Genomic DNA, 57,671 nt, shown 5'->3' with positions numbered 1-57,671 from the left:
CGACTGGCCGGTTCGTCGGATTTGCAGCGTACGACGGCTGCACTGGACGATGCCGCGAGCCGCCTGAGCAGGCTGTTTCTGACCCAGCTCATCCTAAATGGCGGATTCGGCGTGGTGATCGGCGCCGGCCTGTACTTCATCGGAATACCAAGCGCCATTCTCTGGGGTATCCTCGCGGCTGCGCTTCGCTTCGTCCCCTATGTCGGGGCCGTTATCGCGGCCGCGTTCCCGTTGGCGCTGGCGGTTGCCATCGATCCCGGTTGGTCGATGCTGCTTTGGACTCTCGCCCTGTTTTTTGTTGTGGAACCGTTGGTAGGCCATGTCGTCGAGCCGATGGTTTACGGTCACAGCACGGGGCTGTCGCCCATTGCCGTGGTTGCCTCGGCGACGTTCTGGACGGCGCTTTGGGGCCCGATCGGGCTCGTTCTCGCGACTCCCTTGACCGTTTGCCTCGTGGTTCTCGGGCGGCACGTGGAGCGCTTGGAATTTCTCGACGTCATGTTCGGCGACCGGCCAGCGCTTTCTCCTCCGGAGATCTTCTATCAGCGGATGCTGGCCGGCGATCCGACCGAAGCGGCCGAAAAGGCCGAAGAGTTTCTGAAAGAGCGTTCGCTAGCGTCGTACTATGACGAGGTCGCCCTGAAGGGTTTGCAACTGGCGCAAGCCGACGCCGAACGCGATGCGCTTGACCAGGAGCGTCTTGCGAAAATCCGGGACGCCGTTAGCGAATTTACCAGCGATCTTTCCGATCAGGACGACCGGCCGCCGGCGAAGAGCAGCTCAACCAGCGATGTCGAAGCATGGTCAGCGGTGGAGGGTGTTGCAGAAAATGCCGTCAATGAACGCTTGCCTTACGTTCGCAAGGAAACTCTCCCGCTGGATTGGCAGGGCGAGCACCCTGTCTTGTGCGTGGCCGGACGCAGCCTCATTGACGAGGCGGCCGCAATCATGCTGGCTCAGCTGTCGACGGAGCATGGTCTCGCGGCACGAGTCGAAGGGCCGGAATCGCTTTCCACGACGAATGTCTTCCGCCTTGATACCACGGGAGTCGCAATCGTCTGCCTGGTCTATCTCGATGCCCGCGGTGCGGCACACATGCGGTATTCAGTCCGGCGCCTGAGGCGAAAATTGCCGAAGGCGACCATCATTCTGGGCTGCTGGGTCAAAGACATTGATGCGGCTGCGCTGGAATCGCTGCGGGAGGGCGCCAAAGCCGACCTTGTTGCGACGAGCATCGGCGAGGCCGTCAGGCTGTGCATCGAGGCAACGGGCTGGACTGAGCCGGCGGGCGAGGCCCTCGGGCAGAAGAGCCCACCGACGGCTGCGGCGTAAGAGTTCGACCGTGCCGGTGTTTTGTCCGACGAGTCAGAGCGGAACAGTAGGACGGGCGGATGACTGGTCATCGACCCAGGCAGACGTCATCGACGGCTTGTGACCCAACTGAGACGTGCGTGCCGCAGAATTGTTGCGATGCAGAGCGCCTGGATATAGAAATGGACGACGGCGAAATCGTCCGCACCACTAACTACGCTACGTCCAGCGCCCCAGCTTCCGGGACCTCATCTCATGACCAAAGCGCGCGCCGTGCCCATGCCCAGCAACAGCGTGCTCACGCCGCTTTATGAGGGCGCGGACCTTCTGGACGCCTTTGCAATTCAACTGCCGGCGGGCGCTAGCGACGATGTCGAGGTGCTGGCACGCGCCGCGCTCGAGCGACAGGCGTGGTGGATTCGTGCACTCACGCGCCTCCGCGATGTGGTGATGTCGATGGTCGGCGTCAAATCGTCGCGCGCCGTCGGTCTCGCCGGCGCGGCGCGTGGGCCGGTGATCGGCTTCTTCCCGGTGCTGTCAAAGAGCGCGACGGAATTGATCCTCGGCGCGGACGACCGGCATCTCGACTTCCGCCTCACGATCCAGCTTCGCGCCGACGCAGCCAATCGGCGCGAACTGGTCGCGGGCACAGTGGTGCATTGCCATAACCGGCTCGGGCGCATCTATCTGGCGACGATAGCACCGTTTCATCGCGTGATCGTGCCGTCCAGTCTGGAGCAGGCGGCAAAAGCAGTGAAGATTTAGGCCGGCCACGCTGTAGGGCCAATCGCATCTGGGCAAGACGTGACGAGGCGCGCGTGCTCACGATGACAAGGCAACGCATAGGTGGCTGAGACGATGGGGTTTTCGTCGCCTTGGATTACAGTGCAATGCGCTGAAATCAAATCAAAACAGCCAGCCGAGACCCCCTGAACGACGGGGATCCGGAAAATACATTGTTCTCACCAATTTTTGGTTGCAATCTACCTTCGGATCAAGCCTCGCAGGCTCGCGCCCTGCCAGTCTGATCATTGATTGCGATGGTGCTTGTCCCTCCGCTCTGATGTGGGGCCGGGCCAATTTCGAGCGCTAGCATTGGTGCAGTTCAGCCCGCCAGTTTAGTTTTGGCCATGTGTCATGCCTCCGCTATACCCGCCGAGTTAAGTGCGCTCTTGGTGTCCCCCAGGGCCTACGCCACCCAGAATGCATTGATGGCTGGCTTTCGCTGGTTGCGATCGAATAAGCCGCTTGGCTGGCTCGAGATGGACGGCTTCGACCCGTTTTGGGCGGTCACTCGATATGCCGATATCGTCGAGGTCAGCCGCCGCCACGATCTCTTCCGCAATGGCGATCGGGCCAGCACACTCGTGCCCAAGGCCGCCGACCGGCTGGCGCGTAGCCTGACCGGCGGCAGTCCGCATCTCATGCGGACACTTTTGCAAATGGACGCCCCGGACCATTCACAATATCGCCAAGTCACGCAACGATGGTTCGCGCGCCAAAGCGTTGCGATGCTTGAAGACCGCGTTCGAGCGATCGCGCGTGACCTCGTCGACGACACGATCAAGCGGGGCGAGACCTGCGAATTCGTGCACGACGTGGCCCAGCTCTACCCGTTGCGCGTCACGATGACGATGCTCGGGCTACCGGCGGAGGACGAGGCGCATCTGCTCGCTCTCATCCAGGGACTGTTCCGTAGTCAGGACGACCCACCGGCGCGCGCGCGCTGGGCCAGCCGTGATCCGGCACGGCACGCCAGGCGTTTGAGAGACGCCGTTGCCGACTTTGACAGCTATTTTGCGCCGCTGATCGAACAGGCTCGTCGATCCCCGCGCGATGGCCTCATCAGCGTGATCGCAAATGCCACGGTGGACGGCGAGCCGATCGATCGGTTCGAAGCCGTCAGCTATCTGATGGTGCTCCTGACGGCCGGTCATCACCCCGTTGGCTCCGCCATATCGGGCGCAATCTGGGCAATGTGCGAAAATCCCGGCGAATTCCGCAAAGTCAAATCCGACCTCCGTCTCGTGCCTGATCTGGTCGAGGAAGCGGTGCGCTGGACCGCGCCAGTGCAGCACGTGATGCGGACCGCGAGGGAGAATGTCGTGTTGGACGGGCGCCAGATCGCCGCCGGCGACTGGTTGATGTTGTGCTATCTCTCGGGAAACCGGGACGAGCAGGCCTTCGACTCGCCAGACCATTTCCGTATCGGCCATGACCGCGGCCGCAACGTTGCCTTTGGTCATGGTGCGCATATTTGCCTTGGTCAACATCTGGCAAGGCTGGAAATGCAGGTCTTTTTCGAGGAATTGCTGCGCCGGCTGACGTTCATCGAGCTTTCGGGTACGCCGCGCCGGCTGGCGTCGATTTTTATCGGCGGCCCTCGGACTCTGCCTCTCAGGTTTTCCGTTCTGTGATCTTGGAAGAGTGTTCTTTTACGTGGGCGGCATTTGAGGACAAACCAATGAATACTCCGGATTTCGCACGCATCGTCGAGGACGCAATCGAGGCTGCCGACCCGCCGGTCGCAAATACAGGCGTTGGCGTCGCGATCCTGCAGAATGGCCGGATGGTCTATGCCGGTGGCTTCGGCTTCCGCAACCGCGCGACCGGGACGCTGGTCAATGAGCACACACTCTTTCCAATAGGCTCGGCCACCAAGGCGTTCACCAGCACGTTGCTCTCGATCTTCGCGGAGGACAAGGTGTTATCGCTTGACCGGCCGATCTGCCAGTTTGTTCCATCCTTCAAGATGTCGGACCCGCTCGCCTCGGGCGAGGCAACGTTGATCGACCTCCTCTGTCATCGCACCGGGCTCGCCCCGCATGATTGCCTCTGGTACCTCGGTCCTTTCGCGCGGGCGGAGTTGTTCTACCGCCTGCGCGATCTGCCGTTTGCGGTGCCGTTCCGGGCGAAGTTCATCTACAACAACTTGTTGTACATGGTTGCCGGCCATCTCCTCGAGATACTGACCGGCGAGAGCTACGAGGATATCATACGGAGCCGCATCCTCGGTCCTCTCGGAATGACTGAGACGACGCTGTCGTTTGCGGACTATCTGCAAAGTTCGAATCGCGTGCTCGGCTATATCGGCGAGGCACCCCTGGCCCTGAAGGACTTCACCAACATTGGTCCCGCGGGCGAGATCAACTCATCGGCACTCGACATGGCGAAGTGGGTCGAGCTGTTGCTCAGAAGGGGGATGACAGGGAACGGCAAGGTCGTGATCGGCGAGGGAGCGCTGGGACTCACCTATCACCCGTTCAGCGATCCCGGCGACGGGACCATGTATGGACTGGGGTGGAACGTCGGGAAGCTGACCATCAAGACACCCAACGGTCCTCGGCAGAAGAGATTGGTTTTCCATACCGGCGATCCCCAGGGCGGTTCGGCATACGTGTCGTTCATGCCGGACGACGGGATGGGGGTGGTCGTCCTCACCAACCAGCACTGCACCAACCAGATGCTGCGCAACAAATGGCCCGACAAGATCGCGACCGCCGTTTACGATCATTTGCTAACCAACTCGCTTTCCAATACCGTCGAGCTTCCCAGCTGTGCTCCGATGGGAGCCCTGAGCTTGTCCGCCGAGCCGCCGTCGCCGGTGGCCAAGGGCGTGGCCATGGCCCTGGCGCCGCCCGCAATCGCGAAATTCACGGGAATGTTCAGCAATCCCGGATATGGCGATCTCCTAGTGAGCCTGAATGGCACCATTCTGTCGATCAGCTATTACGGGTCGAGCTGGCAGCTGGATCAGTTTGGCGACACGACCTTCCTGTTTACGGTGGGGGCGTTCGGGACCTTTTTCCCCGTGCTGGTCGAATATTATAGGGATAACGACGGTGCCATTGCGGGACTTTCCGCCCAGCTTGTCCAGCGACCGCTCCTGATGATGATCCCGTTCGCAAAGCGTTAGGACCTCGGCAGGTTGGGGGTCGAATGCGCGGCGGGACCATGACTATGGCAACAACGCATTTCCCGCGTTATCCTGATCCGTGGCGATCGGATGCAAGGTCCTGCGTATGCTTTGCCGATACTGCAATAGCGACAACAGCGCGACGAATGCATTCTGCGAGACCTGCGGAAAGCCGATGCGCACGGTCTGCATCGCGTGCGGCCACATCAACGGCCCGATCAGCCGCTTCTGCGGCAAATGCAGCGCGCCGCTCACCATTTCCTCGAGCCGGTCGGCGGAAGAATGGTTGCGCGCGCTGAGCGCGACCGGCGGCGAACGCAAGCAGCTCAGCATCCTCTTCGCCGATATCAGCAACTCGACGTGGCTGATCCAAAACGCCGACCCCGAGGACGCAATGCGCCGGATCCAGCCGGCGATCAACGCCATGCGGCGGGGCGTTGAGCGCTACGACGGCATCGTCAACAAGGTGCAGGGCGACGGCGTGATGGCGTTGTTCGGCGCACCGGTGCCCCGTGAGGACCACGCGGTGCGCGCTTGCGGCGCGGCCCTTGCGCTTCAGGCCGCCCTGGCGGAACTCGGTGATCGCGATCTGAGGATCCGGGTCGGCGTCCACAGCGGCGAGGTGATTTTGCAGGCGGTCGTCAACAGCCTCTATCACACATACGATGTGTCCGGGTCCACCGCGCATGTGGCGGCGCGCATGGAGCAGATGGCCGAGCCGGGCGAAATCCTGATCACCGGCGCCACGGCCGCCGCGGCCCGCAACTACGTCGAAGCGACGCCGCTTGGACTGCGTGTGGTTCGCGGAGTGACCGAACCAATGGAGGTTTTCAGGCTGGAGCGCCTGCATCATGCGCCGGCTAGCGTCATATTTCGCAGTCAGACTGCGCTAACCCCGCTGATCGGTCGCTCCGCTCAGATCGACCTGCTTGAGGCAGAACTCGCCAGCGCAGCCGCCGGCGAGCCGCGGGCTGTCGGCGTCGTCGGAGAAGCCGGCTCGGGGAAGAGCCGGCTTTGCTTCGAATTCGCCGAGCGCTGTCGCGATCGAGGCTATCGGGTTTTCGAAGCTCGTGTGACAGCGCACGGCCACGCGACGCCCTATCAGCCCGTCGTCGAACTGGCTCGCGACTTTCTTGGCATCAAGCCCGGCATGCTGGCCTCCGAGGCGCAGGAGCGGGTGGAAAGCGTCATGTCGGCATACGGGGTGGACGACGAGACGCTGGCACTGTTGCTCGGCTTTCTTGGCCTCGTCGACCCGGATCAGCCGACGGCCCAGACCGATCCCGCGATGCGCAAGAAGCGGCTCGTCGAACTGGTGCGTCTGTTCGTGCGATCGGGACCGCAGCTGCAGCCCGCGCTCATTCTCCTCGAGGACTTGCACTGGATCGACGCCGCGAGCGAGGAATTCATCGACGTGATCGCCGATGCCATCACCGGCACCAAGACCATGCTGCTGCTGAACTTCCGGCATGGCTACAGCGCGCCTTGGATGCAGCGAAGCCATTACCGGCAAATCAACCTCTCCTCGCTGGCCGATACCGAGTCCGAAGGACTATTGCGCCTGCTTCTCGGCTCCGATTCCTCGCTGGCGCTGGTTTCGCGCAATATCGCCCATCGCGCGCAGGGCAACCCGTTCTTTCTCGAGGAGCTGGTGCGTTGCCTTGTCGACCGCGGCGATTTAGAGGGGGAACGCGGCAATTACCGGCTTGCGGGAGGCATCGAGGCGATCCCCTTGCCGCCCACGATCCGAGCCCTGCTCGCTGCCCGGATCGATCACCTCGACGAACCAGCGCGCCGCGTGTTGCAGTATGCCGCGGTGATCGGCCGCGAAGCGCCGCGCGATATTCTCGAAGCGCTGACGGGGCTGTCGTCTCCGGAGCTCGACGATGCGCTCGACCGGCTGCGCCGCTCGGAGCTGCTGCGCGAACTGGCGCTTGATCCCGGCGTCCATGCCTTCTCGCATCCACTCGTTCAGGAGACCTGCTATGGCGTTCTCCTGCGCGAGCGCCGTCGCGGCATCCATGGCGACGTCGCGCGCATCATGAAGCAGCACTTCACGGACCGGAAGGAGGAGCGGGCCAGCCTACTGGCCTATCATCTCGAAGAAGCCGGCCAGCCGATGGAAGCGGCGCAGGCCCATATCCGGGCCGCACTATGGATCGGTACGCACGATTCAAGCCAGGCCTTGCGAAGCTGGCGGAAGGTCCATCAATTGCTGGAAGGCCAGCCGTTATCCGAGTCTATCGGTTATCTGCGGCTGACCTGCTGCATTCAGGTCCTGACCTTCGGGTGGCGCGAAGGTATTTCGGCCGAGGAGGCGCGGCGTTGGTTCGAGGAAGCACGGCAACTGGCGCTCGTCTCGGGCAATGCGCGGGCCCATGCCTGGATCCATGCCGCATACGGCCGGAACCTCGCGGTGAGCGGATCAGCGGACGACTACGTCGCGCGGACGCGCGAGGCGCTCGCGCTGACGAGTGGGCAGGACCGTAGCGGCGAGGCGATGCTGACCGCCGTGCTGTCACAAGCAACGCGGTTGTCGGGACGGCTCGACGAGGCGCTGCAGGCCATCATCGACGCGACCGACCGCGCTGACGCCATCAGCGAATTCGACCGTCAGCTCTTCAACTTCGACGTCGCGCGCTGGCTGACAGCAATGCGCGGGCAGGTCCTGGTCCAGCTCGGCCGCTTCGACGAGGCAAGGCCCTGGCTCGACCGTATGCTGCAGACCGAAGCCGACTCCAACGACATCACGCTCCATCTCGTCAACGTTGCCTTTGTCGACATGGCGTGGGCGCTTGAGGATAAGGCGCTCGCCGATCTTCACGCCGCGCGTGCCATGGCGATGGCCACCGAAACCGGCAGCCCCTATATCCTCGTCAATGCGCTCGCCTGTCTCGGCCTGGCGCATCTGGTTGGCGGCCGGTTTGCCCAAGCGGTGGAAAGCCTCGACAAGGCGCTGTCGGTTGCGCGAGTGCGCAAGGCCGGGCTTGAATCGGAGGCGCGGATTCTGGCCGATCTTGCCAATGCACACCGGCTGAACAATGAGCTGGAGGCGGCTCTACTCGTGGCAGCAGAGGCGATCGAGGTGGCGACGGCACGGACGGCGCGCGTTGCCGAATGTCTCGCCCGTCTCGTGCGGACGGATGTACAGCGACAGGCGGGCCGGGTCGAGCTTGCGCTCTCGGATTTGGCGCGCGCCCGAAGCCTGATGCAGGAAACCGGCGCGAAGCTATACGCGCCTTTGATGGATGAGGTCGCGGCAAGGTTCGATGAAGGTCCGACGTCTGCACGCGATGCGGTAAACGGTCAGGGCAGATAATCGCCGTTGCGCCGGCTATGGAGCAGTGTCAATCTTAAGCTGCATTGAGTTTTCTTCAGCCATTTGATCGGAGATTGCGGATGCCTCATCTTCAAACAGCGCTCGGTAAGCTCAACATCGCGTTCTCGAAGGAAAGGATTGCCAAGTTGGTGCCGCACAGGGACGCCTTCAAGGAAGGCCAGCCTCTTGGGCAGAGCGGCGTCGTCATCGACGACAAGATGGCGATCAAGGGCGAATGGAGGAAGTTCCTGGGGCAGATACCGATCGCGCAGCAGGAAGCGATCCGCGCCGTCATTTTCGCCGCACTCGGGACTGACCCGGCGACGCCCATCACATTTGCCTGGGCACCTGGGTACGATTTCGAGGTCTTGATTTGGCAGGCACCGGACACCCGGACTTCGCGCGGCGGTATCACCATCCTGATCAAGAGTCGCTATCCCTCCGACAGCCATCCGTTGGCGAACGAGCCGCCGTACGGCAGCTGAATCTGCGGGGCTCAAGCCGGGTTCGGGTTCGTCACGACGGTGTGCCGCCGACGGACCCGCTGCCGTGCGTCCCCAGCCAGCGGAGATAATTCCCGCAACGATCGATCACCTCGCTTGGGGAAAGGCCGAACTGGTCGAGCGCATAAGTGTGCCGCGCTTTTGCGGCCTGCTCGCTCTCGAGATGGCGCGCCATCGTCCCTTCAAAACTCGCGCCGCCGTAGGGATAGCCGAAGCGCCGGTAAATGCTGCGTACCGTCGCCACGGGATCCGCGACGAGATCTTCAAATCGGATGTCGGTGATCTGGCCCGCCTTGTCCGCCGGCGCCGCCATGGACCGGTCCATGTTATCCACGAACATGTCCAGAAGAGTGGAGCCGATTTCGGCATAGTCCACTCTTTGCGCGAACAGCCGCCGGTAACCGGCCACGAGGCTGCACAGGGATGGCACCGCGTCGGAGGGATGGCGGTGCAGCCGCACCACGTTGGCGTCGGGAAAGACGTCGAACAACACTGGCAAGAAATGCAGGTGGGTCGTGGGGGATTTGCTCACCCAGACATCGCCGCGGACATATAACTGCAAATGCTGTACCTGCAGCCGATAATGCGAGTAGAGCTGGTGGAGGTCTCCCTTGCCGAGTTGCTTCAACCATTCCCAATATTCAGGCGCCTGATAGAACATTGGCGTCAGCGTGTTATGCCGCATCATCCAGTGACACTCGTCCGGCGCAAGGGCTGCCATCGGATGTATCTTCAGGATCGACGGATCGGCGGCAGTAAACGCCTTCAGCCGTCGCCGCGCGAACGCGATGCGCGGATCGGACGCGGCCGTCTCGGGACGCGGAGGCGGCGACGGGCTCCATAATTCCCACAGCCGAGGCGCGCGCATGTGAGGATCGAGCGCGATCAGATTATGGAGGAGAGTGCTTCCGGTGCGGCCGTATCCGGTGATCAAGAGCGGGCGCCTGACCGGAATGTCTGCGATCTCGGGATGATCAGCGATATCCCGGGATACGCTGAGGTCGGCCAGGATGCGGACGAATAATTCGCGCTGGAGGAGACGCAACTCCCCTTCGGTGTACCGACCGGGTCTCGCCAGCGCCGAGGCGAGGCAGCGCAATCCATCGAGATGAACATCGTCTGGTGGTTTGCTCCAACCGCCGAGCTTTCGCGCGGCGGCGCGCCAGAGGTCGTCGATATCGATGGTGCGAGCCGGCGACATTGGCTGCAAGGCTATGCGCGCCGACAAAGGCTTTCAAGATCCGAACAGGCCGACATCAGGTCAGCGGCCGCTTGAGTGGTCCGCGGTTTAAACCCAACGATTTCAATGCCCCTGCTACTGTGTATGGGGTTGTTTTTCAGATTTTGCTCTTGAGGGCCGCCGAACCAGCCGCCCTCAGCGCCGGCCGCGCGGCGCTTCGGCCTTGGCGGGCGGCTCGGTCTGTGGCGCGCAGGTTGCGGCTTGCAGCGTGGCCTGCGCCTGCTGCATCAGGCCGGGCTCGGGGGCGAGCGCCTTCATCACGATCAGGCCGGTGGTGCTGGGGGAATCGATGATGAGGCGGTCGGCCGCGGTGACCTCTTCGTCCTCGGGCAGATCGTTGTGCTGCGCTTCCGTCATCAAATCGAGCTCGATCACCTTGCGGCCCGCCGAGCGGTCGTTGATGGCGTAATAGGCGATCTCGTTGCGGGTGTAGAACGACACCGAGGTGTAGGCCTGGCTGACGGGCACGGTGAGCTTGATCGGTCCGCCCGAAAGGTCGTAGCGGCAGATCGCCAGCGCAAAGGCCGGGTCCATGAACGGCATCGGCGACGTCGAGGGATCGGCGAGGGGAAGCTGGCTGACGGCGTTCAGCTTCGTCATCGGCGTCAGCCTGGAATAGGCGTCCTGCGTCGCGATCCGCGGCAGCGCCAGCACGCTGACGAGATGGACGACGAGGCCCAGCACGATGCCGGCAACGATGGTGAACAGCAGGCGGATCATGAGCAGCCCACCGTCGAGATGGAGGGCATCGGCGCATCGCGCTGGGTACGCGTCGCAACGCCGACCGGGGTGTCGTAGAGGCGCAGCATCAGGGCGTAGCGCTCGATGCCGCCGGTCGGCAGCCAGTTGCCGGCGCGCGAGCGCGAGGCGATGCGGATCTCGAACGAGCCGTCGGACTGCCGCACGATCTCCTGGCTGGTGAAGCCGTAACGCTGGAGCGAATTCGCGACGAGATGGCCCTTGCGGTCGTAGAGCGTCAGCGTCCAGAACCGCGCGGGCGGCGTCACGCCGGAGACGATCACGTCGCAGCGGCCGTCGAGCGCCTTCTTCTTGTCGTCGGTGGTGGCGGTGAAGGCGACGCCGTCGCCGGTGCCGATCGGCAGCTCGCCGTTGCGCACGATGGTGGCGCGCGAATAGGGATCGACGTCGGCGGTGCCGGTGCGCGGGCGCGCGGTCCAGGCGCCGATGGTCAGCGCACCGATCTCGGTGCCGCGCGTCGTCGTCATCCAGGTCGCGCCGACGCCGACCACCGTCGCGAGCAGAAGGGCCGTCAATGTGATCAGGATCAGCCGCACGGGTTTCGATCAGTTCTTGCGCGGGGCGGTGGCGTTGGCATTCTCTTCCGCATAGTTCTGCGGGAAGGCGAGCGCGCTCGTCGCCGAGGCCGGCTTGGCCGCCTTGGCGTCGGCATCCGCCGATTTTCTGGCCGTCTTGGCCGCGTCATCCAGCAGCTTCTCGACGCGCACCAGGATGTCGGCGCCGCGCTTGGTCAGCACCGGCGGCGGACCGGGCTTGGTCTCCAGGATCTTCGGCGCCGCGTTGGCCTGCGCGTTGCTCACGTGCTGCGGCGGCAGCTTCTGGCCCATGCCGATGCCGGGGATCTCCCGCACCTCGACGCCCTGATGCGCCGCGAGCATGATGTCGTGCCAGGTCTGCGCCGGCAGCGAGCCGCCGGTCATGCGGTTGGTCGGCGAATAGTCGTCGTTGCCGTACCACACCGCGCAGGTGAAATTGCCGGTGTAGCCGACGAACCAGGCGTCGCGATACGCGTTGGTGGTGCCGGTCTTGCCCGCGGTCGGAATGCCGTCGAGCGCGGCGCGGCGCGCGGTGCCTTCGCTGACGACGTGGCTCATCATGCCGGCCATGTCGGCGGCAACGGAGGCCGGGATCGCCTGCCGCGGCTTCGGGCCGTCGCGGTCCCAGCGCCAGACGAGGTCGCCGGCGCCGGTGCGCACTTCGAGCACCGAATGCGGCGTCACCGCCTTGCCGCGGTTAGGGAAGGTCGCGTAGGCGACGGCGTGCTCGAGCACGGTGACTTCGTCCGAGCCGATCGGCAGCGACGGCGTGTCGGGCAGCGGCGCCTTGAGGCCGAAGCGGCGCGCGACCTCGACGATCTTGGCGCGGCCGACCTTGGCGGGGTTCTGCGCCTTGGGCTCGTTCCTCCGGCCGATCTCGATCGACAACTTCACCGGCACCACGTTGATCGAGCGCGTGATCGCCTGTGTCAGCGTCACCGAGCCGGAATAGGAATGACCATAATTCTGCGGGCACCAATTGCCGATGCAGACCGGGCCGTCGACCACGACCGAGTTCGGCGTGTAACCGTTCAGCAGGGCGGTGGTGTAGACATAGGGCTTGAACGAGGAGCCGGGCTGGCGATAGGCGTCGGTGGCGCGGTTGAACTGGCTGGCGCCGTAGTCGCGGCCGCCGACCATGGCGCGGATGCCGCCGTCGAGATCGGACACCACGGTCGCGGCCTGCGTCGCGTGATAGTCGCGGCCGAACTGGCGCAGCTGGTTCTCGACCGCGTCCTCCGCGGCCTTCTGCACATTGGTGTCGATGGCGAGCCGGACCACGAAGACGCGCTCGGTGTACGACTTCGGGAAGGTGTCGACCAGCTTGCGCATCTCGTCGAAGGCGTAGTCGAGATAGTAGTTTGGCGAGGCCTCGTCGCGGCGGTCGACCGCGAAGGCCGGGTTGCGGCGGGCGCCGAACACCTGGCCCTCGGTCATGAAGCCGGCATCGACGAGGTTGTCGAGCACGACGTTGGCGCGGGCGCGGGCCGCGGGCAGGTTGATGTGCGGGGCGTATTTGGTCGGCGCCTTGAAGAGGCCGGCGAGCATCGCGGCTTCCGCCAAGGTCACGTCGCGCGCGGATTTGTTGAAGTAGAAATGCGCCGCGCCGTCGACCCCGAAGGTGCCGCCGCCCATATAGGCGCGGTCCAGATACAGCTTGAGGATCTCGTTCTTGGTCAGGCGCCATTCCAGCCAGACCGCGAGGAAGGCCTCGTTGACCTTGCGCTCGATGGTGCGCTCGTTGCTCAGGAACAGGTTTTTCGCGAGCTGCTGGGTGATCGAGGAGCCGCCCTGGCGGACGCCACCCGCTTGCGCGTTGGTGACGAGCGCGCGCGCTGTGCCGGCGATGTCGATGCCGAAATGCTCGTAGAAGCGGCGGTCTTCGGTCGCCAGCGTCGCCTTGATCAGCACGTCAGGAAAATCTTCCAGCGGGATCGAGTCGTTGTGCTTGATGCCGCGGCTGCCGATCGGGTTGCCGTAGCGGTCGAGGAAGGTCACCGCGAGATCGGACTTCTTCAGCCAGTCCTCGTCCGCGGTCTCGCGGAAGGCGGGAATGGCGAGGGTAAGCATCACGACCAGGCCGCCGAGGCCCAGCGTTGCGGCTTCCGACAGTGGCTCGATGAACACCCAGCGCTTCCAGCGCCCGACATAGAAGCGGTCCATGAAGGTCGAATAGCGCTCGTAGAGCTCGCGGATGCCCTTGGCCGAGGAGAACAGCGAGGAGTCGATGCGCGCATCGAGATCCAGGAAGAAATTCCGGATCTTCTGCTTCCAATGCGGTGGTATGATCTGGCGCACCTAGAACCCTTGAGGCTCGCTTCGAAAGCGTTCAAGCACCCGGCCGGGGCGGCGTCGAGACGTCTTGGGGGAATGTTGCGGCAAACCCAAGGCGCCCGGCCAGCATCCGAGGGACTTGCTGTTCCTTCTAGCCGAGCGGGGGCCATAAACCAATGGTCAGGCTCGCGATTTTGAACAACAGGCCTAATTGACCCCGGGTCATTACGGGCCTCAAAGGCGCGTTGCTTGCACCATGGCGGCCGCACGCCCTAGATGGCATGGCTCGTTGCTCTTTCGAACCTTTGTTGAGGCGCATGACCGCAGCTCCCAAACGACCTTCAGGCCAGGAAGGATTCTTCTGGAAAACCAAGACGTTGGAAGAGATGTCGGCGGGCGAGTGGGAAAGCCTGTGCGACGGCTGCGGCCGCTGCTGCCTGAACAAGCTCGAGGACGAAGACACCGGCGAGATCTATTTCACCCATATCGGCTGCAAGCTGCTCGATGGTGCGAGCTGCGCCTGCAAGGACTATCCGAATCGGTCCGACAAGGTTCCGGATTGCGTCCGCCTGACGCCGGCCAATGTCCGCACCCTGAACTGGCTGCCGCCGAGCTGCGGCTACAAGCTCGTCGCCGAGGGCCGTGACCTCTATTGGTGGCATCCGCTGGTCTCCGGTGATCCCAACACCGTGCACGAAGCCGGCGTCTCCGTGCGCGGCCGGGTCGAGGGCAGCGAGGAGGAGATCCCGGACGAGGAGCTCGAGGACCACATCGTGCAATGGCCCGCGCTGCTGCCGAAGCGGGCGCGCCTGAAGCGACGTCCGAAGGACTGAGCCGCCGCACGGCTCCGATCACTTGTTCGGGATGACCCGGGGGTGGGATGCTCCCATGCGCCGGGGTGCCTGCCCGGGACAAACTTTGCTGTCTAGATTGGGCTGCATAGAACGAATCCTTTGCGGCGTTGCGCCGCCCCACGACGTCCGAGCGAGATGAACAAGTTCGACCGGCAGAGCAGTTCTGCCGACATCCAGACTTTGCCCGACGACATCGCCGAGGAGCTGTCCCGGCTTCCGAGCGAGGTCATCAGTGTCGATGACGCGCCGTCCATCACGCCGCCGGCGCCGCTGTCGCAGGACGAGGTCCGCACCATCGTCATCAGCCTGATGCTGACGATGTTCCTGGCGGCGCTCGACCAGACCATCGTGGCGACCGCGCTGCCGACCATCGGGCGCCAGTTCCAGGACGTCTCCAATCTCTCCTGGGTCATCACCGCCTATCTGCTCGCCTCGACCGCGGTCGCGCCGGTGTTCGGCACGCTCAGCGACATCTACGGCCGCCGCGTCATGATCATCATCTCGCTCAGCCTGTTCGTGGCGGGCTCGGTGCTGTGCGCGGTGGCACCGAACATGCCGATGCTGATCCTGGCGCGTGGCCTTCAGGGGCTTGGTGGCGGCGGCATCATGCCTGTCGTGCAGACCGTGATCTCCGACGTCGTCTCGCCGCGCGAGCGCGGCCAGTACCAGGCCTATTTCTCCAGCGTCTGGATGGTCGGCGGCATTTTGGGTCCGGTCATCGGCGGCGTGTTCGCCGAGCATCTGCATTGGTCGATGATCTTCTGGATCAATCTGCCGCTCACCGCCGCGGCGCTTGGGCTGCTGCTGCCGAACATGAAGAAGATCCCGGTGTTCCACCGCAAGCGCAAGGTCGACTGGCTCGGCGGCGTGCTGCTGATGGCGTCTGCGGTCGTCTTCATGCTGGTGCTGACCTGGGGCGGCTCGCGCTATCCCTGGCTGTCGCCGACCGTATTGGCGATGGTGGGCGGCGCCGTCGCGCTCGCGGTGACCTTCGTCTGGCACGCCCGGCGGGCCGACGAGCCGTTCCTGCCGCTGAAGCTGCTGACCGGGTCCGTGGCGCCGTTCGCGCTGACGGCCGGCGGCTGCGGGCTCGGCGCGATCACCGGCCTCACGGTGCAGCTGCCGCTTTATTACGAGTCGGTCTACCATCTCACCGCCAGCGAGGCGGGTCTCGCGCTGATTCCGCTGGCGGCGGTCTCGACCTGCGGCGCGGCGATCGCAGGCCGCACCATGGCCCGTGCAAAACACTACAAGCGCGTCGCCATCATCGGCACCTCCTGGGCCGCGCTGTGCGGCCTCGGCCTCACGCTCACCACCTTGCCGCTGTGGGGCCTGCTCACGCTGATGGCGGCGTTCGCGCTCGGCCTCGGCACCACGTTCCCGGTCTGCGTGGTCTCGCTGCAGAACTCGGTCGCGCGCCCGCAGGTCGGCACCATCACCGGCGCGATGAACTTCTTCCGCTCGCTGATGTCCTCGTTCACGGTCGCCGCCTTCGCGGCGATCCTGCTGATCGCGCTCGGCATCGACGTTCCGCTCGCCGGCGAACATCACGCCGCGGGCAGCGTCGCCATTCCCACCGAGGACATGCGGCACGCCTTCCGCTACGTGTTCGGCGCCGCCACCGCACTGATGACCATTGCCGCGCTGTGCCTGATCGCGATGGAGGAGCGGCCGCTGGCCGGCCCTTCGGCGAAGCAACCCGTCGAGATGGCGGAGTAGGGCTCAGTCCGCGCGATCCGGGAAGCTGCTCTTGCGCGGCAGCAGGATCGTGAATTCGGTGAACTTGCCCGGCTCCGTCGCGACCTCGATCGTGCCGCCATGCTGCTTCACCACGATGTCGTGGCTCATCGACAGTCCGAGGCCAGTGCCTTCGCCGGCCGGCTTGGTGGTGAAGAACGGGTTGAACATCTTCTCCTTCACCTCATCCGGGATGCCCGTGCCGTTGTCGCGGATGCGGATCTCGATGCTGTCGCCGCGGTCGCGGGTCGCGGCGGTCACGACCGGCTCGTAAGCGCCCGCTGCGGTCTCCGCCTTGCGCTTGGCGACCGCATGGAATCCGTTTCCGATCAGGTTCAGCAGCACCCGCGTGATCTCCTGCGGGAATACGTCGGCCGAGCCGGCGGCCGGATCGAGGTCGCGCTCCAGCGTCACGTCGAACTGCGGCTTCTCGGCCCGCGCGCCGTGATAGGCGAGGTTGAGGCTCTCCTCGACCACCGCGTTGATCTCGCTCAGCCGGTGCTCGCCGCCGCCTTCGCGCGAATGCAGCAGCATGTTCTTGACGATGGAATCGGCGCGCCGTCCGTGCTGCACGACCTTGCCGAGATTGTCCTTCAACAGCCCCGTGAGCTCGTCGACCTCGGCGCGAACGTCGTCGGAGAGGTCGACAGGTGCGAGCACCTCGTTCAACTCGTCGGTCAATTCGGCGGAGAGCGAGGCGAAATTGTTGACGAAGTTGAGCGGGTTCTTGATCTCGTGCGCGATGCCGGCGGTGAGCTGGCCGAGCGAAGCGAGCTTCTTGGTCTGGACCAGCCGGTCCTGCGCCGCGCGCAAATCGTCGAGCGACCTGGCAAGCTCCCGCGTGCGGCTCGCGACTTCATTGAACAGGCTGACATTCTTGATCGCGATCACCGCCTGGTCGGCGAAGGTCTGCAGCAGGTGCACGTGATGCTCGGCGAACGGGCCCGTCGCACGGCGCGTCGCGATGATGATGCCGATCGCTTCGCCCTCGCTCATCAAGGGCGCGAACAGCATGCTGCGATAACCGCGGGCGCGCGCGATGTCGCGCGCCGCCGGCTCGAGCTCGGTGTCGGGCAATTGCGCGGCGGTCCCCTTGGCCACGAGCTGATAGGGCGGGAATCGCGCGAACGGCACCGGGAACGAGGCCTGCAGCACGCGATCGCCGGCCGGATCGGTCGGCGTGAACGCCGCAAGGTGCGCGGCGCCGTCGACATAGCGCAGCACCGCCGTCGAGAAGCCGCCGATCAGCCGGTTGGCGTTGGCGGCGATGGCCTCGAACACCGGCTGCACGTCGGACGGCGAGGCCGCCATCACCTTCAAAATGTCGGCGGTCGCGGTCTGGCGCTCCAGCGCCTCCTGTGTCGCGTTGAACAGGCGTGCATTCTCGATCGCGATCACGGCCTGGTCGGCGAAGGTCTGCAAGAGCTGCACGAGGTCGGGCGCGAACGCGCCCGGCTCGGCGCGCGTGACGCTGATCATGCCGACCGGCGTGCCGCGGTTCATCAGCGGCATGAACAGCACGCTGCGGAAGCCGCGCAGCCGCGCCAGCTCACGGTTCAGCTCGGGGACGTCAGCGGCCTCGCTGTCGGGAAACTGGATCGTCTCGCCGCCGCGCACCAGCGCAAAGGTCGGGAACTCCGCGATCTTGCGCGGGAACGAGGCCTTCAGCCCTTCGTCGGCCTCCGGGCTGGTCGGCGTGTAGGCGACGAGATGCAGCTCGTCGCCGATGAACTGGAGCACGGTGGCTGAGAAACCGTCGAGCAGGCGCTTGGAGCTCGACGCAATCGCGGCGAACACCGGGCGGGCATCGGAGGGCGAGGCCGCGATGTTGCGCAGGATCTCGGCGCTGGCGTTCTGGCGGTCGCGCGCAATGGCAAGCTCGCTCCGCAACCGCGCATTCTCGGCCGCAAGCTCCACGGCGACATCATGGGAAGAATTGGTCATTCGCAATCCGGCTTGGCGCCACGGCAGGCGCGGCACCGGGCCGGATTATCACATCCCCTGCGGCCGGAGCCAGCGCCCGGCTTGCCTCACGTGCCCGGCCGCGACACCTCGGTCTCCTTGCTGGTGATGAATTCCAGCAGCACCGGGATGCCCTCCTGCGTCTTCTGGATGCCGCGCTTGATCGCGGGGATGATGTCCTCCGGCCGCGTCACCCGCTCCCCATAGCCGCCGAAAGCGCGCGCCATGGCGGCGTAGTCGCCGGAAATGTCGGTCGAGCGATATTTCTCGGTCGACACCGGCATCACCTTCAACTCGATCGCCATCGAGAAATTGTTCAAGAGGATCGACATGATCGGGATGCGCTCGCGCACTGCGGTCTCGAAATCCATGCCGGTGAAGCCGATCGCCGCATCGCCCCAGACATTGACGCAGAGCTTGTCGGGCCTTGCGAGCTTGGCGCCCATCGCGAGCCCGAGGCCGTAGCCGAGCTGCGTCGTCTTGCCCCAGCCGAGATAGGTGAGGGGTTTTGTCGATTTCCAGAACGGCGAGAGCTGGTCGCGCGGGCTGCCGGCATCGTGCGTGATGATGGTGTTGTCGATGTCGACGGTGCGCTGCAAGTCCCACAGCACGCGATAGGGGCTGAGCGGCGCATCGTTGCTGGTGAGCTTCGGCATCCATTTCGCCAGCCAGTCCTGGTGCGAGGCCGCGATCTCGGCCGCCACCGCCGAGGCGTCACGATCCGCGGTGACGGTCTTGCCGATCTCCTCCAGCAGCGCATCGAGCACCAGGCCGGCGTCGCCGACGAGGCCGATTTTTGCCTCCACATCCTTGTTGAGATGATTGGGATCGAGCGTGGAATGGATGATGGTCTTGCCCTTCGGCATCGCGATGCCGAAATTGGTTTCCGTGAACGAGCAGCCGATGCCGAAAATGACGTCGGCTTCGCCGAGGAATTTCGGCACCGCGCGCGGCACCGCAAGGCCGCCGGAGCCGAGCGAGAGCGGATGCGTTTCGGGGAATGACGATTTGCCCCCTAAGCTGGTGGTGACGGGGATCGCCAGCCGCTCCGCGAGCCGCTTCAACTGCGGCCAGGCCTGCGCGTAATGCACGCCCTGGCCGGCATAGATCACCGCGCGTTTGGCGTTGACGAGCAGTTGCGCGGCTTCCTTCACATGAACGGGATCGGCGCCGTAGCGCGTGCGCAGCACCGGCGTGTAGTCGAGCGGCTCCGGCACCTCCTCGTTCCACATGTCGGAGGGGATCTCGACGATCACAGGGCCGCCGCGGCCGTTCTTCAGTTTCGTGAAGGCGCGGCGGAAGATGTTGGCGACCTCCGCCGCGAGGATGATCGGCTCCGAGGATTTCGCGAACGGCTTCATCGCTTCGCTGGAATTGAAGTTCGGCTCGATATGCGCAAGCCGGCGCTGATAGCCCATCGGCAGCACCAGCACGGGCACGGATTCGCCGAAGCATTGCGCGACGCCGCCCATCGCATTCTCCGCGCCGGGCCCATGCTGCATGCAGAACGCGCCGATGCTGCGTCCCGAGGTCACCCGCGAGATCGCATCCGCCATGTGGATGCCGACGCGCTCCTGCCGCACCATCACCGGGCGGATTTCTGCTTTCGCGGCGTGCTCGATCAGATGGTTGACGGGATAGCCGCAGAGGATCTCGATCCCCTCGCGCCGCATGATTTCCGCAATGGCGGTGCCGAGCTTCATGGCGTCTCTCTCCCCTTGAGGCTTTGGCCGGTTGATCCGGCCGGTTGGGCAGAGAGGATCAGGAATCGACTGCAGGGTAAAGCGAAGCGCGGCGCGGATGCGGTAGGTCAGCCATGCAGGGGGGGTGTCACCAGGCCAAAGTGGAGCCGAGTGACGACGTTGCAAGCCGGAGATGACGATTGCATGATGAGGCAACCTCGCCGCGGAATCCCGGAAGATGTTGCAGCTCGATCATATCACGGTCATCGCTCCGAGCCTGGCCGAAGGTGTCCTCCATGTTCGAAACTGCCTCGATCTCGATGTCCCGTTCGGGCAGCGCCATGCCTATATGGGCACCCACAATCACCTGCTTCAGCTCGGTGACTCCGTCTACCTGGAAATCGTGGCGCTCGATCCCGAGGCCGTTGCGACGGGCCGCTCGCGCTGGTTCGGCCTGGACGACCAGGATCAGGTCAGGTCCGATTGGGACGAGGGCCGCCGCCTGCGCGGCTGGGTCGCGCGAACCGATGTGATCGACGCGGTCCTCGCGGGCCGAGAAGATATCTTCGGCGCCAAGGTTCCGCTTCCCGCAAATGATCCGTCGTTCGACTTCGCCATTCCGAACGACGGCTCACTCCCGCTCGACGGCGCCGCTCCCTCGATCATCGACAGGCGTGGCAAGCCCCGCTCGATGGCTGCGATCGCGAATCTCGGCGCGCGGCTCAACTCCTTCACGCTCGAACATCCGGAACCCGCCGCGCTGGAGACGCTGTATCGTGCGCTGACGATCGATCGTCCGCCCGAAATCGTGAAGGGACCGAAGCTGCGCTACCGCGCCCGGATCGAAACGCCTGCCGGAGCAAGAGAGCTGACCTGAGCGAGCCGACCTGACCGTCGCAGCACCCGCCGGCACTCCTGCATTCTCGTCTCCGCACTTGCCTCCCGGCGCCGATCAAAATGTCGCGCGACGAGACGGCGCACCCAGGCGCTGCGCTGCTGTCGCATTAGGCAGTTCGCCGCATCAGAGGCGGTTCCGAATTCACATTGCAATCGTTGCCGTGCGAATTTGAAACTGTGCGCTGTTGTGATGGGAATTCGGTTTGACAGTCGCGCGGGCGCGAAGGCACGCTGACATCTACTTTGCAAGGGAAGCATCGACATGATCGAGCTCACCGTCAATGGCACCAGTCACCGCGTCGACGTGGTCCCCGAGATGCCTCTGCTTTGGGTGCTGCGCGACGAGCTCGGCATCACTAGTCCCAAATACGGCTGTGGCGTAGCGCAATGTGGCGCCTGCACTGTCCATATCGACGGAATGGCGGTCCGATCCTGTCAGGCGCATATCGGCGAGGTCGCAGGCAAGTCGGTCGTCACGCTCGAAGGCCTCGACAAGAAGGAGCAACATCCGGTCTTGCAGGCCTGGCTCGAGCATCAGGTGCCGCAATGCGGCTACTGCCAGACCGGACAGATCATGCAGGCCATCTCGCTGCTCGATCTGATTTCCAATCCGACCGACGACGAAATCAACCAGGTGATGTCCGGCAATCTCTGCCGCTGTGGCACCTATCCGCGCATCCGGGCGGCGATCCACGCGGCGGCCGCGAAGAAGATGGCGGAGAAGTGAGATGGGTCACATGCAGAGCCTTTCGCGCCGGGCCTTCGTCATAGGCTCCGCTGCCATCACCGGCGGCATTGCCTTCGGTGCCTATGATCACGCCGAAGCGGCCGCACCCAGCGCCGAAGGCAATCCTCTCGCCGCCGGCCTTCCGCCGAACTCTGTGACCTTCAATCCCTGGGTCGAGATCAGCCCGGACAGGATCACGCTGATCGCACAGCACGCCGATATCGGGCAAGGCGTCGGCTCGGTGCAGCCGATCATGATCGCAGAAGAGATGGACCTCGATCCCGGCCAGTTCGAGATCCGCTTCGCCGGTCCAAGCCCCGCCTATTTCAACACCGGCTTCGCCGACGAGTTCGCGCCGTTTGTGGCGGCGGACCAGAGCCCGGCCGCGGAGGAAGCACGAGCCAAGACGCTCGAATGGCTGAGACAGGCGGGCCTGCAGATGACCGGCGGATCGAGCACGCTGCCGGACACCTATGAGAAGCTGCGTGTCGCCGGCGCGGTAGCGCGCGAGACGCTGAAGGCCGCCGCCGCCAAGCGGTCGGGCGTCGCCGTGGCCGACCTGCGCACCCAATCGGGCCATGTGATCCTGCCGGGCGGCACCAAGATCGCCTATGTCGATCTGTCCGCGGACGCCGCCAGGATTCCGCCGGTGCTCGATGCCAAGCCGCGCGACCCGTCCAAGTGGCGCATGCTGGGCAAGCCGATGACGCGGCTCGACATCCGCGACAAGGTGATGGGCGAGCTGAAGTTCGGCATCGACCTGAAAATGGAAGGCATGCTCTACGCCTCCGTCAAGCTGAACCCCGCCAAGGGACAGCCGCTGAAATCATACGATGCAGGCAAGGCGCTTGCGATGCCGGGGGTCAAGAAGATCCTCGAGATCAAGAATGGCGTCGCGGTGATCGCCACGAACAGCTGGTACGCGATGAAGGCGGTCGACGCCATCGTTTGCGAGTGGGCGCCTTCGGCGTATCCCGCGGAGCAGGCCGATCATTGGAAGGTTCTGGAGTCGTCATTCAAGCCCGAATTCCTGGGCAAGCAGTGGCGGAAGATCGGCGACATCGAAACTGGCCTCAAGACAGGGACGCGCGTCGAGGCCGAATATCGCGCTCCTTACGTGGCGCATCAGCCGCTCGAGCCGCTGAACGGGATCGGCATCGTCACGGATCAGGGGATGGAGATCTGGGTCGGCCATCAGAGCCCCCGCTTCGTGCAATGGGTCGCGGCGACGGCGATCGGCCTCAAGCCGGAACAGGTCACCTTCCACAATCAGTGGAGCGGCGGAAGTTTCGGCCATCGTCTCGAATATGAGAACGTCCGCGTCCTCGCCGAGATCGCCAATCAGATGAAGGGCACGCCGATCAAGCTGGTGTTCTCGCGCGAGGAGGATTTTCTCCAGGATATTCCGCGGCAGATTGCAATCGCCCGGCATCGCGGCAGCGTCGACAAGGGCAAGATCGTCGCGGCCGATCTGCAACTCGCCTCGACACCGCCGCTCAAGGGATTGCTCGAGCGTTCGGGCACGCCCTCGAAGGATCCCGACGGGCAATTGGCTGCCGGCCTGTGGAACATCTACTACGACATTCCCAATTTCCGGGCCACCAGCTACGAGGCGCAAGGGCTGTCGCCCAGCACCACGTGGCGGTCGGTCGGCGCCTCGACATCGGGCTTCTTCACCGAAAGCTTCATCGACGAGCTGATTCATGCAGCTGGCCTCGATCCGCTGCAAGCGCGTATCGCGATGTGTACCGTGCCGCACTATCGCAAGGTGCTGGAGACGGTCGGGCAGATGTCGGAATGGAAGGGACCGCTCGGCAACGGCCGCGGACGCGGCGTCGCGTTCGTCGAGTCGTTCGGGACGCCGACCGCCGAAGTCGTCGAGGTGACCGCGACGCCGCAAGGCATCAGGATCGACAAGGTCTGGGTCGCGGTCGACGTCGGCAAGGTCGTCGATCCCGTCAATTTCGAGAACCAGGTACAGGGCGGCGTGATCTGGGGGCTCGGTCACGCCATCAATTGCGAGCTCACTTACGCTAGGGGCGCGGTGCAGCAGACCAATTACAATCACCACGAAGCCATGCGGATCTATCAATGCCCGGTCATCGAGGTTCGCGGGCTCGAGCACGATCCGAAGGTGAGGGGCGTCGGTGAGCCGCCGGTGCCTCCCGCTGCGCCTGCGCTCGCCAATGCGATCTTCGCGGCGACCGGGCAGCGCATCCGCGAGATGCCTTTCAACAAGTTCATCGATTTCGTGTGAGGCGGATGATGAAGGGATTCCTGATCGCGGCGGTCCTCGCCGTCTCGTCGATTGCAGCCCTCACGGGACTGGTCGCTGCCAAGGACGAAGCCAGCAAGGACGTCTTGCCGCCGGGCAGCGTCAGCCGGGCGGCGGGACTGGAAGCCTGGAAGCGGATCGAGGCGGTGGTGACGCATCCGCGTTGCGCCAACTGCCATGTCGATGCCAAGGCCATCCCGATCTGGACCCCGGCCGGCGAAACCAAGCCGCGCGTGCATGGCATGAACATCCACGGCGGCGAGAGCCGTATCGGCGCGGAAGCGATTCCGTGCTCGACCTGTCACATGACCTCAACCCAGGCGAACGAACCGGCGCCTGCGCCGCCGCGCGCCGGCATCGACTGGCAGCTCGCTCCGGTCGAGTTCATCTGGTTCGGCAAGAGTGGTGCCGAGATTTGCGCGCAGATGAAAGATCCCAAGCGCAATGGCGGTCGCGACGCCGCCGGTCTCGTCGAGCACTTGCGGCACGATGCGTCGCTGAGCGGCTTCATCCCGCGGGGCTGGGCGCCAGGAGCGGGACGTACGACCCCGCCGGGCACCTTCGAGGATCACGTCAAGGACATGGTCCTGTGGGGCGCCGCCGGGCAACCCTGCCCGAATTGACGATCGCGCCCCGGGGTCGCGCGCGATCGTATCGGTGACATGATCCGTAGGCTCAGATCAGCGTGCCCGCGCTCGCATGCGCGAGCAGCGACTGGATCACGACGTTGTCGCCGGGGCCTCCGTCCAGCACGTCGAGGCCGCCGCCGCCGATCAGCACGTCGTCACCGAGCCCGCCAAGCAGCGTGTCGTTGCCGGCGCTGCCGATGAGCACGTCGTTGCCGGCGCCGCCGTCGAACACAAGGTGCGGCCCGCCCGGGCCGACGCCCGACGCCGTGATCACATCGTCGCCGCCGAGACCGTTGATGGTGATGGTGTCGTTGAAGTCGAAATTCTCGATCACGACCTGGCTGGCCAGACCGTCGATCACCAGCGCGCCATTGCTGTTGAGCGACAGCGTGATGACGTCGTCCCCGCCGGTGCCGTTGATCACGATGTTGTCGACCGCGCCGTCGCCGCCGGGGGTGCCGGGAACGGCGCCGAGGTCGATCTTCACCTGCGTCACGTCGGTGCCGGTCATGTCGCCGACAGTGATCTTGTCGGCGCCGCCGCGGGCGTTGAACGCGATCGTCTCGACGCCGCCCGTGTCCATCGTGATATTGGCGACGTCCCGCGTCAGCTCGGCACGGGAGCCGTTCGCGAAGATGTTGATGGTTTCGGCGATGTTGGCGCCGTTGAACAGCAGGGAGTCGCTGCCCGCTTGGCCCTCGACCGTGTCGTTGTCGTCACCGGGATTCCAGACGAAGGTGTCGTTGCCGGCGCCCATCAGCGCGACGTCATTGCCGTCGCCGCCGTTGATGATGTCGTCGCCCTGACTGCCGCGGATGGTGTCGTTGCCGATGCCGCCGTTGATCGTCAGCTGCAGCACGCCGGCAGCGAGCCCGCTGGCGTCGATGACGTCGTCGCCGCTGAGGCCATTGAGCGTCAGCTGATCGGTTCCGTCCATTCCGGTCACGTGCGTCGCCGTATGCAGGCCGAACACCGTCACGCCGCCGGCATTGCCGCGCACGCCGAACGTGTCGGCAGCCTGGCTGGCATCGACCGAGACGGTATCGACGGCTCCGTCGGGCGTACCGGTCGAGCCGCCGAGGTCGATGTTCACCTGCGTCAATTCGGTCCCGGTCAGATCGCCCACCGCGATATGGTCGGCGCCGCCGAGCGTATGGAGATCGACATGCTCGACCCCGTGCAGGTCCATCGTGATGTTGGCGACGTCGCGCGTCAGCAGGGCGCGGTCGCCGTTCGCCAAGATGGACATGGTCTCGGCAATGTTGGCGCCGAAGAACCGCAGCGTGTCGACGCCGGCACCGCCCTCGACGGTGTCGCTGCCGTCGCCCGGATTCCACTGAAAGATATCGTTGCCGGCGCCAAGCAGGGCGACGTCGTTGCCCTGGTTGCCGTCGATGAAATCATTGCCGTCGCCGCCGATCAGCGTGTCGCTGCCGGCGCTGCCGAGGATGGTATCGTTGCCGGCGCCGCCGTCGATCGTCAGGTGCAGGATTCCGGCGGCCAGCGCGACGGCCGAGATCGTGTCGTTGCCGCCGAGGCCCTCGATGAGAAGCGCATCGTTCGCGCCTTCCGCATTGGTGATGGCGAGTGCGGCCGGCAGTCCCGTGACCGCAACCGAGGTGCCCGTGCCGGACACCTCGATCGCATTGGCGCCGTTCGTGGCGACGAGCGTCACGGCGTCGGCCGCGCCGTCGCCAGTGCCGTTTGACCCGAGATCGATATTGACCTGCTTGACGTCGGTTCCAGCCAGGTTGTTGACGACGATATCGTCGCTGCCGCCGCGGGCGTTGATAGTGACGGTCTCGATGCTGTCGAGGTCCATCGCGATGTTGGCGACGTCGCGCGTAAGCAGCGTGCGTCCGCCATTGGCGGCGGACAGGGTGATGTGCTCGGCAATGTTCGAGCCGTTGAACAGCAGGGTGTCGGTGCCGGCCTGTCCGTCGACCTTGTCGCTGCCGTCGCCGGGATCCCACTGAAAGGTGTCGTTGCCGGCGCCCAGGAGGGCGGTGTCGTTGCCCTGGTTGCCGTCGATGAAATCGTTGCCGTCGCCGCCGAGCAGCAGATCCGCGCCGTTGCCGCCGAGGATCGTATCGTTGCCGGCCCCGCCGTCGAGCGTCAGCGCGATGAGCGCGGCGAGATTGCCTGAGGCCGAGATCATGTCGTCGCCGCTGCCGGCATGGACCACGAGGTTCTCGGTGGTGCCGATGTCGAGCGAGAAGGGGGCCGGGTCGACCCGGTCGAAGCGCACGCGCGTGCCGTTCGCCGTGATGGCAAAGGTTTCGCTGCCGTTGCCGCCGTTCACCTCGGCCGTATCGATGCCTTCGCCGCCCTCCATCAGGTCGCTGTCGTCGCCGGGATTCCAGATCATGCGGTCGTTGCCGGCTTCACCGAACATCTGGTCGTTGCCGTCGCCGCCGACCAGCACATCATTGCCGGAACCACCGAACAGCAGGTCGTTGCCGCCCTTGCCAAACAGCGTGTCGTTGCCGGACTGGCCGAACAGCATGTCGCCGCCGGATCCTCCGGTCAGGACATCGTTGCCGGCGCCGCCGAACAGGTTCGCCGCGGGCATCGCGCCGTTGCTCTCGTCGATCGCGATGATGTCGTTGCCGTCCAAGCCGAAGGCCTGGATCAATTTGGTGTTGGCGACCGTCGCGGGGCCGCCCTTGATCGCGACTGCGCCGTGGTTGACGACGATCGTCCCGGCAGCGTTGCGGCCCAACGTGACCGTGTTGTTGTGGCCGTTGCCAAGGACGGTAAGAATTCCGGCGGAAAAATTTGCTGTAACAGCCATGTGCATTTCTCGCTCTGCGTGATCGAAATAGGCCGTGCGGCGGTATCGTGACGCTTTTCGCGATGCCGAGGCGAACGGCGAACAATCTTGTCTGTAGGCCGGGATGCCGGTTCCGGCTTGGCTGAAGTCTTCCGATGGGCTCCTGTTTTCCTTGAGAACAGCTTGATTTTCGGGAAGGGCGGGGTGGAGCGGCAGTTCACGCAGCCGTGTTCGCGCCAACCCGGCCGATGCCCACACACCATCCGTTGTGTCGCCCGACGGGCAAAACACGCCAGCGCTGGGTCGAGAGTTTTGCGCAAAAATATTCGTATTTACAGAAGTTCGGTTTTGCCGTACAACGCGCGCCATCCCGCCCGCCACAAGGGGCGTTTCGCGATCGTCACGAGACGCGGGCCGGGATGCGGTGGCCGCGACGGCGTCGGCGCGCGATGGTGGCTAGCAGGGCGGGAAACCGTGAGCAGCGCCAGGCGCGATACGACACGGCGCTGACAGCGTCTTTCGCATGGTCTTTGCGGTGAGCGCACGCCAGCCGCGGAGAGCCCAGCGAGGACGTGCGCGGACGGAGAAGTCGTGTGGTCCCGACGCCCGCGGTTCTGGCGTCAAGTCTTAGCGGAGATGCAGCGGCCAACCGGTGCGCGCATCACACATCCGCAAGGCGACGGGGGCAATAGTGCAACGCTCCCCGAGGAGAGCACGAAGGACACCGTAAAAACCATCGCGCAGGGAAGGCCGGGTGACCGGCGTACCTGTCGTCCACCCCGTGCGCGTTCTCTAGCACACGCGGGACCTCGGGTGCCAGCCGGCGCCCGGCCTTCCCTGCGCCCTTGCTTTCGAAGAGGGCGGAAGAAGACAGCAAAGCTCGGGCGAGATTCGCCGCGAGGATGGGAAGCTATGTCCATCGCCAGAAATCAGTCCCGTGCCCCGGACGCGCCGCAGCACGAAGTGATGCGGCGCAGAGCCGGGGCCCATATCTCACAGCGCGACGATCGGAAGCATGGGTCCCGGCTCTGCGCAGCAGCGCAAGAGCACTGCAGGGCGTCCGGGACACGAGAGCGGCGCGATATGGCCAATGACGTCGGTTGGAGAGGCGCCAACGCGCCGCTACGTCGTCTCCTCCAGCGCGCGGCGCAGCCGTCGGATGATCACGCCGCGGGCGCGGTCGTCGGCGGCGACTCCAATCCGGTCGTTGATGTCGAGCATGAGCTCGGACATCTCGTTGTGCCAGTCGAGGCGCGTCACGGCTTCCGGCGCGAGGCGGCGGCGGTGATCGACGTCGAGCACGCGCGGTTCGGGCGCGGCGAGCTCGTAGATGTCGTCCAGCGTCGGCTGATAGACCTTCGCCGCCGGAATGATGCGCTCGGCAACGCGTTCGGCGAGGCCTGCGATGGCGCCTTCCTCGCCGTGGACCAGGAACAGCCCGCGGGCGATCGGCCGGCGCGCCGCGATCCAGCCGGCCATGCCGGCGCCGTCGGCGTGGCCGGAATATTCGTCGATCATGCGGATGCGTGCCGCGACCTTGATCTCCTCGCCCTGGATCCGCACCGCCTTGGCCCCGTTCTGCAGGAAGCGGCCGAGCGTGCCGTTGGCCTGGAAACCGGCGAGCAGCACGGTCGCGCGCTCGTTCCACAGCCAGCGCTTCAGATGATGGCGGATGCGGCCGGCGTCGCACATGCCGCTCGCGGCGATGATGATGTGGAATCCGGACAGGCGCATGATCGCCTTGCTCTCGTCCGCCGTCTCCGTGAATTTGAGATGCGGCGAGTTGAGCAGCCGCGTGGCATCGACCGAGGGGTCGAGGCTCTCGGCATGGCGGCGGAACACTTCGGTGGCGCGGATCGCGAGCGGAGAATCGAGGAAGATCGGTGCGGTCGGAATCTCGCCGTGCTCCATCAAGTCGACGAGATCGACGATCAGCTCCTGGGTACGTTCGACCGCGAAGGCGGGCAGCAGCAGCGCGCCGCCGGCCGCCGCCGCATCGCGCACCTCGGCCGCGAGGTGATTGCGGCGAAGGGCAGGGGTCGTGGCCTCGCGCACCCGGTCGCCATAGGTCGATTCCGAGATGACGTAGTCGAGATCGCTTGGCGCTTCGGGATCGGGTTGCAGCAGCTTGGCCTCCGGCCCGACGTCGCCGGAGAGCAGCACGCGCAGCGGACGTGGCGCTCCCTGCTCGGCGATCTCGAGCTCGATCGAGGCCGAGCCGAGCAGATGGCCCGCGTTCCAATAGCGCGCGCGGACGCCCGGGATCACGTCGGTCCAGCGTTCGTAGTCGACCGCACGGAACGATTGCAGCGATGCGATCGCATCGGCCTGCGTGTAGATCGGGTAAACTTCCTTGCGGCCCCGCGAGGCGTTGCGCCGGTTGAGCTGCGTGACTTCCGATTCCTGGATGCTGCCGGCGTCGGGCAGCATGTAGGAGCAGAGATCGATCGTGCCGCGCGTCGCCAGGATCGGCCCCTCGAATCCCGCGCGCACCAGTTTCGGCAACAGGCCGCTATGGTCGATATGGGCATGCGTGAGCAGCACGGCATCGATATCGGTGGGACGAAACGGGAAGGCGCCGTAGTTGAGCTCCTTCAGCGTCTTCTGGCCCTGGAACAGGCCGCAATCGACCAGGAAGCGGCCGCCTGCGGTCTGGAACAGATAGCTCGAGCCCGTGACGGTGCGGGCGGCACCGCAAAATCGAACGGTAATGCTCATGGAATCGTCTCCGCAAGATGTGTCGTCGGCAGTTCGGACCGCAACGCGGTCGCGAGAACCTGGTCGAGCGCAATCGCGTTGGTCGGGTGCGGCACGCTGTCGGTCGAGCGGATCGACCGGATGCCAGCGCTGGAGAATGCGACGGTCATCGCGGGCGGAAACAGCGCGTGCGTGATGACCGCATCGATGGCGGTCGCGCCCATCGCCGTCAGAGCCTTGGCCGCTTCGATGAGCGTCGTCCCTGAAGAGACGATATCGTCCACCAGCAGCGCCGGCCGCCCCGACAGCAGCCCGGGATCGGCAAAACTGATCGCCACGGAACGATCGCCGTGTCGCGTCTTGTTCGCCACCGTATGCTGCAATCGCAGCCGGCGCGCGATGTCGCTGACCCAGGGCTCGGACTCCACGTCGGGTCCGATCACGATGGTCGCGGGGTCGATGCCGCCGCTTGCCAGTGCGGTCGCGATAGCAGGCATGGCGGACAGATTCTCCGCTTCAATGCCTGGAAAGACCAAGCGGATGTCGGAGGTGCGATGCAAATGCGCATCCACGGTGACGATTCGGTCGACGGTCCTTGCGAGCAGATCACCCATGGCACGCTGGCTGATGGCCTCGCCCGCATGAAATGCAGCATCCTGCCGCATGTAGCAGAGATAGGGCGCGACCAGCACCAGCCGCTTCGCGCCGCCACGTCGCAAGGCCTCCGCAGCGAACAGCAGGGCGATCAGCTTGTCATTGGGTTGATCGAGCGGGGCATAGAGGAGGGTGGTGTCGGTCGCCGGCGCGACGGTGACGCGCAGCTCGCCGTCCGGAAAGCGATGCACGGCGATCTCCGCGCAGGACAGCCCAAGCCGCGCCGCAAGGCGTTTCGCCGCATCGTTGCCGCCGGACAATGTCTGCAGCGCGATCGTGCTCATGGCGCGGTCTTGCCCTGCGGGGGCTCATGACCGTTGACGACGTAACCGCTCTCCTCGGTGGCGGCATCGGTCGCCAGGTCATGCTCGGGGCGGCCGAACGTGTAGACGCGATAGAGCGGCTCGCCCTGCTCGACGCGATCGCCGATCTTTTTGAACAGGCGGATGCCGGCACCCTTGTCGAGCGGCGCGCCGGCGGTGCGGGCGAGGCGGTTCAGGCGCAGGCAGTCGATGGCGGACACGGTGCCGTCATGCGCCGCCTTGACGTCGAAGCTGAGCGATCCCAGCTCGCTGCTGCATGTCGACGGGCCCTGGGCGTCGATGATCTTCTGCATCTGCTTCAGCGCCGCGCCGCTGTCGAGCAGCTCGCGCGCCCGCGCATAGCCGGCGCCGCCGCGCAGCTTCGGATCGTATTCCAGCAGATGCGCGGCCAGCCGCAGCGACTTCTCGCGCAGATCCCGCGGCGCATCCGGATCGTTGCCGAGCACGGCCATGACGTCATTGGCCTCGAGCACCGGGCCGATGCCGTTGCCGATCGGCTGGCTGCCGTCGGTCATGATCACCTCGACCGTGCGGCCGAAGCGGTCGCCGACGAATTCGAACAGCTTGCGCAGCCGCATCGCCTCGACGCCGCTGGTGACCTTCGCGGTCGGCCCGACCGGGATGTCGATCAACAGATGCGTCGAGCCGGCCGCGATCTTCTTGGACATGATGGAGGCGACCATCTGCTCGCGGGTGTCGAGGCTGAGCGGGCGCTCGACGGAGATCAGGACGTCGTCGGCCGGCGACAGGTTCACATGTCCGCCCCAGATCAGGCAGCCGTTGCAGGCCGAGACGATCGCCTTCATCTCCTCGACGCCGACATTGACCCGCGCCAGCACCTCCATCGTGTCGGCGGTGCCGGCGGGCGAGGTGATGGCGCGCGAGGAGGTCTTGGGGATCGGCAGGCCATGCGCGGCGACGATCGGCACCACCACCATCGAGGTGCGATTGCCGGGGATGCCTCCGATGCAATGTTTGTCGACGACAACAGGCGTCGGCCACACCAATTGCGTGCCGGCCTGGGCCATCGCGCCGGTGAGGGCGAGCAGCTCGTCGCTGGTGATGAAGCTCGCCGAGCCGATCAGGAAGGCGGCGATCTCCATGTCCGAGTAGCGATAATGGGCGAGGTCGTTGATGATCGCGCCGATCTCGGCCTGGCTCAAGGTTCGGCCGCGGATCTTCGCGCGCACCGCTTCCAGGCTCTCCGGAGGGGAGGCCGGCCTGACGGTGACCTGGGTGCCCACGCCTTGCGCGAAGCGGTGGAACGCGGGTTCAGAGAGGCCGATCTCGTCGGGGGCCACCAGCGTATCGTCGTCGGTGATCAGCAACGTCGCCAGCAGGACCTTGCCGCCCTGGCGCAGCTCGACGCGGCTGAAGCCGCGGAAGATCTCGGCGCGCAGCGCTCTCGACTGCCGGGAGAGGACGACGACGTTTTCGCGTCCGGTATCGAGCCGGACACGGCGGATCTTCAGTTGGGCGTGCGGAAGGTCTGGATGCATGGACGAGCCGGCAGGAGGAAACTCGGCCTCCATGCTTAAACGTCGGGGTCCTGATGCTGTTGACCCAGATCATGGCCCGCGCGCGGCCACAGCACGGGCGGGCCGCGGCGTGCCGTCACGCAGCCGTGCTGCTGCAGGCGCGTCGGTCCGGAAAAGAGGAGGAGCCGAATGCGGCGGCGATATCGCCGATATCGGCCGGCCAGATCGGGGATCGGGGCTACTTCATCGCCGTGCTGATTGCGACGAACTTGCTGTTGAGGAGGGTGGTGCCCATGGTGTTCACGGCCGTTATGATTGCCAGAGCGATGCCGGCGGCGATGAGACCGTACTCGATCGCGGTCGCACCGTTTTCATCGGCAAGGAAAGACCTAAGCAAAGGCATTGCCAACTCCTGTTCGTCCGATCCAACGTAAGACCGCGTCGTCATCGAATTCGTCAATAGATCGAATAAGTCTTTATGCGCGCCAATAGAATTAAGACCGGGCGATCGCGCCTCCGCTGATACGACGGCAGTCATTAAATTAAGGTTCCGCCGGCCTGTCCAAATGGATTCAAATCGCGGGGCCCGTGTGGCTGGTCAAGCCTCGGGAGGCGCTTGCCACGATACCGGCATCGAGAGAGGGGTGGCGCTTAACGAATTGTTGAGGCTGTTTGCCGGGCCATCGCGGTCATCGGCGCCCGGCAGGCGCGTTCAGGGCCCGCAACATGGCGATACGGGCGAACATCATCCAGCCGCCGCCCGTCTCGGCCGCATTGATCAAGGTCTCGACGGCGGTCTGCCAATGTGCCTCGTGCTGGGCGTCCGCGGGCAGCTGCATGATGTAGTCGGCGGCGTCCTGGAGCGTGAGCAGCGCGCGCTTGCTGCTCACGCGAACGGGATCGTCGAACGCCGTCGACCAGGGCATGTCAGGCCGCCCGATCCGCGAGAGGTGACATCACGGCGTGATCGCGCGCGCGGTGCGGCTAACCGGCCTTCTTCGTTCGCGCCGGCGCGCGCACCGGCTTGTCGGCCTTCTTCGGTGCGGTCGCGGCCTTCGCCGCGGCCTCCTTGCCGCCCTTGCCCGCGATCGGCAGCAGCATCTCGCGCTGGCCCTCGACGCGCTTCTTCGGCTTCTTGGCCTTGGTCTCCTTGGCAACCTTCGCCGCGGGCGCTGTATCCTTCTCGTTCGCGATGCTCTTCTTCAGCGCGTCCATCAGGTTGATGACGTTGCCGCCGGTCTTCGGCGCGGCCTTGGCCGCGATCGGCATGCCCGAGCGCTTCTTGTTGATGAGATCGATCAGGGCGGTCTCGTAATGATCCTCGAACAGCTCGGGCTCGAACGCGCCGGACTTCTTCTCGACGATGTGCTTGGCGAGGTCGAGCATGTCCCTGATGAGCTTCACGTCCTGGATGTCGTCGAAATATTCGCTCTCGCTGCGGACCTCGTAGGGATAGCGCAGCAGCGTGCCCATCAGCCCGCTCTCGAGCGGCTCGAGCGCGATGATGTGCTCGCGGTTGGTCAGCACCACGCGGCCGATCGCGACCTTGTCCATGCTGCGGATGGTCTCGCGGATCACGGCATAGGCATCGTGGCCGACCTTGCCGTCCGGCACGAGATAATAGGGGCGGATCAGATAGCGGTTGTCGATGTCTGACTTCGGCACGAACTCGTCGATCTCGATCGTGTGCGTGGAGTCCAGCGCGATGTCGTCGAGCTCGTCCTTGGTGACCTCGATATAGGTGTCGGTGTCGACCTTGTAGCCCTTGACGATGTCCTCGGAGGTGACCTCGTCGCCGGTCTCGGCGTCGACCTTGAGGTACTTGATCCGGTGCCCGGTCTTGCGGTTGATCTGGTTGAAGGAGACCTTCTCGGTATCCGAAGTGGCCGGATAGAGCGCGACCGGGCAGGTCACGAGCGACAGACGCAGAAAACCCTTCCAATTGGCGCGGGGGGCCATGGGCTACTCCAAACGCAACGGGGACAGACGACTAGGATACCATCGGGGAACAGCGAATCAAAGCAAGGCCGGTTGCTGAATCTTGCAACTGCGTTAACTGGCCGCTGGGCCATGCTGTGCCGCCGGATCCGGCCGCAAAAGCCGGAACATCGTATCCCATCACGCGTTGGCTCTGGACATCGGCTGCGAGGAGGTCGCGGCTATCGGGAGCGACATCCAGAGATTGAGGGCATCATGGCAACCACGCGAGAGCAGCATCAGATCGTCGAAACGGCAACCGAGGCGCGGCAGGGTGAACCTGGGCCGTCCGTTGCCGCCCTGCTCGCCATCTCGACCGGGCTTGCGATCCTGATCCTCGCCGTCATCTGGTTCGTGTTCTTCCGGACCTGACGGCCGAATTCACGGGAAGGGCGGACCTTCCACGCGCCGCTGTCCGCGGCACATCTGCGCCCGTCCTGCTGCCGGCTCGTCCGGCCGCAGGGCGGGCGCAGTCGCGTTGGCTGCGAACACGGCGTATATGACCAAAAAGTAACGCGGAAGGTTCCCGGCGTTCATATTCAGTTCACGCCGGAATTGCTCATCTGGCGCAGTGTTGATGCGGCCTATCTCTGGAGAGAAACGTGCGCCTGCTCGTTGTTGAGGACGACCCCGATCTCAATCGCCAGCTCACCAAGGCGCTGACCGACGCCGGCTATGTCGTCGATCGGGCCTTCGACGGGGAGGAGGGGCATTATCTCGGCGACAACGAGCCGTATGATGCCGTCGTGCTCGACATCGGTCTGCCGAAGAAGGACGGCATCTCGGTGCTGGAGGCCTGGCGCCGCAACGGCCGCACCATGCCGGTCCTGATCCTCACCGCACGCGACCGCTGGAGCGACAAGGTGCAGGGTTTCGATGCCGGCGCCGACGACTATGTCGCAAAACCGTTTCATCTGGAGGAAGTGCTGGCGCGCATCCGTGCGCTGCTGCGCCGCTCCACCGGCCATGCCCAGAGCGAGCTCAGCTGCGGCCCCGTGACCCTCGACACCCGCACGGGCCGGGTCAGCGTCTCCGGCAATCCCGTCAAGATGACCTCGCACGAATATCGGCTTCTGGCCTACCTGATGCACCATTCCGGGCGTGTGGTGTCCCGCACCGAGCTGGTCGAGCACCTCTACGACCAGGACTTCGACCGCGACTCCAACACGATCGAGGTGTTCGTCGGCCGCATCCGCAAGAAGCTCGACGTCGACATCATCCAGACCGTCCGCGGCCTCGGCTATCTCCTGACCCCGCCGGCCGCTTGAGGCGTTCCGGGGCTTGACGGGCCGCCCGGCACGGGCCTTGGTCCGGTCATGACCTCCGACGCCCTGCCATCCTGCGCCTCCCGGGATCGTTCCGATGGCCGCTAGCTCACTTGCCAACCGACTGTTCCTGTCGGCGACCGCCTGGCTCGTGGTGATCCTGGCCATCACCGGCGTGGTGCTGTCGTCGGTCTACAAGAACGCCACCGAGCGCGCCTTCGACCGCCGGCTCAACCTCTATCTGCGCACCCTGATCGCGGAGGTCGCGACCCCCGACGAGCCGCCGGACCGCCAGTTCCAGTCGCTGGGCGAGCCCCTGTTCGAGCTGCCGCTGTCGGGTTGGTACTGGCAGATCACGCGGACCGACACCGAGAAGCCGGAAGTGCGGTCCTCGCGCTCGCTCTGGGACAAGAAGCTGCCGAAGCTGGAGGAGCAGGGCACCGAGCTCACCGCCGCCGGCATTCGCCTCGCCTATGTCGACGGGCCCGAGGGGCAGAATTTGCGCATGGTCGAACGTCCCGTCGATCTCGGCGCCGACGGCAAATTTCTCGTCAGCGTCGCCGGCGACGACACCGAGATTTTCGACGAGACGCGCAGCTTCGACTATTATCTCGGCGGCACCTTCACCGCGCTTGGCATCGTGCTGCTGCTGACGACCGTGTTCCAGGTCCGCTTCGGCCTCGCACCGCTTAAGCGCATCTCGGAATCGATTGCGGACATCCGCTCCGGGCGGGCGGAGCGGCTCGAAGGCGAATTCCCGGTCGAGATCGCGCCATTGGCGCGCGAGACCAACGCGCTGATCGATGCCAACCGCGAGATCGTCGAGCGCGCGCGCACCCATGTCGGCAATCTCGCCCACGCCATCAAGACGCCGCTCTCGGTCATCGTCAACGAGGCCGGCGCCCACATTGCCGATCCGTTCGCGGCCAAGGTGATGGAGCAGGCGGACGTGATGCGCGACCAGGTCGCCCATCATCTAGAGCGCGCGCGCATCGCGGCGCGGGTCTCCGTGGTCGCGACCGTGACGGAGGTGGCGCCTGCCATCGAGGCGCTGCGGCGGACCATGGAGAAGATCCATCGTGATCGCGGCATCGTGGTCGAGGCCAAGGCGGATCATTCGGCGAAATTTCGCGGCGAGCGCCAGGATCTGGAGGAGATGGTCGGCAATCTCGTCGACAACGCCTGCAAATGGGCGGCCTCGCGCGTCTTCATCGAGGTCCTGGTGGAGGCGCCGCACCAGGCAGGGGTGGGCCCGCGGCTGCGGATCATCGTCGATGACGACGGCCGCGGGCTGTCAGAGGCCGAGCGCGCCCAGGTCTCCCGGCGCGGCCAGCGGCTCGACGAGTCCAAGCCCGGATCGGGGCTGGGGCTGTCGATCGTGACCGACCTTGCCGCGCTCTACGGCGGCAGCCTCTCGCTCGGTGGCGCGCCGACCGGCGGCCTGCGGGCCGAACTGGTCCTTCCGGGAATATAATCCCTTGTTCCGACGTGGCTTTTCGTCCTCGCCCAAGGCCTGCGGACGCCAACCGAGGGGATTCGAGCCGACTTCCTAAACGGCTTCTTAAGTGGGGCCTCCTATGATCGCGCCCGGACGCATCCCATGTCCGCCATTTTACCGTGCATTACCCGGGCGCATGAGCCAGACATCGATCGAGCGGCTGAGGGAATATCTCGCGCAGCTCCCGCCGCAGTCGCAGGCGCTGCTGATGCGGGAGTTCGAGCGTGCGCTCGATCGCGGCCAGGACACCGCGGTGGCGACCCTCGTGCTCGAGCAGTTGCGCAAGATCGTCCGCAAGACCGAAGCCGAAGAAGCCCCGCCGCCGCGCACGGATGATCTGTCGCGGCTGCTGTTCCAAGTGCTGGAACCCTTCCTGGTCGAAGCCGGCACCCCGATCCGGGTCGGTCAGATCCGCCGCTCCTCGCTGCAGCCGATCTGGCAATGGCTCGGCCGCGACGGCGCGCCGGACAAGGTCAACGAATTCGAGGCCGCGCTGGCGCGTATGCCCGCCGACAGTGCGGGGCAGGTCGAGGCCTTGGCGCAGAAGCTCCAAGCCGTGGCTGCGGACGCCATTTTCGAGCTGACGGGTCCCGGCGGCGGCGACAAATCGCGCGCGCTGGCCCGGGTCGGCCCGCCCAACGTGATCGAGGACCTCTACTCGATCGGAGCGGTGCTGCAGGTCCGGGAGGCCATCGCCGGCCTGAACGAGAAGCTGCCGCGGACCTTGCGCGCCTTCGGCGATTCCCAGATCGCCTCGGTAACGTCGGCGCTCAACATTCCGGTGCTCCAGACGCCGCAGATGCTGCCCTTCGCGCTGTCGATCGTGGTGCAGCGGATGACCGCGCCGTGGCAGATCATCCGCCTCGCCATCAAGATTGCGGCCTCCGACGACGAGATCCGCGTTGCGGCGACGCCTTACGGCGTCGCGGTCACGATCGCGCTGCACGATCTGTCCTGTGTCGCCGCCACCCTGCGCATGGACATCAAGCGCGGCCATTTCGACAACGTGGCCGGCAATCTCAAGACGTTGCACGATGGCGTGCGGGGCCTGCGCACCGAGCTCGACCTGCGCAACGATTCCGCCTGGGGCAAGCAGCTGACCTCGATCCGGGCCGACATCTCCAACGCGCTGCAATCCGAGATCGACAGCGTTCCCGGTCGCGTCCGCCGCATCCTGCGCCAGCGCCCCGAGAAGGACATTCCACCGGGCGCGCGCATCGACAGCACCGAGGTTGAAGAAACCGTGGCGCTGATCGATTTCGTCGCGACCTGCCGCAATTATGCGAGCGAGCTTGCGATCAACGAGGTGACGTTGCGCACCTATTCCGATCTCCAGCAATACGTCGAACGCTCGACCGAGCAGCTGGTGCAGTCGTTGCGCGCCGCCGATCACAAGGTCCGCACCTACAGGCAACAGCAGGTCGACGCCGCGATTCGCTTCTGCCAGGTGCTGTTTGGCGACGACTACGCCTCGCTGATGAGTCGGGCCGCGCAGAATGCCGCGACGGGCGAGCGCAAATCGTCGCGCGCAAGCTGATTCAAGCGCATCTTTTCGTGATCACAATTTGTGGTTGACGGTGCCGGTGGCGCGCCGTACGGTCCCGTGCAACTCCGGGGAACTTCTATTTGTGGGCGCATGAAACCCGTTATCAGCTCGATCGAAATTGAGAACCGCATCATTGTTGCCAAGTATCAAAGACTGATGGTCGGCGCCAAGGTGGTGCTGGTCGAGAAGGCAAGCGGTCGGCAATTGTCCGAGACCATCACCAGGGTTGCATCTCCGGTTCCGGTCGGCGCGCTGCGCATCAGACTGCCGGAGGCCGTCCAGCCGGGAACATACTTCCTGAAGGCCTTCAACGGGCACGGTGAGGACGCCGCGCAAAGTGTGGATTTCGAGATCGGCTAAGCCGTTGGTCTTCCACCGTTTCGAGACCGTGCGCGGTCGCGCCGAATTGACAATTGTCAATTGCCGCATCGTCCGGCCGTGGTGTAAAGCCACCTATGGGCGCGGTTCGTGCGCTGCCGGAAGCTTGCCAGATGACGCTATGGTTCGTGTTCGCGCTGATGACGGTCGCGGCGATTTTCGCCGTGCTTTGGCCGCTTGGCCGCAAGGGACGCGCGCAAGATCAAGGTAGCGAGGTCGCGGTCTACAAGGACCAGCTGGCCGAGGTCGAGCGTGATCTCGCCGCAGGCTTGATTCCGGCGCCGGACGCCGAGGCTGCGCGCGTCGAGATCAGCCGCAGGCTGCTTGCCGCGGCCGCCAGCGAGCCCATGGTGGCACCGACGTCGAATCTGAAATGGCGCCGCGCCGCGGCCGTAGCGGCGCTCGCCGGCCTGCCGCTCGTTGCGATCGCCGTCTACATGCCGCTCGGCTCGCCCAGGCTTCAGGACTTCCCGCTGGCACAACGCGAGCGCGCGCCGGGCAAGGCGCAGTCGCTCGAGAATCTCGTCGAGCAGGTCCAGCAGCATCTGGAGAAGAATCCGACCGACGGGCGCGGCTGGAACGTGCTGGCGCCGGTGCTGCAGCGGCTCGGCCGTTTCGACGACGCCGTGCGCGCCTATCGCAGCTCGCTCACCTACAATGGCGAGAGCGCGGAGCGCCGGGCCGATCTCGGCGAGGCGCTCTCGGCCGCCGCCGGCGGCGTGGTGACCGCCGAGGCCAAGTCCGAATTCGACCGTGCCCACGCTCTGGACGCCGACGATCCCAAGGCGAACTACTTCCTGGGCCTTGCCGCCGAGCAGGACGGCCGCAAGGACGATGCTGCCAATATCTGGCGCGCGCTGCTCGCGAAAGCGCCCGCGGATGCGCCGTGGCGTGCCCTGGTGCAGACCTCGCTGGCGCGGGTCGGCGGCGGCGGCACGATGCCCGCGCTGTCCGACGAGACGATTGCCGCTTCCAAGGACATGGCCGAAGGCGATCGCAACGCGATGGTGCGCGGCATGGTCGAGCGCCTCGCCACCCGGTTGAAGCAGAACGGCGACGACGTCGAGAGCTGGCTGCGCCTGGTGCGCGCCTATCTCGTGATGGGCGAGCGGGACAAGGCGATGGGGGCATCAGTCGATGCCCGGCAGGCGGTTGCCAGCGATGCCGAGCGGCTTCGCCAGCTCAACGAAGGCCTCAAGACTCTCGGGCTCGGCGGATGACGATGTCGGGACGAGAGCAGCGGAGAACGGATACGCCATGACGCGCAAGCAGCGACGTATGACCATCATCGGCGGCTCGCTCGCCGTGCTTGCGCTCGCGGCCGCGCTGGTGCTCAACGCCCTTCGCGACTCCATCGTGTTCTTCTCGACGCCAACCATGGTCGCCGAAAAGCACGTCGAGCCGGGCAAGCGGTTTCGTCTCGGCGGGCTGGTGCAGCCCGGCTCGCTGCAGCGCGGGGACAATCTCGCGGTGAGTTTCGAGGTCGCCGACGGCAACGCCAAGCTGCCGGTAGCCTACAAGGGTATCCTGCCGGACCTGTTCCGCGAGGGGCAGGGCGTCGTCGCCGAGGGCGCGCTCGACGCCAATGGTGTGTTCAAGGCCGATACCGTACTCGCCAAGCATGACGAGACCTACATGCCCAAGGATGTTGCCGATGCCCTGAAGAAGCAGGGGCACTGGAAGGACGATTACGGCGGCAAGCCTTCCGATGGCGGCAAGACGTCTGACGCAGGCAAGCCCGCGGCGACGACCGCGCAGGGCAATCCGCAGGGAGCAGTGCGGTGATCGCAGAATCCGGACATTACGCGCTGGTGCTGGCGCTTGGGCTCGCACTGATCCAATCCGTCGTGCCCCTGATCGGCGCGCGCCTGCGCGACGTCGCGCTCATGAACGTGGCGCGCTCCGCGGCGCTGGCGCAACTGCTGTTCGTCGGCGCCTCATTCACAGCGCTCGTGATGCTGCACGTGAACTCGGATTTCTCCGTTGCCAACGTCTACGAGAATTCCCACTCGATGAAGCCGCTGCTCTACAAGATCACCGGCGTGTGGGGAAACCATGAAGGCTCGATGCTCCTGTGGGTGTCGATCCTGGCCTTGTTCGGCGGACTCGTCGCCGCCTTCGGCAACAATCTGCCGCTGTCGCTGCGCGCACATGTGCTCGCCGTCCAGGCCTGGGTCGCCAGCGCCTTCTATCTCTTCATCCTCGTGACCTCGAACCCCTTCCTGCGCATCGCGAGCCCGCCGATCGAGGGACGCGATCTCAATCCGGTGCTCCAGGACATCGGGCTCGCCGTTCATCCGCCGATGCTCTATCTCGGCTATGTCGGCTTCTCGATCTCGTTCTCCTTCGCCATCGCGGCGCTGATGGAGGGGCGGATCGACGCGGCCTGGGCGCGCTGGGTGCGGCCGTGGACGCTGGTCGCGTGGATCTTCCTGACGCTTGGCATCGCCATGGGCTCGTACTGGGCCTATTACGAGCTCGGCTGGGGCGGCTGGTGGTTCTGGGATCCGGTCGAGAACGCCTCGCTGATGCCGTGGCTCTCCGGTACGGCGCTGCTCCATTCGGCGCTGGTGATGGAGAAGCGCAACGCGCTGAAGGTCTGGACCATCCTGCTCTCGATCCTGACCTTCTCGCTGTCGCTGCTCGGCACCTTCCTGGTGCGTTCGGGCGTCATCACCTCGGTGCACGCCTTCGCCACCGACCCCACCCGCGGCGTGTTCATCCTGCTGATCCTCTGCCTGTTCATCGGCGGCAGTCTGTCGCTGTTCGCGGGCCGTGCCACCTCGTTGAAGCAGGGCGGCCTGTTCGCGCCGATCTCGCGCGAGGGCGCGCTGGTCCTGAACAATTTGCTGCTTACGGTCGCCTGCGCCGTCGTGCTGTTCGGCACGCTCTATCCGCTGGCGATGGAGATGCTCGCCGACTTCAAGATGTCGGTCGGTGCGCCGTTCTACAACCTGACCTTCGCGCCGCTGTTCGCCCTGTTGCTGCTTGCCGTGCCGTTCGGGCCGATGCTGGCTTGGAAGCGCGGCGACCTGCTCGGCGTGACGCAGCGTCTGCTGGCTGCAGGCGTTGCCGGGCTCGTTGCGGTCGCCGTCGCCTGGGGCTGGGCCACGGGCGGCAGCACGCTGGCGCCGCTCGCGATCGGGCTTGGCATCTTCGTCATCGCCGGCGCCATCACCGACATCGTCGAGCGAACCGGCCTCGTGCGGCTGCCGTTCGCAACGGTGCTGCACCGGGCCCGCGGCCTGCCGCGCTCGGCCTGGGGCACGGCGTTTGCGCATGCCGGCCTCGGTGTCGCACTGATCGGGATCGTCTGCGAGACCACCTGGAACAGCGAACACATCGCGACGATGAAACAGAACGACGTCGCTCACATCGCCGGCTTCGACGTCAAGCTCGACGGTCTCCTGCAGCGTCAGGGTCCGAACTTTCGCGAGATGATCGCGCAGTTCAACGTCAGCCGCGACGGCGCCCCGCTCAGCGTCATGACGCCGTCCAAGCGCAGCTTCACCACCCGCGGCTCCTCGACCACCGAGGCCGCGCTGCTGACGCGGGGCGCCAGCCAGCTCTACATTTCGCTCGGCGACGCCAATGCCGAGGGCGCCATCGCCGTACGCATCTACTACAAGCCGATGGTGCTCATGATCTGGTGGGGGCCGGTGCTGATGGCGTTCGGCGGCGTGCTGTCGCTGTCCGACCGGCGCCTGCGGGTCGGCGCGCCGAAGCCGGCGCGGGCCAAGCAGCGCCTCCAGCCGGCGGAGTGATCCGATGCGCCGGATGATGGCTGCGTTCGCCGTGCTGATGCTGCTGGCTTTGCCTGCGGCCCACGCGGTGCAGCCCGACGAGATCATGGCGGATCCCGCCAAGGAAGCCCGTGCGCGCGAGCTGTCGCGCGAACTGCGCTGCATGGTCTGCCAGAACCAGTCGATCGACGATTCCGATGCGCCGCTGGCGCGCGACCTGCGGCTCCTGGTGCGCGAGCGCATCGGCGCCGGCGACAGCAATTCGCAGGTGCTCGACTTCCTGGTCGCGCGCTACGGCGAGTTCGTGCTGCTGAAGCCGCGCTTCGAGCGTCAGACCCTGGTGCTGTGGCTGCTCGGGCCGCTGCTGCTGATGGGGGGCGGCGTGGCACTGTGGCTGCAAATCCGACGTCGCGCGCGTGATGGTGCCGATTTACCAGCGCCGCCGCTCACGCCCGATGAACAGGCACGGGTCGCGGCCTTGATGTCCGACGAAGCCAAATCTCCCTAGCAACTCACGCGCCCTGGTTACGTAATGCTACGTAGACGGGCGGCCCGCCGCCGCGCGGTTCATGGTATTTTGACCTTTGTCTGGAAGCTTGTCGCGAGCTTTGATTCCAGACTCCGAGTCCCCGATGTTCGCGAACAGCAATCTGACGATCCGCTTCCTGGTCGGCGCCGTCGTCGCTGCATTATTGTTTCTGCTGGGCATCGGTGGCGGCACCGGCTTCATCGCGGTGCTCTATCTCAACAACGAGATCACCAGCCTGTCCGCGGACTTCGCGGCGCTGAGCGGTCCTGCGCGCGATCACGCCATGCAGATCTATCAGCAGGCGCAGACCGCGTTCTCGTTTTTCCTGGCCGCCTGCGGCGTGATCGCAATCGTCGCCTTCGCGATCTGCCTCACCACCTGGTTCGCCGTCCGCAACGGCATCCTCAATCCCCTGGCGGCGATCGTCCATGCGATGCGCGAGGTCGCCGACCAGAAGTTCGAGACATCAGTCCCGGGGCTCGGCCGCACCAACGAGATCGGCCTGCTGGCCGGCGCGCTGGAGGTCTTCAAGACCAACGGCATCGAGCGGCGCCATCTCACCGAACGGCAGCTGCACGAAGCGCAGCACCAGGCCGAGCGATCGCAATTCCTGGACGACCGGATCAAGCGCTTCAATGATCTCGTTGCCAGCGTCGTCGACAGCGTGGCGTCGTCGGCGGTGCATCTGAAGAGCAACGCCGAGACGCTGTCGCGAACGGCCAACGACACCAGCACCAAGGCCAATGCGGTGGCGAGCGCCGCGAGCCAGGCCAGCGCCAGCGTGCAGACGGTGGCAGGCTCTGCCGGGGAGATGACGAATTCGATCGGCACGATCAGCCGCCGCGTCACGGACGCGACCCAGCGCGCCGAAGGTGCGGCGTCGCAGGCGGAGAAGAGCCGTGACACCATCCACACGCTGTCCGATGCCGCCGACAAGATCGGCGAGGTCGTCCAGCTCGTGCAGGCGATCGCGTCGCAGACCAATCTCCTGGCGCTGAACGCCACCATCGAGGCGGCGCGGGCAGGGGAGGCCGGCAAGGGATTTGCGGTGGTCGCCTCCGAGGTGAAGAATCTGGCGCATCAGACCAGCAAGGCGACGGAGGAGATCACCTCCCATGTCGCCAGCATTCAGGGCATCACAGCCGAGACCCGCGGCGCGATCGACGCCATCTCCAAGACGCTGTCTGAGATCTCGTCGATCATGTCCGGCATCGAGATCGACACCGCCCAGCAGCGTAACGCCACCCAGGAGATCACGCGTAGCGCCCAGGACGCCGCGCGCGGGACCCTCGACGTTTCCAACCATATCGTCCAGATTACCTCGACTTCCGCGGAAACCGGCCGAATGGCCGCCGAGGCCAGGGATTCGGCGGTCGATCTGTCGCAGCAGGCCGAGACCCTGAAGCGCGAAGTCGACGAGTTCATCGTCAGCGTCAGGGCAAGCTAAGCGCGCAAAAAAGGAGCCTTTCGCGCCATCACGGGAACTTGGTTAAGTTCCTGGTGATTCATAATTTTTCGTCTGCGCCGAACTGCCGCATCCGCGTTCCCCGTTCATTACGAAAGTTTAACCCCGCCGCCAGCGCACGGTAAGGCGGGAGCCCCCATCTTCAGGTCCGTAAGGTGCCGCCCTCAGGCATCACATGGATTTCAAGGCCCTGGAGATCTCTGCATGACCGACCGTATCGACCTCTCGAACCTTCCGTCCTATCGGCAGCCGCGCCGGTCGGTGTTCTCCGCGCGCAAATTCGCGCTGATGGCCTCGGTCGTCGCCGGTCTCGGCGCGGCGGTCTACGGCTTCAGCCCGTCGACGTCGCCGGCCGATCTGTTCTCGAGCCCGGCGCATGCGCAGGTCAACAACGAGGTCCGCAAGGTCGAACGTCCCATCGGCTTTGCCGACATCGTCGAGCGCGTGAAGCCGTCGGTGATCTCGGTGAAGGTCAACATCAAGGAGAAGACCGCGAGCAACGACGATGGCGACGATTCCTCTTCGCCGTTCCAGCCGGGCTCGCCGATGGAGCGATTCTTCCGCCGCTTCGGCGGTCCGGACGGTTTCCCCCCGGGCCTCAAAGGGGGTGGCCGTGGTCGCGTGGTGCAGGGCCAGGGCTCCGGCTTCTTCATCTCGGCTGACGGCTTTGCCGTGACCAACAACCACGTGGTCGACGGCGCCGACAAGGTCGAGGTCACCACCGACGACGGCAAGACCTACACCGCCAAGGTGATCGGTACCGACCAGCGCACGGACCTCGCCTTGATCAAGGTCGAGGGCAGCTCGAACTTCCCGTTCGCCAAGCTCGCCGACAGCAAGCCGCGGATCGGCGACTGGGTGCTCGCGGTCGGCAATCCCTTCGGTCTCGGCGGCACCGTGACCGCCGGCATCGTTTCGGCGAGCGGCCGCGACATCGGCAACGGTCCCTATGACGATTTCATCCAGATCGACGCGCCCGTGAACAAGGGCAATTCCGGCGGTCCGGCCTTCGACACCAACGGCGAGGTGATGGGCGTCAACACCGCGATCTACTCGCCGTCCGGCGGCAGCGTCGGCATCGCGTTCTCCATTCCGGCGAGCACCGTGAAGAGCGTGGTCGCCCAGCTCAAGGACAAGGGCTCGGTCAGCCGCGGCTGGATCGGCGTGCAGATTCAGCCCGTCACGTCCGACATCGCCGACAGCCTCGGCATGAAGAAGGCCGAAGGCGCGCTGGTGGCGGAGCCGCAGGCGAACGGTCCGGCCGCGAAGGCCGGCATCGAATCCGGCGACGTGATCACGTCGGTCAACGGCGAGACCGTCAAGGACGCCCGCGAGCTCGCCCGCACAATCGGCGGCATGGCGCCCGGCGCGACCGTGAAGCTCAACGTGCTGCACAAGGGCCAGGACAAGGTCATCAACCTCACCCTCGGCCAGTTGCCGAACACGGTCGAGGCCAAGGCAGACAACGACAATGACAGCGGCAAGGGTGCGAGCAAGGGCACCGATGTGCCCAAGCTCGGCATGACCGTTGCGCCCGCCAATTCCGTGGCCGGCGCGGGCAAGGAAGGCGTCGTGGTCACCGAGGTCGATCCGAAGAGCGCCGCGGCCGAACGCGGCTTCAAGGAAGGCGACGTGATTCTCGAAGTCGGCGGCAAGAGCGTCGCCACCGCCGGCGAAGTCCGCGATGCCATCACCGCGGCGCGGGCCGACAACAAGAACAGCGTCCTGATGCGCGTGAAGAGCGGCGGCCAGTCGCGCTTCGTCGCGGTGCCCCTCGCCAAGGGGTAAGCCTTCAGGAGCTTTTGAGATGAAGGGTGTCGCCGGCATCAGTCGCCCCCGCCGTCGGCGCCCTTCGGGGAAGCAGCGTAACGTCAGCTTCCCCTTGCTACCTTCCGGTGGAAAAACGCCCCCCTCCGTCGGAAGGCTTAGGGCGGTGGAGTCCCCCCAGCTTCACCGCCCGCCTTTTTTCCCGATGCCAGAGTCTCCCACTCGGCTTGCATGCGATTGCCGCTCGCGCCATGTTTAGAGAAGGTTGACCTCCTTGACCGCCGCCGAACGCACGATGCGCCTCCTCATCATCGAAGACGACCGCGAATCTGCCGACTACCTCGTGAAGGCGTTTCGCGAAGTCGGGCATATTGCCGACCACGCCGCCGACGGCGAGGAGGGCCTCGCCATGGCCGAGAGCGGCGATTATGACGTGCTGGTGGTCGACCGCATGCTGCCCAAGCGCGACGGACTGTCTGTGATCGGCGCGCTGCGCGACAAAGGCAACACCACGCCGGTACTGATTCTCTCCGCGCTCGGGCAGGTCGACGACCGCATCAAGGGCCTGCGCGCCGGCGGCGACGATTATCTGCCAAAGCCCTATTCCTTCGCCGAGCTGCTGGCCCGGGTCGAGGTGCTGTCGCGCCGCCGCGGCGGGCCCGCCGAGGACACGCTCTACCGCGTCGGCGATCTCGAACTCGACCGGCTCTCGCATCGCGTCGCCCGCGGCAAGGACGAGCTGACGCTGCAGCCGCGCGAATTCCGCTTGCTCGAATATCTCATGAAGCATGCCGGCCAGGTGGTGACGCGGACCATGCTCCTGGAGAACGTCTGGGACTACCATTTCGATCCGCAGACCAACGTGATCGACGTGCACATTTCGCGGCTGCGCTCCAAGATCGACAAGGGATTCGAGCGGCCGCTGCTGCACACGATCCGCGGCGCCGGGTACATGATCCGTGACGGCATTCGGTAAACTCGTCCGCACCACGGCATTCCGGCTGACGCTGGTCTATCTGCTGCTGTTCGCGATGTTCGCGGCCTCGCTGCTGGCTTATTTCGCCTGGAATACGCGGAGGCTGATCACCGAGGAGATCACGCAGACGGTCAATGCCGAGACCTCGGAGATCTCCGAGATCTACGGCCGCCGGGGCCTGCGGGCTCTCGTGCTGGCGATCGAATACCGGGCGCTGCGGCCGGGCGCCAACCTTTATCTCGTGACCACGCCGACCGGGCAGGCGATCGCCGGCAATGTCGGCTCCCTGGCGCCCGGCGTGATGGCGACGCGCGGCTGGTCGGAGACCGCCTACCGGCGGATCGAGGACGCCGACGACCGCGACCATCGTGCGCTGGTGCGTGTCACCGAACTCGAGAACGGCTTCCGCCTCCTGATCGGCCGCGACCTTGCCGAGCGGCGGCGGCTGTTCGGCATCGTCGCCAAGGCCGCGCAATGGTCCGTCCTGATCGTCGTGGTGCTCGGCCTCGGCGGCGGCGTCTTCGTGGCGCGCCGCGTGCTCCGGCGCATCGATGCGATGACGGGGACCGCGCAGCGCATCATGACCGGCGATCTCAGCGAGCGCCTGCCGGTCGGGCGCAGCGGCGACGAGCTCGATCGCCTCGCCGAGAACCTCAATGCCATGCTGGAGCGGATCGAGGCGCTGATGGCGGGACTGAAGGAGGTCTCCGACAACATCGCCCACGACCTCAAGACGCCGCTGACGCGCCTGCGCAACCGGGCCGAGGAGGCGCTCGCGAAATCGGGCTGCGAGGCCGATTACCGGGCGGCGCTGGAGCGCACCATCGAGGAATCCGACGGTCTGATCCGCACCTTCAACGCGCTGCTGATGATCGCGCGCGCCGAGTCCGGACAGGCGCGCGGCAACATGGATGATTTCGACGCGGCCGAGGTCGCGGGTGGCATCCACGAGCTCTATGAGCCGCTCGCCGAGGACGACGGCATGACCTTGAAGGTCAAGGCCGACCCGACGCCCGTTCACGCCAACCGCGAATTGATCAGTCAGGCGCTCGCCAATCTGGTCGAGAACGCGATCAAATACGGCAAGCCCGTCGCGCAGGCGGGCGGAACCGTGGTCAGCATGGAGGCCCGGCCGATCCTGATCGAGGCGAGGCGCGACGGCGACAAGGTGCTGCTCAGCGTCACCGATCGCGGTCCCGGGATACCCGAGGCCGACCGCGCGCATGCCGTCGAACGATTCGTCCGCCTGGAAGCGAGCCGCACGCTGCCGGGCTCCGGCCTCGGTCTCAGCCTCGCCGCGGCGGTCGCGACATTGCATGGCGGCGAGTTGAGATTGGACGACGCCCAGCCCGGCCTCGTCGCTACGCTGGTGCTGCCGGCGCGCCTCGGTGCTGGCGACAGGGTTGCTCCGCCAATACCGGATGTGCCACAGAAGGTGGCATGAACCACTCCGCGCCGGGAAACGCGGACAAGCATGGTGAGAGGCTGGCCGCGCGCTTCGCGGAGGCTCCCCATATTGCCGCTTCCACAACCGACGAACGACGTTTCGAAAGCTGGCTGAGCGAGCTCGAGCCGGCCCAATCGGCCCGTCTCGAAACGCTGCTGGCTCATCCCTTTGCCCGGGACATCCTGGCCGGTATCGCGGAATTCTCGCCTTATCTGTTCGATCTGGTGCGCGCCGATGCCTTGCGCCTGATCCGGCTGCTCGAATGCGATCCGGATGCGCATCTGACGGAACTCATCGCGGACGCCAGGGGTGCGGTGCTCGCGGCGGCGGATGAGGCCGAGGTGATGCGGCTGCTTCGCCGCATGAAAGCGGAAGCCGCGCTGCTGACGGCCCTGTGCGACATCGGCGGGGTCTGGCCGGTGATGCGGGTGACGGCGGCGCTGACCGATGTCGCGGTGTCTTCGGTGCAGGCGGCGCTCCAATACCTGCTGCGGCAGGAAGCCGCACGTGGCAAGATCGCGCCACCCAATCCCGAGGCGCCCGAGGAGGGCTGCGGGCTGATCGTGCTCGCCATGGGCAAGATGGGCGCGGGCGAGCTGAACTATTCCAGCGACATCGATCTCATCGTGTTCTTCGATCCCGATGCGACGACGTTGGTCGCGGACATCGAGCCGCAGCCGTTCTTCGTCCGCGTCACGCAAGGCATGGCGCGCATCCTGCAGCAGCGCACCTATGACGGCTATGTGTTCCGCGTCGATCTGCGCCTGCGGCCCGATCCGTCCTCGACGCAGGTGGCGATCTCGCGCGATGCCGCGCTGAATTATTATGAGCGGGAAGGGCGCACTTGGGAGCGCGCTGCCATGATCAAGGCGCGCGCCTGCGCCGGCGATGCCAAGGCGGGCGAGGCGCTGCTGGCCGAGATCGCGCCGTTCGTCTGGCGCAAGCATCTCGACTTCGCCGCGCTCGCCGACGTCCACGACATGAAGCGGCAGATGCAGACCTATCGCGGCCAGAGCGAGGTCGCGGTCGAGGGGCACAACGTCAAGGTCGGCCGCGGCGGCATCCGCGAGATCGAGTTCTTCGCACAGACCCAGCAATTGATCGCCGGCGGCCGCCATCCGGAATTGCGGGTGCGGCCGACGCTGAGGGCGCTCGACATTCTCGCGTCGAGCAACTGGATCACCTCTGCTGCGCGCGACGAGCTGACGACGGCCTACGAATTCCTGCGCCGGGTCGAGCATCGCCTCCAGATGATCGCCGACGAGCAGACCCATGCGCTGCCCGAAGACAAGGACGCGGTCGAGCGCTTTGCGCGCTTCTTCGGCTATCGGGATCGCGAAGCCTTTGCGGGCGACCTGCTGCGGCAGCTCAAGATCGTGCAGGGGCACTACGAAAAGCTGTTCGAGGGCGACGATCCGACCGGCACGGCCAAGCTGCCGGCGCTCGACTACAGCGCCGGTCCCGACGATCCGCGCATGCTGCAGCACCTCGCAGCGCTCGGCTTCAAGAAGCCTGCCGCAGTGGCGCAAACCGTGCGCGACTGGGTCACCGGCGACTATCGCGTGTTCCGCAATGACGCCACGCGGAATGCCTTCGTCGAATTCGTGCCGGCGTTGATCGACGGGCTTGCCCATGCCGAGGAGCCGGATCGCGCCGTCGTGGCGTTCGATCAATTCCTGGGCGCACTGCAGCGCGGCGGCCGGCTGTTCACGCTGCTTGGCCAGAACCGCGAGCTCGTCGCGCTGGTGGCGCTGGTGCTGGGCGCGGCGCCGCGGTTAGGCGAAATGCTGGCGCGGCAGCCGCAGCTGATGGATGGCCTGATCGATCCGCGCTTCTTCGGCGCCATGCCGGATCGGCAGGAACTGTCGGGACGGCTGGCTGCGACCGTGCAGGATGCCGGCTCATACGAAGAGTTCCTCGATCGCCTGCGCCTGTTCGGGCAGGAGAGCCTGTTCCTGATCGGCACGCGGATCCTCTCCGGCACCGTCTCGGCGCAGCAGGCGAGCACGGCCTTTGCCGATGTCGCCGAAGGCATCGTCCACACCGTGCATGGCCTCGTGGCCGACCGCTTCGCCGCCCAGCACGGCCGCATCAAGGGGCAGGAGACCGCGATCATCGCGATGGGCCGGCTCGGCAGCCGCGAGATGACGGCCTCGTCCGATCTCGACCTGATCCTGCTCTACGATTTCGACGCCGACAATCCGGACTCCGATGGGCCGAAATCGCTGCAGGGCGCGCATTATTTCGCACGGCTGACCCAGCGCCTGATCAGCGCGTTCACGACGCGCACCAATTACGGCGTGCTCTACGAGATCGACATGCGGCTGCGACCCTCGGGACGCGCCGGCCCCGTGGCCTCCAGCCTCGTCTCATTCGCGGACTACCAGGCCAACGAGGCCTGGACCTGGGAGCATATGGCGCTGACGCGCGCCCGCGTGGTGTCGGCTTCGCCGGAATTCCGGCAACGGATCGAGCGCGTCATCCGCGACGTCCTGACCCGCCACCGCGATCCCGTCATCACCGCCAACGACGTCGCCGACATGCGGCGCGCCATCGCCCAGGAGAAGGGCGAGGCCGATTGCTGGGATCTCAAACATGCCGCCGGCGGCATGGTCGACATCGACTTCATCGCGCAATATCTCCAGCTCGTGCACGCGCACGACAAGCCGGAGATCCTCGACGTCAGCACCATGCAGGTGCTCGACAATGCCTGCAGGCTCGGCGTGCTGCCGCAATCGGAGACCGGGATCTTGCGTGCCGCCGCGCGGCTCTACCACGACCTGACGCAGATCCTGCGTCTGTGCGTCAGCGACCGCTTCAAGCCCGAGACCGCCGGCAACGATCTGCAGCGCGTGATGGCGCGGGCCGGCGACGCGCCGGATTTCTCGTCGCTGGAGGCGCGCGTGAAGGAGACGCAGAGCGAGGTGCGGCGCGTGTTCAGGGCGCTGCTGGAAGGGGCGTAGCCTGCTTCAGAGAGGCGAGCGCCTCGCGCACGTCGGGCTCCAGGCCCGCGCCGCCGGCGTCGAGATGGGCGAAGATCGCGCGCTTCATCCGGGGATCCCAGAACTTCTTGATGTGCTCGGCGATCCCCGGCACGGCCTTGCCGTGGCCCTGGCTGCGGAAGAACGTGCCGATCTGGTTGGCCATGTAGATCAGGCGGTCAGGCGACATCGGCAACCTCCGTAGCATGGCGAGCCGCGACCCGGCTGCCGTGCGTAAAAATTTCGAATCCGTCCTGCCGGGCGATCGCGACCAGCGTGATGCCGGCGGCTTCCGCGGTGCGTATTGCGAGCGCGGTCGGCGCGGAGACCGCGATCATCACCGGTGCGCCGATCGCGGCGGCCTTCTGCACCATCTCGACCGAGACGCGGCTCGTCAGCAGCACCATGCCGCCGGCGGCGTCGGTGCGGCTGCGCGCCAGCGAGCCGGCGAGCTTGTCCAGCGCGTTGTGGCGGCCGACGTCCTCGCGCAGCGCGACGATGTTGCCGGCGGGGGACCAGAATGCGGCGGCGTGCACCGCGCGGGTTTGCAGGTTGATCGACTGCAAGGGCGCGATGGCCTGCATTGCCGCCATGATCTCTCCGGGCGTGAAGCTCTGGCCCTGCGACACGACCGCCGCGGGCCGCACGGCTTCGGCAATGGACTCGATGCCGCAGATGCCGCAGCCGGTGGGCCCGGCAACGTGGCGACGGCGCTCGCTGATGCGCGCGGCATCCTCGGGCGCCAGCCACATCCTGAGCTCGATGCCGTCGTCCAGGCGAACCACTTCGAGCGAGCGGATATCGTCGACCGACTTGACGATGCCCTCGCTGAGGCTGAAGCCGACCGCGAAGTCTTCCAGGTTCTGCGGCGTTCCCATCATGACGGCGTAGGTACCACCATTGTAGGTCAGCGCCAGCGGCGTCTCCTCCGGAATGAAACGCGTTCCTTCGGACGCCACGCCGTTGCGCCAGATTCCGCGATCGATCGCCTGAACCGCGACGTGCATGCCGTTACTCCGCGGCCTCGGCCGGCGCGATGCGACGCGACTGCCGCGCCTGCGCGTCATAGGCCTTCTGCCAGTCCGACGGGCCGTTCGAGGGCGAGACCTCGACCGCCGTGACCTTGTATTCGGGACAATTGGTCGCCCAGTCCGAATAGTCGGTCGTGATGACGTTGGCCTGCGTGTCCGGATGGTGGAAGGTGGTGTAGACGACGCCGGGCGCGACGCGGTCGGTGATCTCCGCGCGTAGCGTGGTCTCGCCGGCACGGCTCTTCAGCCGCACCCAGTCGCCGTCGCGCACGCCGCGCTGCTCGGCGTCGTGCGGATGGATCTCGAGGCGATCCTCGGCATGCCAGACCACGTTCTCGGTACGCCTCGTCTGCGCGCCGACATTGTACTGGCTGAGGATGCGGCCCGTCGTGAGCAGCAGCGGATAACGCGGGCCGGTGCGCTCGTCGGTCGCGACATATTCGGTGACGACGAACTTGCCCTTGCCGCGAACGAAGCCGTCGATATGCATCACCGGCGTGCCTTCGGGCGCCTTCTCGTTGCAGGGCCACTGCACCGAGCCGAGCTCGTCGAGCTTGGCGTAGGAGACGCCGGCGAAGGTCGGCGTCAGCGCCGCGATCTCGTCCATGATCTCCGAGGGGTGGCTGTAGTTCATCTCGAAACCCATCGCCTTGGCGAGGCCGATCGTGACCTCCCAGTCGGCCATGCCGTTCTTCGGCGTCATCACCTTGCGCACGCGCTGGATGCGGCGCTCGGCGTTGGTGAAGGTGCCATCCTTCTCGAGGAAGCTCGAGCCGGGCAGGAAGACGTGGGCGTAGTTCGCGGTCTCGTTGAGGAAGAGGTCGTGAACGATGACGCATTCCATCGCCGACAGCGCCGCCACCACGTGGCTGGTGTTGGGGTCGGATTGGAGGATGTCCTCGCCCTGCACGTAGATCCCCATGAACGTGCCTTCGACCGCGGCGTCGAACATGTTGGGAATGCGCAAACCCGGCTCGGGGTTGAGCTTGACGTTCCACAGCGCCTCGAACTGGTCGCGCACGGCATCGCCGGAGATGTGGCGATAGCCGGGCAGCTCGTGCGGGAACGAGCCCATGTCGCAGGAACCTTGCACGTTGTTCTGGCCGCGCAGCGGGTTCACGCCGACGCCGGGGCGGCCGATATTGCCGGTGACCATCGCGAGGTTCGCGATCGCGATCACGGTGGTCGAGCCCTGGCTGTGCTCGGTGACGCCGAGACCGTAATAGATCGCACCGTTGCCGCCGGTGGCGTAGGTGCGGGCGGCTTCGCGCAGGTCCTTCGGATCGACGCCGGTGAGGATGGCGGTGGCTTCCGGGCTGTTCTTGGGCTGCGCGACGAAGGCCGCCCATTCCTCGAACTCGCTCCAGTCGCAGCGCTCGCGCACGAAGGTTTCGTTGACGAGGCCTTCGGTGACGATGACATGCGCCAGCGCGGTCATGACCGCGACGTTGGTGCCGGGCATCAGGGGCAGGTGCAGCGCCTTCACATGCGGCGATTCCACCATCTCGGTGCGGCGCGGATCGATCACGATCAGCTTGGCGCCCTGGCGCAGCCGCTTCTTCAGCCGCGAAGCGAACACCGGGTGAGCGGAGGCCGGGTTGGCGCCGATGACCACGACGACATCGGTGTCCTCGACCGAGTCGAAATCCTGCGTGCCTGCGGACGTGCCGAAGGTGGTGGCAAGGCCATAGCCGGTCGGGGAGTGGCAAACGCGGGCGCAGGTGTCGACATTGTTGTTGCCGAAGCCGGCGCGGATCAGCTTCTGCACCAGATAGGTCTCTTCGTTGGTGCAGCGGGACGAGGTGATGCCGCCGATGGCATCGCGGCCGTACTTCGTCTGGATGCCGCGCATCCTGGTCGCGGCGAACGAGAACGCCTCGTCCCAGGAGACTTCCTTCCAGGGATCCTCGATCCGGTCTCGGATCATCGGCTTGAGAATGCGTTCCCCGTGGTTGGTGTAGCCCCAGGCGAAGCGGCCCTTGACGCAGGAATGACCGCGATTGGCCTTGCCGTCCTTGTAGGGCACCATGCGCACGACTTCCTCGCCGCGCATCTCGGCCTTGAAAGTGCAGCCGACGCCGCAATAGGCGCAGGTGGTGACGACGGAGTGCTCGGGTTGGCCGATCTCGATCACGGATTTTTCGGTCAGCGTCGCGGTCGGGCAGGCCTGCACGCAGGCGCCGCAGGAGACGCATTCCGAGCCGAGGAAGCTCTCGCTCATGCCAGGCGAGACGCGGCTGTCGAAACCACGGCCGGAGATGGTCAGCGCGAAGGTGCCTTGCACCTCCTCGCAGGCGCGGACGCAGCGCGAGCAGACGATGCACTTGGAGGGATCATAGGTGAAGTACGGGTTGGACTCGTCCTTCGGCATCCAATGGTCGTTGTCGCAGCCATGGGATTTGGCGAAAACATGGTTCTCGCCCTCATAGCTGTAGCGCACGTCGCGCAGGCCCACCGCGCCGGCCATGTCCTGCAATTCGCAGTCGCCGTTGGCGCCGCAGGTCAGGCAGTCGAGCGGATGGTCGGAGATGTAGAGCTCCATCACGCCCTTGCGCAGCTTCTTCAGCCGCTCGGTCTGGGTGTGCACGACGAGGCCGTTCATCACGGGCGTGGTGCAGGACGCCGGCGTTCCGGCGCGGCCCTCGATTTCGACGAGGCAGAGACGGCAGGAGCCGAACGCGTCGACCATATCGGTCGCGCAGAGTTTCGGGATCTGGTGACCGGCATCCATCGCGGCGCGCATGATCGAGGTGCCCTCGGGCACCGTGACCTCATTGCCGTCGATGGTCAGCGTCACCATCGTTTCCGAGTTCGAGCGCGGCGTGCCGTAGTCGATTTCTTCGATCAGAGACATCGTCGTTCTCCTATTCCGCGGCCTGAAGCGTGGTCGGTGCCGGGATGAAGTCCTCCCGGAAGTGCTTCAATGCGCTCAGCACAGGGTACGGCGTGAAACCACCGAGTGCGCAGAGCGAGCCGAATTTCATGGTGTTGCAGAGGTCTTCGACCAGCGCGAGGTTTTCATGGACGCGCTCGCCGTTGATGATCTTCTCGATGGTCTCGACGCCGCGGGTCGAGCCGATCCGGCAGGGCGTGCACTTGCCGCAGGATTCGACGGCGCAGAACTCCATGGCGAAGCGCGCCTGCCTGCGCATGTCGACGCTGTCGTCGAACACGACGATGCCGCCATGGCCGATCAGGCCGTCGCGGGCGGCAAACGCCTCGTAGTCGAACGGCGTGTCGAACAGCGCGCGGGGGAAATAGGCGCCTAAGGGCCCGCCGACCTGCACGGCGCGAACCGGGCGGCCGGTGAAGGTGCCGCCGCCGATATCGTCGACGAGCTCGCCGAGCGTCACGCCGAACGCCGTCTCGAACAGCCCGCCATGGCGGATGTTGCCGGCAAGCTGGATCGGCATGGTGCCGCGCGAACGGCCCATGCCGTAATCCGCATAGGCCTTGGCGCCTTCGGCGAGGACGAAGGGGATAGCCGCGAACGACAGCACGTTGTTGATGACGGTCGGCTTGCCGAACAGGCCGTGATGCGCCGGCAGCGGCGGCTTGGCGCGCACGATGCCGCGCCGGCCTTCGAGGCTTTCCAGCAGCGAGGTTTCCTCGCCGCAAACGTAAGCGCCGGCGCCGACGCGGACTTCGAGATCGAAGCTGGAGGTGGAACCGCTTATCCTGTCGCCGAGATAGCCGCCTCGCTTGGCGGCTGCGATAGCCGCATTCATCGCCTCGACCGCGTGCGGGTATTCGCTGCGGATATAGATGTAGCCCTTGGTCGCGCCGACGGTGAGGCCGGCGATGGTCATGCCCTCGATCACCAGCAAAGGATCGCCTTCCATGATCATGCGGTCGGCGAAGGTGCCGCTGTCGCCTTCATCGGCGTTGCAGACGATGAACTTGCGGTCGGCCTTGGCCTGCGCGACGGTCTTCCACTTGATGCCGGTCGGGAAGCCCGCGCCGCCGCGGCCGCGCAGGCCCGATGCCGTGACTTCGCTCAGGATCGCATCGGGTCCGAGCGAGAGGGCGCGCTCAAAGCCCTTGTAGCCGCCATGGGCGCGGTAGTCGTCGAGCGAGCGCGGATCGATCACGCCGCAGCGGGCGAAGGTGAGGCGGGTCTGGCGCTTCAGCCAGGGAATCTCGTCGGTTGCCCCCAGCCGCAACACATGCGGCGTGTTGCTGGCGAGCGCGTCGAGCAGCGAGGGCACGTCGGCTTCCGTGACCGAACCGAAGGCGATCCGGCCCTGCGGGGTCGCCACCTCGACCAGCGGCTCGAGCCAATACATCCCGCGCGAGCCGGTCCTGACGATCTCGATTCCTACGCCGCGCTTGCTTGCTGCCTGCTTCAGCGCCAGGGCAACTTCGTCGGCGCCGACGGCGACTGCGCCGGCGTCACGTGAGACGAACAGACGCAAGCTCATCGCTGGGCCTCCGCAACGAGGGCATCGAGGCGCTTTTGATCGAGCCGGCCGATCAGGCGGCCGTCGAGCATCGCGGACGGAGCGGTCGCGCACAGGCCGAG

Annotated in this window: 44 protein-coding genes and 1 pseudogene (2 of these 45 running past the window's edge); 27 read left to right on the top strand and 18 right to left on the bottom strand. The window is 65.6% G+C overall.

Going from position 1 to position 57,671, the window contains the following annotated elements:
* The 7 genes and pseudogenes from RPS27_RS34685 to RPS27_RS34655 all read left to right on the top strand — a co-directional run.
* A protein-coding gene (locus RPS27_RS34685) for an AI-2E family transporter (protein WP_212067137.1) crosses the window boundary here: on the top strand, positions 1 to 1,332 show its 3' portion. The gene continues 606 nt to the left of window position 1, outside the view; only the last 1,332 of its 1,938 coding nucleotides appear in the window; its start codon lies beyond the left edge, outside the window; its stop codon occupies positions 1,330 to 1,332.
* Between the two features lie 234 nt (positions 1,333 to 1,566).
* Complete coding sequence (locus RPS27_RS34680) at positions 1,567 to 2,076, top strand: DUF2867 domain-containing protein (RefSeq protein WP_212067136.1); 510 nt, start codon at positions 1,567 to 1,569, stop codon at positions 2,074 to 2,076.
* Positions 2,077 to 2,522: 446 nt separating this feature from the next.
* Positions 2,523 to 3,728, top strand: a complete 1,206-nt coding sequence (locus RPS27_RS34675) for a cytochrome P450 (RefSeq protein ID WP_249131799.1) — start codon at positions 2,523 to 2,525, stop codon at positions 3,726 to 3,728.
* A 47-nt stretch (positions 3,729 to 3,775) separates the two neighbouring features.
* Positions 3,776 to 5,227 carry a serine hydrolase gene (locus RPS27_RS34670; RefSeq protein ID WP_212067134.1) on the top strand — a complete coding sequence of 484 codons (1,452 nt, stop codon included), beginning with the start codon at positions 3,776 to 3,778 and terminating at the stop codon, positions 5,225 to 5,227.
* A 106-nt stretch (positions 5,228 to 5,333) separates the two neighbouring features.
* A pseudogene (locus tag RPS27_RS39790) lies at positions 5,334 to 5,408 on the top strand (hypothetical protein); the annotation flags it as partial.
* A 105-nt stretch (positions 5,409 to 5,513) separates the two neighbouring features.
* Positions 5,514 to 8,546 (top strand): adenylate/guanylate cyclase domain-containing protein, encoded by a 3,033-nt coding sequence (locus tag RPS27_RS34660; RefSeq protein WP_313754984.1) that lies wholly within the window; start codon positions 5,514 to 5,516, stop codon positions 8,544 to 8,546.
* 74 nt (positions 8,547 to 8,620) lie between these two features.
* Positions 8,621 to 9,031 (top strand): hypothetical protein, encoded by a 411-nt coding sequence (locus RPS27_RS34655; RefSeq protein WP_313754983.1) that lies wholly within the window; start codon positions 8,621 to 8,623, stop codon positions 9,029 to 9,031.
* A gap of 31 nt (positions 9,032 to 9,062) precedes the next feature.
* On the opposite strand, the gene RPS27_RS34650 is transcribed toward RPS27_RS34655, so the two are convergent.
* From RPS27_RS34650 to RPS27_RS34635, 4 genes are all read right to left on the bottom strand, one after another.
* Positions 9,063 to 10,250 (bottom strand): sulfotransferase family protein, encoded by a 1,188-nt coding sequence (locus tag RPS27_RS34650; RefSeq protein ID WP_249157049.1) that lies wholly within the window; start codon positions 10,248 to 10,250, stop codon positions 9,063 to 9,065.
* 174 nt (positions 10,251 to 10,424) lie between these two features.
* Positions 10,425 to 11,009 (bottom strand): DUF1254 domain-containing protein, encoded by a 585-nt coding sequence (locus RPS27_RS34645; RefSeq protein WP_194407179.1) that lies wholly within the window; start codon positions 11,007 to 11,009, stop codon positions 10,425 to 10,427.
* Positions 11,006 to 11,584: a DUF1214 domain-containing protein gene (locus RPS27_RS34640; RefSeq protein ID WP_194407180.1), complete on the bottom strand. Its 579-nt coding sequence runs from the start codon at positions 11,582 to 11,584 to the stop codon at positions 11,006 to 11,008. The genes RPS27_RS34645 and RPS27_RS34640 overlap by 4 nt, the downstream gene beginning before the upstream one ends.
* 9 nt (positions 11,585 to 11,593) lie before the next feature.
* Positions 11,594 to 13,882: a transglycosylase domain-containing protein gene (locus RPS27_RS34635; protein ID WP_194407181.1), complete on the bottom strand. Its 2,289-nt coding sequence runs from the start codon at positions 13,880 to 13,882 to the stop codon at positions 11,594 to 11,596.
* A 293-nt stretch (positions 13,883 to 14,175) separates the two neighbouring features.
* On the opposite strand from RPS27_RS34635, the gene RPS27_RS34630 reads away from it, so the two are divergent.
* Positions 14,176 to 14,691, top strand: a complete 516-nt coding sequence (locus RPS27_RS34630) for a YcgN family cysteine cluster protein (RefSeq protein ID WP_194407182.1) — start codon at positions 14,176 to 14,178, stop codon at positions 14,689 to 14,691.
* A 156-nt stretch (positions 14,692 to 14,847) separates the two neighbouring features.
* Positions 14,848 to 16,431: an MDR family MFS transporter gene (locus RPS27_RS34625; RefSeq protein ID WP_211417623.1), complete on the top strand. Its 1,584-nt coding sequence runs from the start codon at positions 14,848 to 14,850 to the stop codon at positions 16,429 to 16,431.
* Positions 16,432 to 16,434: 3 nt separating this feature from the next.
* On the opposite strand, the gene RPS27_RS34620 is transcribed toward RPS27_RS34625, so the two are convergent.
* Both RPS27_RS34620 and RPS27_RS34615 read right to left on the bottom strand, forming a co-directional pair.
* Positions 16,435 to 18,393: a GAF domain-containing protein gene (locus tag RPS27_RS34620; protein WP_313754982.1), complete on the bottom strand. Its 1,959-nt coding sequence runs from the start codon at positions 18,391 to 18,393 to the stop codon at positions 16,435 to 16,437.
* Positions 18,394 to 18,479: 86 nt separating this feature from the next.
* Positions 18,480 to 20,150: a thiamine pyrophosphate-requiring protein gene (locus RPS27_RS34615; protein ID WP_313755093.1), complete on the bottom strand. Its 1,671-nt coding sequence runs from the start codon at positions 20,148 to 20,150 to the stop codon at positions 18,480 to 18,482.
* 181 nt (positions 20,151 to 20,331) lie between these two features.
* Here RPS27_RS34615 and RPS27_RS34610 point away from each other — a divergent pair, with 181 nt between their 5' ends.
* The 4 genes from RPS27_RS34610 to RPS27_RS34595 all read left to right on the top strand — a co-directional run bounded on the left by RPS27_RS34610 (position 20,332) and on the right by RPS27_RS34595 (position 24,615).
* Positions 20,332 to 20,970 (top strand): VOC family protein, encoded by a 639-nt coding sequence (locus RPS27_RS34610; RefSeq protein WP_212067129.1) that lies wholly within the window; start codon positions 20,332 to 20,334, stop codon positions 20,968 to 20,970.
* Between the two features lie 282 nt (positions 20,971 to 21,252).
* Positions 21,253 to 21,717: a (2Fe-2S)-binding protein gene (locus RPS27_RS34605; RefSeq protein WP_211417619.1), complete on the top strand. Its 465-nt coding sequence runs from the start codon at positions 21,253 to 21,255 to the stop codon at positions 21,715 to 21,717.
* 1 nt (position 21,718) lies between these two features.
* Positions 21,719 to 23,974, top strand: a complete 2,256-nt coding sequence (locus RPS27_RS34600) for a xanthine dehydrogenase family protein molybdopterin-binding subunit (RefSeq protein WP_212067128.1) — start codon at positions 21,719 to 21,721, stop codon at positions 23,972 to 23,974.
* 5 nt (positions 23,975 to 23,979) lie between these two features.
* The gene (locus RPS27_RS34595; RefSeq protein WP_249131797.1) at positions 23,980 to 24,615 is read left to right on the top strand and encodes a hypothetical protein; all 636 of its coding nucleotides are present in this window, start codon (positions 23,980 to 23,982) and stop codon (positions 24,613 to 24,615) included.
* A gap of 52 nt (positions 24,616 to 24,667) precedes the next feature.
* On the opposite strand, the gene RPS27_RS34590 is transcribed toward RPS27_RS34595, so the two are convergent.
* From RPS27_RS34590 to RPS27_RS34560, 7 genes are all read right to left on the bottom strand, one after another.
* Positions 24,668 to 27,415 carry a beta strand repeat-containing protein gene (locus RPS27_RS34590; RefSeq protein ID WP_212067127.1) on the bottom strand — a complete coding sequence of 916 codons (2,748 nt, stop codon included), beginning with the start codon at positions 27,413 to 27,415 and terminating at the stop codon, positions 24,668 to 24,670.
* 1,101 nt (positions 27,416 to 28,516) lie between these two features.
* Positions 28,517 to 30,112 carry an MBL fold metallo-hydrolase gene (locus tag RPS27_RS34585; protein WP_212067126.1) on the bottom strand — a complete coding sequence of 532 codons (1,596 nt, stop codon included), beginning with the start codon at positions 30,110 to 30,112 and terminating at the stop codon, positions 28,517 to 28,519.
* A complete protein-coding gene (locus RPS27_RS34580) occupies positions 30,109 to 31,029 on the bottom strand; it encodes a ribose-phosphate pyrophosphokinase (protein ID WP_212067125.1) in 921 nt (306 codons plus the stop codon). The genes RPS27_RS34585 and RPS27_RS34580 overlap by 4 nt, the downstream gene beginning before the upstream one ends.
* Complete coding sequence (locus RPS27_RS34575) at positions 31,026 to 32,567, bottom strand: thymidine phosphorylase family protein (RefSeq protein WP_313754981.1); 1,542 nt, start codon at positions 32,565 to 32,567, stop codon at positions 31,026 to 31,028. The genes RPS27_RS34580 and RPS27_RS34575 overlap by 4 nt, the downstream gene beginning before the upstream one ends.
* 217 nt (positions 32,568 to 32,784) lie before the next feature.
* Positions 32,785 to 32,949 (bottom strand): Flp family type IVb pilin, encoded by a 165-nt coding sequence (locus RPS27_RS34570; protein WP_194408239.1) that lies wholly within the window; start codon positions 32,947 to 32,949, stop codon positions 32,785 to 32,787.
* Positions 32,950 to 33,235: 286 nt separating this feature from the next.
* Complete coding sequence (locus RPS27_RS34565; RefSeq protein ID WP_212067123.1) at positions 33,236 to 33,472, bottom strand: hypothetical protein; 237 nt, start codon at positions 33,470 to 33,472, stop codon at positions 33,236 to 33,238.
* A gap of 58 nt (positions 33,473 to 33,530) precedes the next feature.
* Complete coding sequence (locus tag RPS27_RS34560) at positions 33,531 to 34,505, bottom strand: Ku protein (protein ID WP_212067122.1); 975 nt, start codon at positions 34,503 to 34,505, stop codon at positions 33,531 to 33,533.
* A gap of 234 nt (positions 34,506 to 34,739) precedes the next feature.
* Here RPS27_RS34560 and RPS27_RS34555 point away from each other — a divergent pair, with 234 nt between their 5' ends.
* The 14 genes from RPS27_RS34555 (at position 34,740) to RPS27_RS34490 (ending at position 52,100) form a co-directional block, all read left to right on the top strand.
* Positions 34,740 to 34,895: a hypothetical protein gene (locus tag RPS27_RS34555; protein ID WP_174718932.1), complete on the top strand. Its 156-nt coding sequence runs from the start codon at positions 34,740 to 34,742 to the stop codon at positions 34,893 to 34,895.
* A 230-nt stretch (positions 34,896 to 35,125) separates the two neighbouring features.
* Positions 35,126 to 35,791: a response regulator transcription factor gene (locus RPS27_RS34550; protein WP_018315821.1), complete on the top strand. Its 666-nt coding sequence runs from the start codon at positions 35,126 to 35,128 to the stop codon at positions 35,789 to 35,791.
* A 94-nt stretch (positions 35,792 to 35,885) separates the two neighbouring features.
* The gene (locus tag RPS27_RS34545; protein WP_194407192.1) at positions 35,886 to 37,262 is read left to right on the top strand and encodes a sensor histidine kinase; all 1,377 of its coding nucleotides are present in this window, start codon (positions 35,886 to 35,888) and stop codon (positions 37,260 to 37,262) included.
* A gap of 160 nt (positions 37,263 to 37,422) precedes the next feature.
* The gene (locus RPS27_RS34540; RefSeq protein ID WP_194407193.1) at positions 37,423 to 38,823 is read left to right on the top strand and encodes a hypothetical protein; all 1,401 of its coding nucleotides are present in this window, start codon (positions 37,423 to 37,425) and stop codon (positions 38,821 to 38,823) included.
* A gap of 99 nt (positions 38,824 to 38,922) precedes the next feature.
* On the top strand, positions 38,923 to 39,192 hold the full coding sequence (locus RPS27_RS34535; RefSeq protein ID WP_212067121.1) for a hypothetical protein: 270 nt from the start codon (positions 38,923 to 38,925) through the stop codon (positions 39,190 to 39,192).
* 131 nt (positions 39,193 to 39,323) lie between these two features.
* Positions 39,324 to 40,430 carry a c-type cytochrome biogenesis protein CcmI gene (ccmI, locus tag RPS27_RS34530; RefSeq protein ID WP_259205412.1) on the top strand — a complete coding sequence of 369 codons (1,107 nt, stop codon included), beginning with the start codon at positions 39,324 to 39,326 and terminating at the stop codon, positions 40,428 to 40,430.
* A gap of 37 nt (positions 40,431 to 40,467) precedes the next feature.
* Entirely contained in the window at positions 40,468 to 40,995 is a 528-nt protein-coding gene (gene ccmE / locus RPS27_RS34525) for a cytochrome c maturation protein CcmE (RefSeq protein WP_194407196.1), read from the top strand.
* Positions 40,992 to 42,974 carry a heme lyase CcmF/NrfE family subunit gene (locus RPS27_RS34520; protein ID WP_212067119.1) on the top strand — a complete coding sequence of 661 codons (1,983 nt, stop codon included), beginning with the start codon at positions 40,992 to 40,994 and terminating at the stop codon, positions 42,972 to 42,974. Before ccmE ends, RPS27_RS34520 begins: the two co-directional genes overlap by 4 nt.
* Before the next feature lie 4 nt (positions 42,975 to 42,978).
* Entirely contained in the window at positions 42,979 to 43,461 is a 483-nt protein-coding gene (locus tag RPS27_RS34515) for a cytochrome c-type biogenesis protein (RefSeq protein ID WP_211417607.1), read from the top strand.
* A gap of 124 nt (positions 43,462 to 43,585) precedes the next feature.
* Entirely contained in the window at positions 43,586 to 44,929 is a 1,344-nt protein-coding gene (locus RPS27_RS34510) for a methyl-accepting chemotaxis protein (protein ID WP_212067118.1), read from the top strand.
* Positions 44,930 to 45,151: 222 nt separating this feature from the next.
* Entirely contained in the window at positions 45,152 to 46,735 is a 1,584-nt protein-coding gene (locus RPS27_RS34505; RefSeq protein WP_211417605.1) for a Do family serine endopeptidase, read from the top strand.
* 274 nt (positions 46,736 to 47,009) lie between these two features.
* On the top strand, positions 47,010 to 47,690 hold the full coding sequence (locus RPS27_RS34500) for a response regulator transcription factor (RefSeq protein WP_194407201.1): 681 nt from the start codon (positions 47,010 to 47,012) through the stop codon (positions 47,688 to 47,690).
* Positions 47,674 to 49,134 (top strand): ATP-binding protein, encoded by a 1,461-nt coding sequence (locus RPS27_RS34495; protein WP_212067117.1) that lies wholly within the window; start codon positions 47,674 to 47,676, stop codon positions 49,132 to 49,134. Before RPS27_RS34500 ends, RPS27_RS34495 begins: the two co-directional genes overlap by 17 nt.
* Positions 49,131 to 52,100 (top strand): bifunctional [glutamine synthetase] adenylyltransferase/[glutamine synthetase]-adenylyl-L-tyrosine phosphorylase, encoded by a 2,970-nt coding sequence (locus RPS27_RS34490; protein ID WP_212067116.1) that lies wholly within the window; start codon positions 49,131 to 49,133, stop codon positions 52,098 to 52,100. Before RPS27_RS34495 ends, RPS27_RS34490 begins: the two co-directional genes overlap by 4 nt.
* Here the strand turns inward: RPS27_RS34490 and RPS27_RS34485 are convergent.
* The 5 genes in view from RPS27_RS34485 to RPS27_RS34465 are tightly spaced (at most 10 nt apart) and all read right to left on the bottom strand, a layout consistent with a single transcriptional unit that may run on beyond the window.
* The gene (locus tag RPS27_RS34485; protein WP_194407204.1) at positions 52,075 to 52,308 is read right to left on the bottom strand and encodes a formate dehydrogenase subunit delta; all 234 of its coding nucleotides are present in this window, start codon (positions 52,306 to 52,308) and stop codon (positions 52,075 to 52,077) included. The genes RPS27_RS34490 and RPS27_RS34485 overlap by 26 nt on opposite strands.
* On the bottom strand, positions 52,298 to 53,125 hold the full coding sequence (gene fdhD / locus RPS27_RS34480; RefSeq protein ID WP_212067115.1) for a formate dehydrogenase accessory sulfurtransferase FdhD: 828 nt from the start codon (positions 53,123 to 53,125) through the stop codon (positions 52,298 to 52,300). The genes RPS27_RS34485 and fdhD overlap by 11 nt, the downstream gene beginning before the upstream one ends.
* A gap of 4 nt (positions 53,126 to 53,129) precedes the next feature.
* A complete protein-coding gene (gene fdhF / locus RPS27_RS34475) occupies positions 53,130 to 56,003 on the bottom strand; it encodes a formate dehydrogenase subunit alpha (protein ID WP_212067114.1) in 2,874 nt (957 codons plus the stop codon).
* Between the two features lie 10 nt (positions 56,004 to 56,013).
* On the bottom strand, positions 56,014 to 57,570 hold the full coding sequence (locus RPS27_RS34470; RefSeq protein WP_212067113.1) for an NADH-quinone oxidoreductase subunit NuoF: 1,557 nt from the start codon (positions 57,568 to 57,570) through the stop codon (positions 56,014 to 56,016).
* Positions 57,567 to 57,671 carry the 3' end of a formate dehydrogenase subunit gamma gene (locus tag RPS27_RS34465; RefSeq protein ID WP_211417599.1) on the bottom strand. The gene runs 372 nt beyond the window's last position, so only the last 105 of its 477 coding nucleotides appear in the window; the start codon falls outside the window, past its right edge — the gene reads right to left on this strand; it ends in the stop codon at positions 57,567 to 57,569. The genes RPS27_RS34470 and RPS27_RS34465 overlap by 4 nt, the downstream gene beginning before the upstream one ends.

Origin of the sequence: Bradyrhizobium sp. WYCCWR 12699 (assembly GCF_032144035.1) — a bacterium.
Classification (GTDB): Bacteria; Pseudomonadota; Alphaproteobacteria; order Rhizobiales; family Xanthobacteraceae; genus Bradyrhizobium.
The sequence above is the reverse complement of the archived record's forward strand: the minus strand, read 5'-3'. Positions and strand labels throughout refer to the sequence as shown.

Coding starts and splice junctions, on each gene's coding strand:
- RPS27_RS34675 (WP_249131799.1), top strand. CDS start 2,523: ATGGCTGGCTTTCGCTGGTTGCGATCGAATAAGCCGCTTGGCTGGCTC.
- RPS27_RS34670 (WP_212067134.1), top strand. CDS start 3,776: ATGAATACTCCGGATTTCGCACGCATCGTCGAGGACGCAATCGAGGCT.
- RPS27_RS34545 (WP_194407192.1), top strand. CDS start 35,886: ATGGCCGCTAGCTCACTTGCCAACCGACTGTTCCTGTCGGCGACCGCC.
- ccmI (WP_259205412.1), top strand. CDS start 39,324: ATGACGCTATGGTTCGTGTTCGCGCTGATGACGGTCGCGGCGATTTTC.
- RPS27_RS34560 (WP_212067122.1), bottom strand. CDS start 34,505: ATGGCCCCCCGCGCCAATTGGAAGGGTTTTCTGCGTCTGTCGCTCGTG.
- RPS27_RS34580 (WP_212067125.1), bottom strand. CDS start 31,029: ATGAGCACGATCGCGCTGCAGACATTGTCCGGCGGCAACGATGCGGCG.
- RPS27_RS34505 (WP_211417605.1), top strand. CDS start 45,152: ATGACCGACCGTATCGACCTCTCGAACCTTCCGTCCTATCGGCAGCCG.
- RPS27_RS34625 (WP_211417623.1), top strand. CDS start 14,848: ATGAACAAGTTCGACCGGCAGAGCAGTTCTGCCGACATCCAGACTTTG.
- RPS27_RS34620 (WP_313754982.1), bottom strand. CDS start 18,393: ATGACCAATTCTTCCCATGATGTCGCCGTGGAGCTTGCGGCCGAGAAT.
- RPS27_RS34595 (WP_249131797.1), top strand. CDS start 23,980: ATGATGAAGGGATTCCTGATCGCGGCGGTCCTCGCCGTCTCGTCGATT.
- RPS27_RS34650 (WP_249157049.1), bottom strand. CDS start 10,250: ATGTCGCCGGCTCGCACCATCGATATCGACGACCTCTGGCGCGCCGCC.
- RPS27_RS34540 (WP_194407193.1), top strand. CDS start 37,423: ATGAGCCAGACATCGATCGAGCGGCTGAGGGAATATCTCGCGCAGCTC.
- RPS27_RS34535 (WP_212067121.1), top strand. CDS start 38,923: ATGAAACCCGTTATCAGCTCGATCGAAATTGAGAACCGCATCATTGTT.
- RPS27_RS34610 (WP_212067129.1), top strand. CDS start 20,332: ATGTTGCAGCTCGATCATATCACGGTCATCGCTCCGAGCCTGGCCGAA.
- RPS27_RS34680 (WP_212067136.1), top strand. CDS start 1,567: ATGACCAAAGCGCGCGCCGTGCCCATGCCCAGCAACAGCGTGCTCACG.
- RPS27_RS34485 (WP_194407204.1), bottom strand. CDS start 52,308: ATGTCGCCTGACCGCCTGATCTACATGGCCAACCAGATCGGCACGTTC.
- RPS27_RS34645 (WP_194407179.1), bottom strand. CDS start 11,009: ATGATCCGCCTGCTGTTCACCATCGTTGCCGGCATCGTGCTGGGCCTC.
- fdhF (WP_212067114.1), bottom strand. CDS start 56,003: ATGTCTCTGATCGAAGAAATCGACTACGGCACGCCGCGCTCGAACTCG.
- RPS27_RS34570 (WP_194408239.1), bottom strand. CDS start 32,949: ATGCCTTTGCTTAGGTCTTTCCTTGCCGATGAAAACGGTGCGACCGCG.
- RPS27_RS34470 (WP_212067113.1), bottom strand. CDS start 57,570: ATGAGCTTGCGTCTGTTCGTCTCACGTGACGCCGGCGCAGTCGCCGTC.
- RPS27_RS34565 (WP_212067123.1), bottom strand. CDS start 33,472: ATGCCCTGGTCGACGGCGTTCGACGATCCCGTTCGCGTGAGCAGCAAG.
- RPS27_RS34585 (WP_212067126.1), bottom strand. CDS start 30,112: ATGAGCATTACCGTTCGATTTTGCGGTGCCGCCCGCACCGTCACGGGC.
- fdhD (WP_212067115.1), bottom strand. CDS start 53,125: ATGCACGTCGCGGTTCAGGCGATCGATCGCGGAATCTGGCGCAACGGC.
- RPS27_RS34630 (WP_194407182.1), top strand. CDS start 14,176: ATGACCGCAGCTCCCAAACGACCTTCAGGCCAGGAAGGATTCTTCTGG.
- RPS27_RS34600 (WP_212067128.1), top strand. CDS start 21,719: ATGGGTCACATGCAGAGCCTTTCGCGCCGGGCCTTCGTCATAGGCTCC.
- RPS27_RS34500 (WP_194407201.1), top strand. CDS start 47,010: ATGCGCCTCCTCATCATCGAAGACGACCGCGAATCTGCCGACTACCTC.
- RPS27_RS34575 (WP_313754981.1), bottom strand. CDS start 32,567: ATGCATCCAGACCTTCCGCACGCCCAACTGAAGATCCGCCGTGTCCGG.
- RPS27_RS34490 (WP_212067116.1), top strand. CDS start 49,131: ATGAACCACTCCGCGCCGGGAAACGCGGACAAGCATGGTGAGAGGCTG.
- RPS27_RS34555 (WP_174718932.1), top strand. CDS start 34,740: ATGGCAACCACGCGAGAGCAGCATCAGATCGTCGAAACGGCAACCGAG.
- RPS27_RS34515 (WP_211417607.1), top strand. CDS start 42,979: ATGCGCCGGATGATGGCTGCGTTCGCCGTGCTGATGCTGCTGGCTTTG.
- RPS27_RS34510 (WP_212067118.1), top strand. CDS start 43,586: ATGTTCGCGAACAGCAATCTGACGATCCGCTTCCTGGTCGGCGCCGTC.
- ccmE (WP_194407196.1), top strand. CDS start 40,468: ATGACGCGCAAGCAGCGACGTATGACCATCATCGGCGGCTCGCTCGCC.
- RPS27_RS34605 (WP_211417619.1), top strand. CDS start 21,253: ATGATCGAGCTCACCGTCAATGGCACCAGTCACCGCGTCGACGTGGTC.
- RPS27_RS34590 (WP_212067127.1), bottom strand. CDS start 27,415: ATGGCTGTTACAGCAAATTTTTCCGCCGGAATTCTTACCGTCCTTGGC.